The sequence below is a fragment of the Pseudaeromonas sp. HNCC25DJ182 genome, from assembly GCF_055413365.1.
The window spans coordinates 115,344-172,239 of record NZ_JBVAYG010000002.1; the positions used below are offsets into that span (position 1 = coordinate 115,344).

At 55.9% G+C, this 56,896-nt stretch carries 54 protein-coding genes and 1 tRNA gene (2 of these 55 only partly in view); 41 read left to right on the forward strand and 14 right to left on the reverse strand.

Annotated elements, in window-relative coordinates; all coding sequences use genetic code 11:
• The 3 genes from rpsG to tuf all read left to right on the forward strand — a co-directional run.
• On the forward strand, positions 1–312 hold the 3' portion of the coding sequence (rpsG, locus tag ACZYUB_RS02375) for a 30S ribosomal protein S7 (protein ID WP_460882087.1). Its footprint begins 159 nt before the window's first position; the window shows 312 of its 471 coding nt (coding positions 160–471); its start codon lies off the left edge, out of view; its stop codon occupies positions 310–312.
• A gap of 75 nt (positions 313–387) precedes the next feature.
• A complete protein-coding gene (gene fusA, locus ACZYUB_RS02380; protein WP_463945222.1) occupies positions 388–2,490 on the forward strand; it encodes an elongation factor G in 2,103 nt (700 codons plus the stop codon).
• Positions 2,491–2,553: 63 nt separating this feature from the next.
• Positions 2,554–3,738 (forward strand): elongation factor Tu, encoded by a 1,185-nt coding sequence (gene tuf / locus ACZYUB_RS02385; RefSeq protein WP_463945206.1) that lies wholly within the window; start codon positions 2,554–2,556, stop codon positions 3,736–3,738.
• 97 nt (positions 3,739–3,835) lie between these two features.
• On the opposite strand, the gene fldB is transcribed toward tuf, so the two are convergent.
• The 5 genes from fldB to pyrB form a co-directional block, all read right to left on the reverse strand.
• Entirely contained in the window at positions 3,836–4,351 is a 516-nt protein-coding gene (fldB, locus tag ACZYUB_RS02390; protein ID WP_463945224.1) for a flavodoxin FldB, read from the reverse strand.
• 71 nt (positions 4,352–4,422) lie between these two features.
• Positions 4,423–4,818 (reverse strand): CopG family transcriptional regulator, encoded by a 396-nt coding sequence (locus ACZYUB_RS02395; RefSeq protein WP_463945226.1) that lies wholly within the window; start codon positions 4,816–4,818, stop codon positions 4,423–4,425.
• A gap of 8 nt (positions 4,819–4,826) precedes the next feature.
• Positions 4,827–5,468 (reverse strand): AAA family ATPase, encoded by a 642-nt coding sequence (locus ACZYUB_RS02400; RefSeq protein WP_463945228.1) that lies wholly within the window; start codon positions 5,466–5,468, stop codon positions 4,827–4,829.
• 123 nt (positions 5,469–5,591) lie between these two features.
• The gene (gene pyrI / locus ACZYUB_RS02405) at positions 5,592–6,056 is read right to left on the reverse strand and encodes an aspartate carbamoyltransferase regulatory subunit (protein ID WP_460881801.1); all 465 of its coding nucleotides are present in this window, start codon (positions 6,054–6,056) and stop codon (positions 5,592–5,594) included.
• An 11-nt stretch (positions 6,057–6,067) separates the two neighbouring features.
• Positions 6,068–6,991, reverse strand: a complete 924-nt coding sequence (gene pyrB, locus ACZYUB_RS02410) for an aspartate carbamoyltransferase (protein WP_463945230.1) — start codon at positions 6,989–6,991, stop codon at positions 6,068–6,070.
• Between the two features lie 91 nt (positions 6,992–7,082).
• Here pyrB and ACZYUB_RS02415 point away from each other — a divergent pair, with 91 nt between their 5' ends.
• Positions 7,083–7,328 carry a hypothetical protein gene (locus ACZYUB_RS02415; protein ID WP_463945232.1) on the forward strand — a complete coding sequence of 82 codons (246 nt, stop codon included), beginning with the start codon at positions 7,083–7,085 and terminating at the stop codon, positions 7,326–7,328.
• A 17-nt stretch (positions 7,329–7,345) separates the two neighbouring features.
• A tRNA-Trp gene (locus ACZYUB_RS02420) sits at positions 7,346–7,422 on the forward strand.
• Between the two features lie 73 nt (positions 7,423–7,495).
• Here ACZYUB_RS02420 and viaA read toward each other — a convergent pair.
• Positions 7,496–8,938 carry an ATPase RavA stimulator ViaA gene (viaA, locus tag ACZYUB_RS02425; RefSeq protein WP_463945234.1) on the reverse strand — a complete coding sequence of 481 codons (1,443 nt, stop codon included), beginning with the start codon at positions 8,936–8,938 and terminating at the stop codon, positions 7,496–7,498.
• On the reverse strand, positions 8,938–10,569 hold the full coding sequence (locus tag ACZYUB_RS02430) for an ATPase RavA domain-containing protein (RefSeq protein ID WP_463945236.1): 1,632 nt from the start codon (positions 10,567–10,569) through the stop codon (positions 8,938–8,940). Before ACZYUB_RS02430 ends, viaA begins: the two co-directional genes overlap by 1 nt.
• Positions 10,570–10,823: 254 nt before the next feature.
• Between ACZYUB_RS02430 and ACZYUB_RS02435 the strand changes: the two genes are divergently transcribed.
• From ACZYUB_RS02435 to ACZYUB_RS02445, 3 genes are all read left to right on the forward strand, one after another.
• Complete coding sequence (locus ACZYUB_RS02435) at positions 10,824–11,219, forward strand: hypothetical protein (RefSeq protein WP_463945238.1); 396 nt, start codon at positions 10,824–10,826, stop codon at positions 11,217–11,219.
• Positions 11,212–11,661 carry a ribosomal protein S18-alanine N-acetyltransferase gene (gene rimI / locus ACZYUB_RS02440; RefSeq protein ID WP_463945240.1) on the forward strand — a complete coding sequence of 150 codons (450 nt, stop codon included), beginning with the start codon at positions 11,212–11,214 and terminating at the stop codon, positions 11,659–11,661. The genes ACZYUB_RS02435 and rimI overlap by 8 nt, the downstream gene beginning before the upstream one ends.
• 67 nt (positions 11,662–11,728) lie before the next feature.
• Entirely contained in the window at positions 11,729–12,601 is an 873-nt protein-coding gene (locus ACZYUB_RS02445) for a peptidoglycan DD-metalloendopeptidase family protein (protein ID WP_463945242.1), read from the forward strand.
• Here the strand turns inward: ACZYUB_RS02445 and ACZYUB_RS02450 are convergent.
• A complete protein-coding gene (locus ACZYUB_RS02450) occupies positions 12,577–13,119 on the reverse strand; it encodes a thioredoxin domain-containing protein (RefSeq protein WP_463945244.1) in 543 nt (180 codons plus the stop codon). The two genes, ACZYUB_RS02445 and ACZYUB_RS02450, sit on opposite strands and share 25 nt — an antisense overlap.
• A gap of 163 nt (positions 13,120–13,282) precedes the next feature.
• Between ACZYUB_RS02450 and ACZYUB_RS02455 the strand changes: the two genes are divergently transcribed.
• The gene (locus ACZYUB_RS02455) at positions 13,283–15,067 is read left to right on the forward strand and encodes an AMP-dependent synthetase/ligase (protein WP_463945246.1); all 1,785 of its coding nucleotides are present in this window, start codon (positions 13,283–13,285) and stop codon (positions 15,065–15,067) included.
• Positions 15,068–15,158: 91 nt separating this feature from the next.
• On the opposite strand, the gene ACZYUB_RS02460 is transcribed toward ACZYUB_RS02455, so the two are convergent.
• Entirely contained in the window at positions 15,159–15,665 is a 507-nt protein-coding gene (locus ACZYUB_RS02460) for a lipocalin family protein (protein ID WP_463945248.1), read from the reverse strand.
• A gap of 451 nt (positions 15,666–16,116) precedes the next feature.
• Here ACZYUB_RS02460 and pntA point away from each other — a divergent pair, with 451 nt between their 5' ends.
• The 3 genes from pntA to ACZYUB_RS02475 all read left to right on the forward strand — a co-directional run bounded on the left by pntA (position 16,117) and on the right by ACZYUB_RS02475 (position 19,958).
• A complete protein-coding gene (gene pntA, locus ACZYUB_RS02465; protein ID WP_463945250.1) occupies positions 16,117–17,646 on the forward strand; it encodes a Re/Si-specific NAD(P)(+) transhydrogenase subunit alpha in 1,530 nt (509 codons plus the stop codon).
• Positions 17,647–17,658: 12 nt separating this feature from the next.
• Positions 17,659–19,155 carry a Re/Si-specific NAD(P)(+) transhydrogenase subunit beta gene (gene pntB, locus ACZYUB_RS02470; protein WP_463945252.1) on the forward strand — a complete coding sequence of 499 codons (1,497 nt, stop codon included), beginning with the start codon at positions 17,659–17,661 and terminating at the stop codon, positions 19,153–19,155.
• A gap of 200 nt (positions 19,156–19,355) precedes the next feature.
• On the forward strand, positions 19,356–19,958 hold the full coding sequence (locus tag ACZYUB_RS02475) for a hypothetical protein (RefSeq protein ID WP_463945254.1): 603 nt from the start codon (positions 19,356–19,358) through the stop codon (positions 19,956–19,958).
• On the opposite strand, the gene ACZYUB_RS02480 is transcribed toward ACZYUB_RS02475, so the two are convergent.
• On the reverse strand, positions 19,955–21,643 hold the full coding sequence (locus tag ACZYUB_RS02480) for a diguanylate cyclase (RefSeq protein WP_463945256.1): 1,689 nt from the start codon (positions 21,641–21,643) through the stop codon (positions 19,955–19,957). The two genes, ACZYUB_RS02475 and ACZYUB_RS02480, sit on opposite strands and share 4 nt — an antisense overlap.
• 177 nt (positions 21,644–21,820) lie before the next feature.
• Between ACZYUB_RS02480 and ACZYUB_RS02485 the strand changes: the two genes are divergently transcribed.
• Entirely contained in the window at positions 21,821–23,605 is a 1,785-nt protein-coding gene (locus ACZYUB_RS02485; RefSeq protein WP_463945258.1) for a SulP family inorganic anion transporter, read from the forward strand.
• A 70-nt stretch (positions 23,606–23,675) separates the two neighbouring features.
• Positions 23,676–24,497, forward strand: a complete 822-nt coding sequence (locus ACZYUB_RS02490) for a universal stress protein (protein WP_463945260.1) — start codon at positions 23,676–23,678, stop codon at positions 24,495–24,497.
• Positions 24,498–24,561: 64 nt separating this feature from the next.
• Here the strand turns inward: ACZYUB_RS02490 and ygfZ are convergent, their stop codons facing one another.
• Positions 24,562–25,491: a CAF17-like 4Fe-4S cluster assembly/insertion protein YgfZ gene (gene ygfZ, locus ACZYUB_RS02495; protein WP_463945262.1), complete on the reverse strand. Its 930-nt coding sequence runs from the start codon at positions 25,489–25,491 to the stop codon at positions 24,562–24,564.
• Between the two features lie 130 nt (positions 25,492–25,621).
• Here ygfZ and ACZYUB_RS02500 point away from each other — a divergent pair, with 130 nt between their 5' ends.
• The 3 genes from ACZYUB_RS02500 to ACZYUB_RS02510 all read left to right on the forward strand — a co-directional run bounded on the left by ACZYUB_RS02500 (position 25,622) and on the right by ACZYUB_RS02510 (position 27,055).
• Positions 25,622–25,885: an FAD assembly factor SdhE gene (locus ACZYUB_RS02500; RefSeq protein ID WP_463945264.1), complete on the forward strand. Its 264-nt coding sequence runs from the start codon at positions 25,622–25,624 to the stop codon at positions 25,883–25,885.
• On the forward strand, positions 25,854–26,243 hold the full coding sequence (locus ACZYUB_RS02505; RefSeq protein WP_463945266.1) for a protein YgfX: 390 nt from the start codon (positions 25,854–25,856) through the stop codon (positions 26,241–26,243). Before ACZYUB_RS02500 ends, ACZYUB_RS02505 begins: the two co-directional genes overlap by 32 nt.
• 266 nt (positions 26,244–26,509) lie before the next feature.
• The gene (locus ACZYUB_RS02510) at positions 26,510–27,055 is read left to right on the forward strand and encodes a hypothetical protein (RefSeq protein ID WP_463945268.1); all 546 of its coding nucleotides are present in this window, start codon (positions 26,510–26,512) and stop codon (positions 27,053–27,055) included.
• Positions 27,056–27,175: 120 nt separating this feature from the next.
• Here the strand turns inward: ACZYUB_RS02510 and nadB are convergent, their stop codons facing one another.
• Positions 27,176–28,789, reverse strand: coding sequence for an L-aspartate oxidase (gene nadB, locus ACZYUB_RS02515; protein WP_463945270.1), 1,614 nt, complete (start codon positions 28,787–28,789; stop codon positions 27,176–27,178).
• A gap of 175 nt (positions 28,790–28,964) precedes the next feature.
• On the opposite strand from nadB, the gene rpoE reads away from it, so the two are divergent.
• The 10 genes from rpoE to pdxJ all read left to right on the forward strand — a co-directional run bounded on the left by rpoE (position 28,965) and on the right by pdxJ (position 37,400).
• On the forward strand, positions 28,965–29,546 hold the full coding sequence (gene rpoE / locus ACZYUB_RS02520) for an RNA polymerase sigma factor RpoE (RefSeq protein ID WP_463945272.1): 582 nt from the start codon (positions 28,965–28,967) through the stop codon (positions 29,544–29,546).
• 20 nt (positions 29,547–29,566) lie between these two features.
• On the forward strand, positions 29,567–30,133 hold the full coding sequence (locus ACZYUB_RS02525; RefSeq protein WP_463945274.1) for an RseA family anti-sigma factor: 567 nt from the start codon (positions 29,567–29,569) through the stop codon (positions 30,131–30,133).
• 18 nt (positions 30,134–30,151) lie between these two features.
• Positions 30,152–31,123, forward strand: coding sequence for a MucB/RseB C-terminal domain-containing protein (locus ACZYUB_RS02530; RefSeq protein WP_463945276.1), 972 nt, complete (start codon positions 30,152–30,154; stop codon positions 31,121–31,123).
• Positions 31,120–31,581, forward strand: a complete 462-nt coding sequence (locus ACZYUB_RS02535) for a SoxR reducing system RseC family protein (protein WP_463945278.1) — start codon at positions 31,120–31,122, stop codon at positions 31,579–31,581. The genes ACZYUB_RS02530 and ACZYUB_RS02535 overlap by 4 nt, the downstream gene beginning before the upstream one ends.
• Before the next feature lie 80 nt (positions 31,582–31,661).
• Positions 31,662–33,461 (forward strand): translation elongation factor 4, encoded by a 1,800-nt coding sequence (gene lepA, locus ACZYUB_RS02540; protein WP_463945280.1) that lies wholly within the window; start codon positions 31,662–31,664, stop codon positions 33,459–33,461.
• A complete protein-coding gene (gene lepB, locus ACZYUB_RS02545; protein ID WP_463945282.1) occupies positions 33,461–34,378 on the forward strand; it encodes a signal peptidase I in 918 nt (305 codons plus the stop codon). Before lepA ends, lepB begins: the two co-directional genes overlap by 1 nt.
• On the forward strand, positions 34,378–35,046 hold the full coding sequence (rnc, locus tag ACZYUB_RS02550) for a ribonuclease III (RefSeq protein WP_463945284.1): 669 nt from the start codon (positions 34,378–34,380) through the stop codon (positions 35,044–35,046). Before lepB ends, rnc begins: the two co-directional genes overlap by 1 nt.
• Positions 35,043–35,942, forward strand: a complete 900-nt coding sequence (era, locus tag ACZYUB_RS02555) for a GTPase Era (RefSeq protein ID WP_463945286.1) — start codon at positions 35,043–35,045, stop codon at positions 35,940–35,942. Before rnc ends, era begins: the two co-directional genes overlap by 4 nt.
• Positions 35,943–35,952: 10 nt before the next feature.
• Positions 35,953–36,666: a DNA repair protein RecO gene (recO, locus tag ACZYUB_RS02560; protein WP_463945288.1), complete on the forward strand. Its 714-nt coding sequence runs from the start codon at positions 35,953–35,955 to the stop codon at positions 36,664–36,666.
• Positions 36,663–37,400 carry a pyridoxine 5'-phosphate synthase gene (gene pdxJ, locus ACZYUB_RS02565; RefSeq protein WP_463945290.1) on the forward strand — a complete coding sequence of 246 codons (738 nt, stop codon included), beginning with the start codon at positions 36,663–36,665 and terminating at the stop codon, positions 37,398–37,400. Before recO ends, pdxJ begins: the two co-directional genes overlap by 4 nt.
• Positions 37,401–37,486: 86 nt before the next feature.
• On the opposite strand, the gene barA is transcribed toward pdxJ, so the two are convergent.
• A complete protein-coding gene (gene barA, locus ACZYUB_RS02570) occupies positions 37,487–40,282 on the reverse strand; it encodes a two-component sensor histidine kinase BarA (RefSeq protein WP_463945292.1) in 2,796 nt (931 codons plus the stop codon).
• Positions 40,283–40,359: 77 nt separating this feature from the next.
• On the opposite strand from barA, the gene rlmD reads away from it, so the two are divergent.
• The 14 genes from rlmD to rpoS all read left to right on the forward strand — a co-directional run bounded on the left by rlmD (position 40,360) and on the right by rpoS (position 54,536).
• The gene (gene rlmD, locus ACZYUB_RS02575; RefSeq protein ID WP_463945294.1) at positions 40,360–41,682 is read left to right on the forward strand and encodes a 23S rRNA (uracil(1939)-C(5))-methyltransferase RlmD; all 1,323 of its coding nucleotides are present in this window, start codon (positions 40,360–40,362) and stop codon (positions 41,680–41,682) included.
• Positions 41,683–41,708: 26 nt separating this feature from the next.
• Positions 41,709–43,937 (forward strand): GTP diphosphokinase, encoded by a 2,229-nt coding sequence (gene relA / locus ACZYUB_RS02580; protein WP_463945296.1) that lies wholly within the window; start codon positions 41,709–41,711, stop codon positions 43,935–43,937.
• Positions 43,938–43,989: 52 nt separating this feature from the next.
• Positions 43,990–44,796: a nucleoside triphosphate pyrophosphohydrolase gene (gene mazG / locus ACZYUB_RS02585; RefSeq protein WP_463945298.1), complete on the forward strand. Its 807-nt coding sequence runs from the start codon at positions 43,990–43,992 to the stop codon at positions 44,794–44,796.
• Between the two features lie 140 nt (positions 44,797–44,936).
• Positions 44,937–46,574, forward strand: a complete 1,638-nt coding sequence (locus tag ACZYUB_RS02590) for a CTP synthase (RefSeq protein ID WP_460884194.1) — start codon at positions 44,937–44,939, stop codon at positions 46,572–46,574.
• A 93-nt stretch (positions 46,575–46,667) separates the two neighbouring features.
• Complete coding sequence (gene eno, locus ACZYUB_RS02595) at positions 46,668–47,969, forward strand: phosphopyruvate hydratase (protein WP_463945301.1); 1,302 nt, start codon at positions 46,668–46,670, stop codon at positions 47,967–47,969.
• Between the two features lie 98 nt (positions 47,970–48,067).
• Positions 48,068–48,385: a cell division protein FtsB gene (gene ftsB / locus ACZYUB_RS02600; protein ID WP_463945303.1), complete on the forward strand. Its 318-nt coding sequence runs from the start codon at positions 48,068–48,070 to the stop codon at positions 48,383–48,385.
• Between the two features lie 2 nt (positions 48,386–48,387).
• Positions 48,388–49,071: a 2-C-methyl-D-erythritol 4-phosphate cytidylyltransferase gene (ispD, locus tag ACZYUB_RS02605; protein ID WP_463945521.1), complete on the forward strand. Its 684-nt coding sequence runs from the start codon at positions 48,388–48,390 to the stop codon at positions 49,069–49,071.
• Positions 49,068–49,544 carry a 2-C-methyl-D-erythritol 2,4-cyclodiphosphate synthase gene (gene ispF, locus ACZYUB_RS02610; protein WP_463945305.1) on the forward strand — a complete coding sequence of 159 codons (477 nt, stop codon included), beginning with the start codon at positions 49,068–49,070 and terminating at the stop codon, positions 49,542–49,544. The genes ispD and ispF overlap by 4 nt, the downstream gene beginning before the upstream one ends.
• Positions 49,541–50,584 (forward strand): tRNA pseudouridine(13) synthase TruD, encoded by a 1,044-nt coding sequence (truD, locus tag ACZYUB_RS02615; protein WP_463945307.1) that lies wholly within the window; start codon positions 49,541–49,543, stop codon positions 50,582–50,584. Before ispF ends, truD begins: the two co-directional genes overlap by 4 nt.
• Complete coding sequence (gene surE, locus ACZYUB_RS02620; RefSeq protein ID WP_463945523.1) at positions 50,565–51,308, forward strand: 5'/3'-nucleotidase SurE; 744 nt, start codon at positions 50,565–50,567, stop codon at positions 51,306–51,308. Before truD ends, surE begins: the two co-directional genes overlap by 20 nt.
• A gap of 6 nt (positions 51,309–51,314) precedes the next feature.
• Positions 51,315–51,941, forward strand: coding sequence for a protein-L-isoaspartate(D-aspartate) O-methyltransferase (locus ACZYUB_RS02625; RefSeq protein WP_463945525.1), 627 nt, complete (start codon positions 51,315–51,317; stop codon positions 51,939–51,941).
• On the forward strand, positions 51,938–52,519 hold the full coding sequence (locus ACZYUB_RS02630; protein ID WP_463945309.1) for a YqaA family protein: 582 nt from the start codon (positions 51,938–51,940) through the stop codon (positions 52,517–52,519). Before ACZYUB_RS02625 ends, ACZYUB_RS02630 begins: the two co-directional genes overlap by 4 nt.
• A 17-nt stretch (positions 52,520–52,536) precedes the next feature.
• A complete protein-coding gene (locus tag ACZYUB_RS02635; RefSeq protein WP_463945311.1) occupies positions 52,537–53,517 on the forward strand; it encodes a peptidoglycan DD-metalloendopeptidase family protein in 981 nt (326 codons plus the stop codon).
• A gap of 41 nt (positions 53,518–53,558) precedes the next feature.
• Complete coding sequence (gene rpoS, locus ACZYUB_RS02640; RefSeq protein WP_463945313.1) at positions 53,559–54,536, forward strand: RNA polymerase sigma factor RpoS; 978 nt, start codon at positions 53,559–53,561, stop codon at positions 54,534–54,536.
• 207 nt (positions 54,537–54,743) lie between these two features.
• On the opposite strand, the gene mutS is transcribed toward rpoS, so the two are convergent.
• Positions 54,744–56,896 carry the 3' portion of a DNA mismatch repair protein MutS gene (mutS, locus tag ACZYUB_RS02645; RefSeq protein ID WP_463945315.1) on the reverse strand. The gene runs 406 nt beyond the window's last position, so only the last 2,153 of its 2,559 coding nucleotides appear in the window; its start codon lies off the right edge, out of view — the gene reads right to left on this strand; it ends in the stop codon at positions 54,744–54,746.

Consider the following 56,896-nt stretch of genomic DNA (forward strand, 5'->3'; position numbering starts at 1 on the left):
AGCGGTAAAGATCACCTGGCTATCTTTGAAGAAGCCCTGGATCACATTCGTCCGACCGTCGAAGTTAAATCTCGTCGTGTTGGCGGTTCTACTTATCAAGTTCCAGTAGAAGTTCGTCCTGTGCGTCGTAACGCACTGGCAATGCGCTGGTTGGTAGAAGCTGCCCGCAAGCGTGGTGAAAAATCTATGGCTCAGCGCCTGGCAGGTGAACTGCTGGATGCTGCTGACAACAAGGGTTCCGCTGTCAAGAAGCGTGAAGACGTGCATCGTATGGCCGAAGCCAACAAGGCATTCGCTCATTACCGTTGGTAATCCGACTGTGCAGGCCCTCGGGTCTGCACAATTTTTCATTATCTAAGGTTTAACCTTAGTAAGAGGATATCTATCGTGGCTCGTGCAACACCTATTGAGCGTTACCGCAACATTGGTATCAGTGCTCACATCGACGCTGGTAAGACTACCACTACTGAACGTGTCCTTTTCTACACCGGTGTTAGCCATAAGATCGGTGAAGTGCATGATGGCGCCGCCACCATGGACTGGATGGAACAGGAACAAGAACGTGGTATCACCATTACTTCTGCTGCCACCACCTGTTTCTGGAGTGGTATGGGCAAGCAGTTCCAACCGCACCGTATTAACATCATCGATACCCCCGGTCACGTTGACTTCACCATCGAAGTAGAACGCTCCATGCGTGTGCTCGACGGTGCCGTCATGGTGTACTGTGCTGTCGGTGGTGTACAACCTCAGTCTGAAACCGTATGGCGTCAGGCGAATAAGTACAAGGTTCCGCGTATTGCCTTCATCAACAAGATGGACCGTACCGGTGCTAACTTCTTGCGTGCCGTTGAACAGATCAAGTCCCGTCTGAAGGGCAATCCTGTTCCGCTGCAACTGCCGATCGGCGCTGAAGACAACTTCAAGGGCGTCATCGACCTGATCAAGATGAAAGCCATCAACTGGAGCGAAGCCGACCAAGGTGTGACCTTCAACTACGAAGATATCCCGGCTGAGTTGCAAGATGCTGCCGACGAATGGCATCAGAAGCTGATCGAAGCTGCAGCTGAAGCTTCAGAAGAGCTGATGGAAAAATACCTCGGTGGCGAAGAGTTCTCTGAAGTTGAACTGAAAGCTGCCCTGCGTCAGCGTGCGCTGAACAACGAAATCATCCTGGTTACCTGTGGTTCTGCCTTCAAGAACAAGGGTGTACAAGCGATGCTGGACGCCGTAGTTGAATACCTGCCGGCTCCGACTGATATCGCGGCTATCGCGGGTCAACTGGAAGACGGTACCCCGGCTGAGCGTCATGCTGATGATAACGAGCCGTTCTCTGCTCTGGCATTCAAGATCGCGACCGACCCGTTTGTTGGTAACCTGACCTTCTTCCGTTGCTACTCCGGTGTTGTGAACTCTGGTGACAGCGTACTGAACTCCGTGAAGGGCAAGCGTGACCGTATCGGCCGTATCGTCCAGATGCACGCGAACAAGCGTGACGAAATCAAGGAAGTTCGCGCTGGTGACATCGCGGCGGCCATCGGTCTGAAGGACGTTACCACAGGTGATACCCTGTGTGCTGAGAACGCCCCGATCATCCTCGAGCGTATGGAATTCCCAGAACCGGTTATCTCTGTAGCCGTTGAGCCGAAGACCAAGGCTGACCAAGAGAAGATGGGTCTGGCGTTGGGTCGTCTGGCTCAGGAAGATCCGTCATTCCGCGTATGGACTGACGAAGAATCCAGCCAAACCATCATCGCGGGCATGGGCGAACTTCACCTGGAAATCATCGTTGACCGTATGCGTCGCGAATTCAAGGTGGAAGCCAACGTTGGTAAGCCGCAGGTTGCCTACCGTGAAACCGTGCGTGCCAAGGTTGCCGATATCACTGGTAAGCATGCCAAGCAATCTGGTGGTCGTGGTCAGTTCGGTCACGTCGTGATCGATATGTACCCGCTGGAAGAAGGCAAGGGTTACGAGTTTGTTAACGACATCAAGGGTGGTGTGATTCCTGGTGAATTCATCCCTGGCGTTGACAAGGGTATCCGTGAGCAGTTGAAGTCTGGTCCTCTGGCTGGTTACCCAGTTGTGGACGTTGGTGTTCGTCTGCACTTCGGTTCTTACCATGACGTTGACTCCTCTGAACTGGCGTTTAAGATCGCTGCTTCTATGGCGTTCAAGTCTGCATTCATGCAAGCTCAACCAGTTCTGCTTGAGCCAGTCATGAAGGTCGAAGTCGAGACCCCAGAAGACTACATGGGTGATGTAATCGGTGACTTGAACCGTCGTCGCGGTATCATCGAAGGCATGGAAGATGGCCCGTCTGGCAAGATCGTTCGCGCTCTGGTGCCGTTGGCTGAAATGTTCGGTTATGCGACCGATCTGCGTTCTGCCACCCAAGGCCGTGCTTCCTACGCAATGGAATTCGGCAAGTATGCCGAAACTCCAAACAACATCGCTCAAGCGGTGATCGAAGCGCGTCAATCTAAGTAATTTACGTAAGTAATCACCGCTCACCGTCGAGGTGAGCGGCTCTAACATAGGAAGGACAACGTCGTGTCTAAAGAAAAATTTGAACGTACAAAACCCCACGTTAACGTAGGTACTATCGGCCACGTTGACCACGGTAAGACCACCCTGACTGCCGCCATCACCGCAGTGCTGGCCAAGACCTACGGCGGTAAGGCCTTCGCTTTCGACCAAATCGACAAGGCGCCGGAAGAAAAGGCTCGTGGTATCACCATCAACACCTCTCACGTTGAATACGACACCCCGGCACGTCACTACGCACACGTTGACTGCCCAGGCCACGCCGACTACGTGAAGAACATGATCACCGGTGCTGCTCAAATGGACGGCGCTATCCTGGTTGTTGCTGCGACTGACGGCCCGATGCCGCAAACTCGTGAGCACATCCTGCTGGGTCGCCAAGTAGGCGTACCGTACATCATCGTGTTCCTGAACAAGTGCGACATGGTTGATGACGAAGAGCTGCTGGATCTGGTCGAGATGGAAGTTCGTGAACTGCTGTCCGAGTACAACTTCCCAGGCGACGATACCCCGATCATCCGTGGCTCCGCGCTGAAGGCGCTGGAAGGCGACGCGGCATGGGAAGGCAAGATCATCGAACTGGCTGCTGCACTGGATTCTTACATTCCTGAGCCAGAGCGTGCGATCGACCAGCCGTTCCTGCTGCCAATCGAAGACGTATTCTCTATCGCTGGCCGTGGTACCGTAGTAACTGGTCGTGTAGAGCGCGGCGTAGTGAAGGTAGGTGAAGAAGTATCTATCGTTGGTATCAAGGAAACCACCAAGACCACTTGTACTGGCGTAGAAATGTTCCGCAAGCTGCTGGACGAAGGCCGTGCTGGTGAGAACGTTGGTGTTCTGCTGCGTGGTATCAAGCGTGAAGACGTAGAGCGTGGTCAAGTACTGGCCAAGCCGGGCACCATCACCCCGCACACCAAGTTTGAATCTGAAGTGTACGTTCTGTCCAAGGAAGAAGGTGGTCGTCATACTCCGTTCTTCAAGGGCTACCGTCCGCAGTTCTACTTCCGTACCACCGACGTAACTGGCACCATCGAACTGCCGGAAGGCGTAGAAATGGTAATGCCAGGCGACAACATCAAGATGGTTGTCACGCTGATCTGCCCGATCGCGATGGACGACGGTCTGCGTTTCGCAATCCGTGAAGGTGGCCGTACAGTAGGCGCCGGCGTTGTTGCCAAGGTTATCGAATAATATCGATTAACTGCGCAAACAGAAAAAGGGCGACTTCGGTCGCCCTTTTTATTTCGCTCCTGTATCGAGAGTTTGTGGTTTAGTGGAGGCTTGGAGCTTAGAGGTTGGCGATTTCAGCCAACACCTGCGGCAACCAAGAGGCTAAGCGCTGATCGGTTAGTTCATATTGGCTGGTTTCATCCAGTGCCAGACCTACGAAAAATCGACCATCATCGACCAGAGCTTTCGAGGCCTCAAAGTCGTACCCCTCATTCGGCCAGTAGCCCACAATCTGGCAGCCCCGTGCCAGCAGTTTGTCGTGGAGTAGGCCCATGGCATCAAGAAACCACTCGCCATAGCCGAGTTGATCCCCCAAGCCGAATAAGGCGACTACTTTGCCGTGAAGATCTATGGTATCGATAGCATCCCAACTGGCCAGCCAATCCTCCTGGATTTCGCCGAAATCCCAAGTCGAGATCCCGAGCATCAGGATTTGGTAGTCCGTCATTTGTTGAATGGGAGTCTGTTTCAAATTGTGCAAACGAACGTGATCAGCCCCCAGCAATGCCTGGATTTTCTCCGCCACCATCTCGGTATAACAGGTACTGGAGCCGTAAAAGAGACCTATCGTCATTGCAAAAATACCGCGCGAAGTGGAAAGGACAAAATAGTAACAAAAGCGCGGATGGCTCAATAGCTCGTTTGCTATTTCTTGTTGTTGTCAAACAGGTGGCTGAAACGCTCGTAGATAAGGTCCCGCTCTTCCGGGGGCAGTTGGTAAAAATAGTGGGTAAATAAGCGTAAGAGCTGGGATCTGTTCATGCCGTCGTTTTCGGCGATTAATTTCAGGTGGTCGATGCATTCCAGACTCATGGAGTAGGTGGCTTTTTTGAATACAGCCTTAAGATCGTTGCTAGTTTCCTGCTCCGGGACTTTTGTGCCGGGTTGGTTTTCATTTTGACGCGGAGTCCCGGGAAGCACTATCTGCCGGGAGTGCCCCAATGCATAGAGCTCAGCATCATTGATGAACTCATCCAGGGTGATGGGGGTGTTTGCAACATCAGTCTGGGGCGTTTTCTTCTTCAGGTCAGACAAGCCCATAGTATTTCCTATAAATTCAGAAACTCTTTGGCGATAACCCGGATCTCTTCCGCTGCTTTTCCACCCGGTTCAATTTCCATGACTGAAAGTCCGCGCTCCTCACTATCGTCATATACATTGCGACTATAGATAATGGCATTCAACACATTGACGCAGTAGGAGGCGCAGACCTCTTTGGCCTCCAGGATCCGTTTGGCCTGATTCGGCAGTGATGGACACTGGGTCATGACCACTGCCGCGTTCAGCGTCGGGTTAACCATTTTGCAGGTGGTGATGATGTCTTCCATATGTGGCAGCGTCTTGAGGTCACGCCGTTTCGGCCGCAGTGGAATAAGGGCATGGGAGGCTACGGACATGGAGGAGCGCAATGCCCGGTTATCTTGCCCGCCGCAATCCACCACCACGAAATCATAACGGGTCTTCAGGCTGAGCAGATCCTCCCGGATGTTGCCATAGAGTTGCACACAATTGATGGAAGGGAGGTCGGTATTGTCTTTTCGCTCCTGGATCCAGTCTGATGTGGTGCGCTGAGGATCGCAGTCGACCAGCAGAACCTCGCCGTTATAGTGAGTTCTGAAATAGACTGCTAGGTTTTGTGCCAGACAGCTCTTGCCGCTGCCACCTTTTTCGCCGCCGACCAGAACAATCATATGGCACCACCTCGAATGGGTTCAAAAACCATGGACCTGGATGGCTTGAGTATAGATAAAGAATACTGATTTTGTGGTGGAGGAGAGAGAAGGCCAATCTAACGATTGGCCTTGTGATCCGGTTCAGAAATTGGCGCTGACAATCTCCTTGGTAAATGATTTTTCACAGTATTTACACTTCATCCGCACATCACCCTTCACCTCCCGTACGCTAAAGCCGCTGGCTACCGGTTCGCTATGACTGATGCAGTTGGAGTTGGGACAGGCAAATACGCCATTGATCTGCTCGGGCAAACGCAGTTGATGTTTCTTGACCACCCGGAAGTCTTCGATGATGTTGACCGTGGCATTGGGGGCAAACAGGGCGAGCTGATTTGCTTGTCCCTCGGTGAGGAGGGTGTTCTCAACTTTGATCAGGTCCTTGGCTACCAGGGCGGCAGATGGCAGGTTCAGACCAACGGTAATGCGTTCACGGGTATCCAGCAGGTGGAAAAGCTTTAGGATCTTGATGCCCTGGCCGGCCGGAATATGATCGATCACGGAACCGTTACGAATGGCCTCAACCTGGAGTTGTTTTTTCTCGGACATGGATGTGCTCCTTACACGATTTCGTTGAGAACCAGAGCCAGCAGAGCCTGGCGGGCATAAACCCCGTTTTCCGCCTGTTCGAAGTAATAGGCATACGGCGTGCTGTCGACATCGATGTGAATTTCATCGACTCGTGGCAGAGGATGCAGAATTTTCAGATTTGGCTTGGCCGCCTGCAGCGTGTCTGTGGTCAGAATATATTTGGCTGCTATGTGTTTATACTCGGTCTCGTCAAACCGCTCTTTCTGCACTCGGGTCATATAGAGGATATCTAGTTCGGGGATGATCTCTTCGAGCTGCTCATGGATGCTGTACTGAATGTCACGCTCTTCCAGCTCTTCGCAGATGTAATCGGGCATGGCGAGCATCTCTGGAGAGACAAAGTAGAGGCGGGCGCCGAACAGGCTCAGCGCCTGAGCGAGCGAGTGCACGGTGCGGCCATATTTCAGGTCGCCAACGAAGGCAACTTTCAATCCATCCAGCGTGCCCTGGGTTTCGTACAGAGTGAATAGATCGAGCAGTGTCTGTGTCGGATGCTGGTTCGAACCATCACCAGCATTGATCACCGGTACCCGGGAGAACTCGGCTGCTAGACGCGCAGCGCCCTCCTGAGGATGTCGAATCACGAAGGCATCGGTATAGGAGGTAATAATGCGCACTGAATCGGCCAGCGTTTCCCCCTTCTTGGCCAATGAGGTATTGCCGGCATCGGCAAAGCCGATGATAGAGCCGCCGAGGCGTTGGGCCGCAGTCTCGAACGACAAGCGGGTGCGTGTTGAGGCCTCGAAGAAGCAGCTGGCAACCAGCTTGTTGCACAGCAGATCATGGCGCGGCTCGGCTTTGAGTCTGCTGGCGGTTTGCACGACCAACTCCAGCTCGGGACGCGTTAGATCGGAGATAGAGATGATGTGCTTTTGGTACAGGGGGTTGGCCATCGTCTGATTTCCCTTAGATATCGGTCATACGGACAGAAAAAAGCCCCAATAGACGGGGCTTTTTCATGGGTTCTGTGCTGATCAGGAATGGATGGCAGCCACGCAGATAAACGTGGTGAGCTGGCGGGAAGATAGCGCGAGGTGCCATGCTGTTTCCTTATCCTTGAATCAGGGCGCATGGATTATAGAGCAACGCGGCTGGCATGTTAATTCAACCCGCCGGGAAAATGCGGTAATGGCGAGAGAATGCGCGGATGGTCACTTTTTGCTTATTTGTTGCGCACTTGCACGCGAACAACAGAAAAAGGGCTTTACCTTTGAAGGTCAGTTTGTATAATTCGCCTCGTTGAATGCAGGGGCGTAGTTCCAATTGGTAGAACAGCGGTCTCCAAAACCGATGGTTGGGGGTTCGAATCCCTCCGCCCCTGCCAACACAAATTCGTAGAAACCCGCCTCTGGCGGGTTTTTGCATTTCTGGCCAGCATATGTGTTGCTGGTGTCGACTTAATGCAAGCGGCGGAGCAGGCGCCCCTGCAGGCCGGTATCAAATCGCCACACCGCATCGAAAATCTTCATCAGTGCCGGCTTACCGTGACGGGAGAGCGCTACGGCATTGAACCTGTTTCCCTTCTCCTTGATATCTCTTACCTGTTCCAGCATTTCAACCGGTAGACGTTGAGCGATAAAGTCGGAGAGCACAATCGCATCGGCATTGGCGTACTCGTCTGCCTGCATCCGGTTCAGCATCTGGGCAAAACAAGGGGTTAGGTCAGTGCCCCCCTTGAAGCTGCAGCCAAGAAAGTTGAGTGCCTCTTGTAACCCCTCTGGTCCGGTCAACTCATAACTCACCACATCGGTGGAAAAGAGCTGCACGATACAGCCCCGCCCTTCATTGAGCGCGATTTGCAGTAAGGCAAAGCAAAAGGCCTTGGCTGTCTCCTCTGGATAACCACTCATGGAGCCGGAGGTATCGATACAAATAATAAACGGGCCTTTGGGGAGCTGATTTTCGCCTTGCACATAACGTTCGCTCTGGATCCGCTGTGGGCTGCGGCTTTGGCCCATGAAGTGGTAATTCAGCAAGCGTTGCTCAGCCAGATGCTTGTAGAAGATGGTCTCCAGCTCCGGATTGGCCAGTAACATGGCTTCGCTGGGGAGTAAGCGATTGAGCTGGTTGCTCTGGTGTATCCCCACAAGGTCATCTGGGATCCGATCCCGCTGTTCATATTGCAGGGCAGTTGTCTCAATGGTGTGCAACTGGCTGGTGGCTTCGCTCTCCTGGCGCGCGGATCGCCCGAGCTCGGCGGCAATGCGCTGAAGCTCCGGGTTGCGGGCCAAGAATTTGGCATAGTGACGCAGGCGGCGGCTATCGCCTTGGAGCATGGTCGCCGCACTCAGATCCCAAAGTGTCCCGGGATCCTTCATGTCGAGCGCCTCCTCGACCTCGCTGGTGATCTCCATGCGCTTCTCCAGCTCTTTGAGCATCCGATCACGTTCTTGTTCAGCCATTTCCAGCTCGATGCACATGATCCGGTTCACCAGGGTATCGCGCCACTTGCGCAAAAACAGTTGCTTGCGTAGGTGGGGATTGGTTTCTTTGAGATTCTCCAGCAGGCTAATGGCCTCTGGGTGGAAGGCGCTGGTCTTGGCCAGTTGGCAGAGCAGACGTGACTCATGGCCGCGGAACTGTTCGGCCGGGAGGGTCAGCGTTTCCTGATACAGCAAAAATTCGGTTTCCAACTCGACTGGTGCCGGCCTATGTTGCACCTCGCTATTCAGACCGCGTCCCCAGCGTTGCAATTGCTCGCGGATCTGCTGCTCGAACTTGGGTTTGGCCTGCAAAAAACCGGTGATCTGGGGTGAGGCCATAAAACTGCTCACCATATCCTTGAGGATATCCGCCTCATTCAAGGACAACAGAGTCGCTATGGTATGCAGCTCAACCATCACTGGCCTCCCGCATTTTGTAACAAGTTGTCGAGTGCCTCGCGAGCCTCGTCCAGCAGTTGCAACAGGGCGTCATCTTTTTGTGTCAATTGCAGCAGACTCTCTTCAATCTGCAACAGCCATTCCTGACCTAAAAACAGATGTGGGCATTGACTGGTAAAGGTGTTGCGTTGCTGCTGGATCTCGCGCAGTAACTCGCGGCGTTGGGTATACAAGGCCTCGAGCTTTTCCAGCCAGCGCTGGGATTGCCATTGCGGGATGCCTCCCGGTCGGGCTATCGCCACTGGAATGGCACGGTGGGCCGCATCGCGAGCCATCAGTTGCTGCTTCTGATCGACATCCAGGGTCAGGGCGGTCAGGTGTTGATCGGCATGCAAGTGCACCTGAACCTCACCGCCATGGCTGAGCCAGCGCAACAGTTCAGCTCGACCGAGGCTGGCATAGCGAGTCGCGCGCTCCGGTTGTTTGGGATCCAGCTGGCAGGGGGCCAAAAACAATAAACGGAAGATCGATAGATGCGGATCCAGCCCCGAGCCCTTGAAGTCGATATGCCAGGCTGGCGTCTCGCGCTTGAACAGGCGATTCTCTCGCGGCTCCAGTTGACAGCTGAGTTCGTGGGCCAACTCTTCATGGAAGTGTTGAAGCTCCTGACGCAACCGTTGCTGCATGAAGCCGAGCCGCTCTTGTGCAAAAGCGTGCAAACGGGCGTAGTCCGAGAGTTGCTGCGTGATCTGCTCGCGGGCGTAAAGGTCGTGCCACAGGCAATCCTTCAACAGCAGGAGATCGAGCGGCACTATCTGCTGACGGCCATTAAAGAAGGCACTGGCCTGCAGTAGACGTAACGCCTTCTTCCAACGGCGATCGGAGACATACAGCGACTGTTGATGCTCGGCGTGTTCCGCGTTATTCAGCAGATTCAGGCGCTCTCGCAACTGAAACAGTTGCTCGAACATGGCGTCACTCAAGCCCACTTGAGAGAGAGTCTGTTGCCAGCCTGAATATTCGTCATCGTCGATTTTCAAGATGGCTGGGACCGGGTCCTGGGCCGGATCCTGACGGCTAGTCAACATGGCGCGAAAGTTCTGCTTATCCTGGATCCGATCCAGCCAAAGGCGAAGTAGCATGCGGTCATAGAGTGCTTCGAGGCCACTATCGGCTTGCGGTAATTCGTTGGAGGCGGTGACCAGTAGGCGCATAGGGACGGCCACTTCTTTCTCGCCGTTACGGAATCTGTGCTCGTTAATGACGGTCAGCAAGGTATTGAGGATCGCCGGGCCGGCCTTCCAGATTTCATCCAGAAACACCACTTCAGCATCCGGTAGATAGCCCTCTGTCAATCGCAGGTAGCGGCCTTCATCTTTGAGAGCCTGGATCGAGAGCGGCCCGAATACCTCTTCAGGGGTGGAGAACCGGGTCATCAGATATTCGAACGGGCGGCTGTCGCGGAAGGCGCAGATCAGGCGGCGGGCGATCAGACTCTTGGCGATGCCGGGAGGACCGAGCATGAACACGCTCTCACCGGCGAGAGCGGCGAGCAGGCATAAGCGAATGGTATCTTTGCGCTCATAGAGACCGATGGACAGTGCATCGATCAGTTTGCCAATTCGATCCTGAAGTGTTTTGCCGCTCATGTCGCGGTTATCCCATAGTACATGCTTGCAGTATGCTGCCCCGGGAAGCGTGAGGAAGGACAGCCCCTTGCTCGGGCTCACAGAAGCAGAGCCAATGGTGCTAATTGTTGTGATTAGTCTCACAAACGCAAGGGGATTCTGCATTTATAGCGGCAAAATTACTCACTCGGAAGTTGGAACCATCAGTTCGACGTCGGCGGATGGTAAACTCCGGCAGTCATTCGTCAATGAGCAAGCAAGAGGAGATGAGTGCTATGGATACCCGACGTTTGGCATTGTTCAAACCTTTGGGTTTGCTGGAGTGGCAGTTGCGTCGCCCTGAGTTGTTGGTGCTGCAGGGGCAACTGCCGGTCGTGGACTCCAAGGATAGTAGTACTGAGGGTTGGACACTCTGGCTGCTGGGCGAGAAACCGCGCTGGCTGGCGGATCTGTGCCGCCTGTTTCGTGTGCCTCCGTGCGCATGTCAGGCATGGGATCCTGGCATTCCAGTGGCTGCTCAGGATGTGGTGTTGGTTCTGGCACCCACAGCTTCTGCTGAGGCCTTATCTGGCCTGCCAGCGGTACAGTTGCTGGATGGTCGAAACGGAAAACGCCAACTATGGCAACAACTCTGTGCTTCTGGACGGTTGGCCGAGGCTATCGATGCTTGAATTTCGTGTTTTGAGTGTGCTGGATGTCCCTGCCATGTTGCCATTGGAGCAAGATGCTCATGCCTATCCCTGGTCTGAAACTGTGCTCAGAGCCAGTTTTGGCGAGCGTTATCGTAATGTTGGCGCCTGGTGGCAGGGGCAGCTGGTCGGCTTTTACGTTGCAGATGCTTTGTTGGATGAGAGCACGCTACACAATTTGTGTGTCGCTCCCAAATACCAGGGCCGGGGCTGGGGGCGGGCACTGTTAGCCCATTATTTGCAGCAAACTGCCACGGCGGGATGCCGTTGCTGGTGGTTGGAGGTCCGGCAGAGCAATATCCGGGCGCAGCAGCTCTATTTGCAGCAGGGATATCAGCAAATCGGGATCCGAAAAGGTTACTATCGCGGCGCTACCGGACCAGAAGATGCCTTGGTGATGCAGCGTGGTGAACGGCTGGATTAGAACTCAAGGTTTTTCGTAGCGGCTGGTGTGGAGTGCAGTGGATGGGGTGTATGTGTCAGCAAGGATGATGAACTGGCCACTGTGGATCCTGGCGATAGGGCTCGGCTCTTCATCGGCAGTAGCCAGCGTGTATAAGTATGTCGATGCGCAGGGCACGCTAAGCTATACCGATGATCTGGGTTTGGCGGCACCGTTTAAACCGCAAGAGATGGAATATCTGGACCCGGATCCGGACAAGGTAAAACTGCGATACACGGCCAGCGGTAATCTTTTTATCATCAACGAATTACATGGCCCAGTCACAGTGACTCTGCTCTTGAGTCAGCAGCTCGGCGTACAGAGCCACCGCGACTTACGTGAACCCATAGTGGTACCCGCTCGCTCGGAGCAGTTTGTCGATACGCTGCGCTATAGCGGTAGCGGACAGCTCGAGATCACCCACAGCTTCATCATTGGCATGCCCTCCCAGGTTCAGGATTCCGAGTTACAGCTGCCTTTTCGTGGCCGTTTTCGGGTCTCGCAAGGCTTCAACGGTGGTTATAGCCATCATCTACCCGGGAACCGTTATGCCATCGATGTCCCCATGCCAGAGGGAACCCCAGTCCTGGCGGCTCGGCCCGGCGTGGTGCTGGATATGAAGATGGGCTTTAGCGGTAATAGTCAGGATCCCGCGAGTCGGGCGCAAACCAATTACATCCGGCTGTTGCATGCCGATGGCACCATGACGGTTTATGCGCACCTGCGCACAGGAACGGCGCGAGTCAGCGCCGGCCAGAGTGTACATGTCGGAGATATGATTGCCGAGTCGGGCAATACCGGCTATAGCACGGCGCCACATCTGCACTTTGCCGTGCAACGCAATGATGGTCAGCGACTGGTGTCGATCCCTTTTCACATCCAGGGGCAGGTACCGACTCAGGGGAGTTGGTTGGGGTACTGACCCTGTTGCTGCCAACGGTGCAATGCCTGCTGTAGATGGTTGGCGTCCAGAGGTTGAGCGGCTGTCATCGGGTCGGCTGCCAAACTGAATGCGGTCAGATCGCGGTTAAAGTAGAGCGCCTGATAAGTGGAAGCAGCAGCACGCTCCAGGATCACTAGCGGGAGTTCGGCTTTCCCCCGGTACCGATCGATGAGCTGTGCGGTGGCCGGATCGGCATCCTGCTGCAAGCGGACCAGTTGCCAACTGCCCAGCTCCTGAATCAAAACCGGATCCTGCCAGAGTTGGAGTTCGAGTTGCTGGCAGCGCGGGCAGGCATTGCTCACCAGCAACAGCAGTCGTGGCTTGCCATTTTGTTGCCCGCGATAAACGGCCTGTTGGTAGCCTGCGGCATTGTATAGCCAGCCCGCGCTGGTTCCGGCGGGTTGGCCGTCCAGCATCAGCAGGGCACCAAGACAGGCCAGCAGCAACAGAAGTGCTCCGGCAATGGTCAACTTCATCGAATGCGAGATACTCGGCATAGTCTGATCTATCCTCGGCCGCTAATGAGTCACTATTCTGCGCCTCACGGCGGGCTTTTTCAAAAAGCTAACACCTGTACGCCAAAATATGGGATCCTGAAGCCCAAGGCCTATAATGAGTGTCTGTTTGGCCGTACAACTGTAAATAGATAGGTGAATCCTGATGCATGAGCTTCATTTGGTTCGAGTTTTTCGTACGCGAATCGAGGGATTGAAGAACAAAGCGGCGTTACGGGTCCAGCAGGATGGACAATGGCGCGATATCAGCTGGCAGGCCTTGGGCCACAGCATCGACTTCTTGGCCCAGGCGTTGATCCGCCTCGGTTTACAACCCCAGCAGATGGTGGGGATCTTTTCCCGCAATATGCCCGAATGGACCCAGGCTGATCTCGGCATCCTGGCGGCTCGCGGGGTGGTGGTACCTCTTTATCCGACCAATACCCTGGAACAGACCCGCTATATCGTGCGCGATGCCGGGATCCGTACCCTGTTTGTCGGCGAACAACCGCAGTTTGATCTGGCGTTGCAGCTGCTACAGGAAGGGGAGCTGGATCACATCATCTGTTTTGATGAGCAAGTGGACTTGCGTCAGTGCCCGCAAGCCATGCGTTTTGATGCCTTGCTGCAGTATGGCAATCATGAGCCGAGCATGACCGAATTGGCGCGTCGGGCGACCGAGTATCGCATGGACGATCTGTTGACCCTGGTTTACACCTCGGGTACCACAGGCGAGCCCAAAGGGGTGATGGTCGACTTCAACAATCTGGCGGCTGTGCTGGTGATGCACGATCAGCGGGTAACCGTCGGACACGATGATGTCTCCCTGGCGCTGTTGCCGCTGAGTCACGTCTATGAGCGTTACTGGAGTTACTACGTTCTCTACCGGGGGGCGGTCAATGTCTACATCCGGGATCCACAAGCGGTGATGTCGGTGTTGCACGATGTGCGTCCAACCGTGATGTGTGCTGTGCCCCGAGTCTACGAGAAAGCCTACAACATCATTCATGGTAAGGCCGATAGCGCCAATCCAGTACGTCGTCAGTTGTTCTATTGGGCTAAAGGCGTTGGGCTTAAGGCTCTCGAGGTGAAGCGCAGCGGGGAGTCGCTCGGGCTGTGGTTAGGGTTGCAATTCAAGTTGGCGGACAAGCTGCTGTTTTCGACCTTGCGTCAACGCTTTGGTGGCCGGGTGCGGTTTTTACCCGTGGGTGGTGCGCGCCTGGCAGACGAGATTAACCTGTTCTTCAACGCCGCCGGTCTGAACATCAAGTGCGGCTATGGTCTGACCGAAACCAGTGCCACGGTTTCTTGCCCGAATATCGATGATCTGGCGATCGGCACCATTGGCACGCCGCTGAACGGTTTGCAGATCCGTCTGGGTGACGACAAGGAGATCCAGGTCAAAGGCCCAACCGTGATGCGTGGTTACTACAACAAACCGGAGGAGACCGCCAAGGTCTTCACCGAGGATGGCTATTTCCGTACCGGGGATGCCGGAGATCTGGATGCACAGGGGCGTTTGCTATTTACCGAGCGACTCAAAGAGTTGATGAAGACCTCGAATGGCAAATATGTGGCGCCGCAGTTGGTCGAGGGGGCTTTGTCCCAGGATCGCTTCATCGAACAGATTGCTGTGATTGCCGATGCCCGGCACTTTGTCTCGGCACTGATTGTGCCCTGTTTCGAAGCGGTGGAAGAGTACGCTCGTTCGATTGGCTTGAATTGTCACAGCCAGGTGGAGTTGTTACGGCATGGCAAGGTGGTCGCCTTCTTCGAGGCCCGGATCAACGAATTGCAATCCGGTCTTGCCAAGTACGAGCAGGTGAAAAAGTTTACTCTGCTGTCGCGCCCCTTCTCGATGGAGAAGGGTGAGCTGACGCCGACCCTGAAGTTGCGCCGCAAGGCTATCGAGCAGGCATTCGGTGCCGAAATCGAGGCTATGTATCGCTAGATACCTGCGGGCTATGTTGCGCGTTGTAAGTGATCAGCACAACAAAGCCAACCGCGAGGTTGGCTTTGTTGCCTATGCTGGCCGTGACGACTCATTGTTTGACGCGGATCAGTTGTTGGGTATCGAAACCCATCTGTCGGGCCTGTTCGATAATCTGGTCGTATGTAGCGGGGGCCAGGGTAGGCGTGCGGGCCAGAAGCCAGAGATAGTCACGGTTTGGACCGCTGACCAGCGCGTACTGATAATCGGCTTCCAGTAGCAGGACGTTGTAGCCGCCATAGAAGGGGCCAAAAAAGCTCACTTTGAGGTGACCGACATCGGGGCTTGAGACGAACTTGGCGATACCTTCGGCTTGCTGCCACTTCTGCTGCGCTGGATCATAACCGCGATTGATGACCCGGATGCTGCCGTCCGGATCCAGGCTGTAGTGGGCGGTGACCCGTTCCAACCCGTGTTCGAAGGAGTGGTCGAGGCGGGCTATCTCATACCAGGTTCCCAGATAGCGTTGACCATCAAAGCCACTGACGGGGGTCAAGCCGTCGGGGGTGCCGCTGCAACCGGTTAACAGGAACAACATCAGGATCGATACTAGGCGCATAGTCAGCTCCTCAAACAAGGCTGAGTTGTTTACGTGTCATTGGTCGGTTTAGATCTTTTTTGCTAAAAATTTTTTATGAATAGAACAGAAAGTAGCAAATAGGGCGAATTTATTCTAACTGGTGCTAGCCGAAGCGTTTTTTTTCGCAAATATACCGGCTACAGTGTGAGACCCATTTTGTCGATGGCCCCGTTGTGGGTCATCGGGGAAGGTAGGATCGCGCGGCACAGGCCCTCGAAGACCGGCAGCAAGACCGGCTTTTCGGCATTGATGACCCCAGGAACAGGTGACTGGTCTGGTGTCAAAAGAGGGTAAAATTTGTTACAAATCATGCCCCGTACTGCCTTATACGTTAGTCGTGGTGATGCTGGTTGTCTCCACGCACGACTGTAGCACTCCCCAGTTGGTGTTACAGGTAATCGCGACCTTTATTCAATATCAGGGAATAGACATGCAGATTGGTATACCGAGAGAGAGTCTCGCCGGTGAAACTCGGGTGGCCGCCACCCCTGCCACCGTGGAGCAGCTGAAAAAGCTCGGCTTCGACGTGGCCGTCGAGTCTGGTGCCGGTGCTCTGGCCAGCTTTGATGATGCCGCCTTTGAAGCCGCAGGTGCTGTGGTGGTCGATACTGCCACCCTGTGGCAATCGCCGCTCATCTATAAGGTGAATGCGCCCTCCGAGGCCGAAATTGCCCTGTTGCAAGACGGCACTACCCTCGTCAGTTTCGTTTGGCCCGCTCAGAATCCTGACCTGGTGGCCAAACTCTCTGCCAAGAAGATCAATGTCCTGGCGATGGATATGGTGCCGCGGATCTCTCGCGCCCAGGCGCTGGATGCGCTCTCTTCCATGGCCAACATCGGCGGTTATCGCGCCGTGGTCGAAGCGGCCCATGCCTTTGGTCGTTTCTTTACCGGCCAAATCACCGCCGCCGGTAAGGTTCCTCCGGCCAAGGTGCTGGTCATCGGTGCCGGTGTCGCCGGTCTCGCGGCCATCGGGGCCGCTGGTTCGCTCGGCGCTATCGTCCGGGCGTTCGATACTCGCCTGGAAGTAGCCGAGCAGATCGAATCCATGGGTGGTCAGTTCCTGAAACTCGACTTCAGCAATGAAGAAGGCGGCTCCTCCGACGGTTACGCCAAGGTGATGTCCGAAGAGTTCATCGCCGCCGAAATGGCGCTGTTCGCCGAACAGGCCAAGGAAGTGGATATCATCATCACCACAGCCCTGATCCCGGGCAAGCCGGCTCCCAAGCTCATCACCCAGGAGATGGTCGATAGCATGAAGCCGGGCTCGGTCATCGTCGATCTGGCCTCTGCGGCCGGTGGTAACTGTGAATACACGGTACCGGGTGAGCTGATTACCACCGCCAGTGGCGTGAAGGTGATCGGTTATACCGACCTGCCGGGCCGCCTGCCGACTCAGTCGTCCCAGCTGTATGCTACCAACCTGGTGAATCTGACCAAGCTGCTGTCCAAGGAAAAAGACGGCACCATCGATATCAACTTCGAGGATGTGGTGCTGCGCAACATGAGCGTAGTGCGTGACGGCGAAGTGACCTTCCCGCCGCCTGCCATCAGCGTCTCGGCTGCGCCGAAGAAGGAAGCCGCCGCTGCTCCTGTAGCCAAAGAGCCCAAGCAGCCCTCGAAGCTGAAATACTGGTTGGCAGCCGCAGGCATTGCCGGTTTCGGTTGGGTAGGCCATGTGGCACCACCGGAGTTTTTGTCACACTTCACCGTCTTTATTCTGGCGTGCGTAGTCGGTTACTACGTGGTCTGGAACGTCACCCATTCGCTGCATACACCGCTGATGTCGGTCACTAATGCCATCTCCGGCATTATCGTGGTCGGCGCACTGCTGCAGATCGGCGCGGGTTCGGGGTTGATTGCGGCGCTGGCGTTTGTCGCCGTGCTGATTGCAACCATCAATATCGTGGGTGGCTTCACCGTGACCCACCGTATGCTCAAGATGTTCCGTAAGGATTAAGGGGAAAACACCATGTCTCAAGGATTGGCCACGGCATCCTATATTATCGCTGCCGTACTGTTCATCCTGAGCCTCGCCGGGCTCTCCAGGCAGGAAACTGCCAAATACGGTAACTGGTTCGGTATCGTCGGTATGGCGATTGCCCTGATCGCGACGATTGCCAGCCCCAGCGTGAGCGGCGTTGTCTACATTCTGATTGCCATGGCGATTGGCGGTGCAGTGGGTGCTCGTCTGGCGCTGAAGGTCGAGATGACCCAGATGCCGGAACTGGTCGCTATTCTGCACAGCTTCGTCGGTCTGGCGGCGGTGCTGGTGGGCTTCAATAGCTTCATCGAATTGTTGCCAGCCGATGCCGCGGCACAACTGGTTCTGCCACTCTCCGGCAGTCCGGAAGAGATACTGGCGGCCGCGCAACAAGCCATCGCCCAATTGGCAAACCAGCAAGGGGGGCATTCCGGACACCTGGTCGGTGCCATGCTGAACATTCACCTGACCGAAATCTTTCTCGGCGTGTTTATCGGCGCTGTTACCTTTACCGGCTCCATCGTCGCCTTCGGCAAGCTCAATGGCATTATCAGCTCCAAGCCGCTGAACCTGCCCCACAAGCATAAGCTGAATCTGCTGGCTGCGGTCGTATCTCTCGTTTTGATGGTGTATTTCGTCAATGTGGGGGGCTCGACCTGGGCTATCCTGCTGATGACACTGATTGCTCTGGCCTTCGGTTGGCATCTGGTCTCTTCCATCGGCGGCGCCGACATGCCGGTGGTGGTCTCCATGCTCAACTCCTACTCCGGTTGGGCAGCGGCAGCGGCGGGCTTCATGCTCTCCAACGACCTGCTGATCGTCACCGGTGCGCTGGTGGGCTCTTCCGGTGCCATTCTGTCGTACATCATGTGCAAGGCGATGAATCGTTCTTTCATTTCGGTGATCGCCGGTGGTTTTGGCACCGATGGCGCTAGCTCCTCCGCGTCAGATGAAGAGATGGGTGAGTATCGCGAGATGAAGCCGGAAGATGTGGCGGATCTGCTGAAGAACTCCAGCTCCGTCATCATTACCCCGGGTTACGGCATGGCGGTCGCCCAGGCCCAGTATCCGGTGGCGGAAATCACCCAGAAGCTGCGGGATCGCGGCATCAAGGTGCGCTTCGGTATTCACCCGGTGGCTGGTCGTCTGCCTGGTCATATGAACGTGCTGCTGGCCGAAGCCAAGGTACCGTACGATATCGTGCTGGAGATGGACGAGATCAATGAGGACTTCGCCGATACCGATACCGTGCTGGTGATCGGTGCCAACGACACCGTGAATCCGGCGGCGATGGAAGATCCGGGCAGCCCGATCGCCGGCATGCCGGTGCTGGAAGTGTGGAAGGCGCAGAATGTCATCGTGTTCAAGCGCTCGATGAATACCGGTTACGCCGGGGTGCAGAATCCGCTGTTCTTCAAGGAGAACTCCCACATGTGCTTTGGCGATGCCAAGGGTACGGTGGAGAACATTCTCAAGGCCCTGTAATTCGGCAATTGAGTCACCAAGGGAGGCATGAATGCCTCCTTTTTTTTACTCTGCTGGCCAGATCATTTCTGGGGGAAATCCCGAGGGGTGGCCATCAATGTATGCATCGTAGGTGGTCCTGCGGATAAATAAATTCGACCACTGACAGTGGCAGGATATGATGCGCGCGGTTATTGGAGTCAACTCATGGAGTTCGTTAAATGCGTGTTCGCGGATTGTTGAAAGTTGTACTGGTGAGTCTGTTGCTCAGTGGTTGTGTTGCGCCTCTGCTGGCCGGAGCTCAGAGTCAATTGATGTGGGCATTGCTCAAACCGCTGGTCGGTTTTGATCCGAACGAGGTAGATCTGTTCGAACAGCCGTTGATCAAGGATCGGATGCAGCCTTTACTGGGTGAGCATTATGGTACCGCGGTGACGCTGTTGAAGACGGCAGACGAGATCCAGCAAGAAGGCCCGCTGTTTTATGTGCTTTCCAAAAATCCGGTAACAGGTCCTTTGGCCGATAAAGCTGGTTTTGTCTGGAACTCGCAAACCAATCAAATGGCGGTGCTGTTACAGCAACAAGGTAAGTCCGCCGTGTTCAGTGAGCCATTGGCGAATGCCGCCACAGAAACCACGGGCGCTGCCGCAGCAGTCCCGGTTTGGCCACAGGCCATGCAGGCTCTTTTGACTCCGGCCTCCATGCAGCAACAAATCCAGGATCAGGCCGCTACTGGGGTACAGGGCCAGGCCCAACCCGTGACAGAGGCGGCTGGCAAGGCACTCTCGTCTGCGAGCTCGGCGGCCACTGCAACGGCCAACTAGTTCGGGGTATCGGTCGCCAGTTGGGGGGGGCAGGAAAGAGGTTCGCGGGCTGACTCGATGCGATTGCGACCTTGCGACTTCGCCTGATACAGGGCTTGATCGGCACGAGCAAAGAGCTCGCTGACTTCAACAGTCTCCGGGGTAACCGCGCAGACGCCGATACTGGCGGTCAACGGTTGATAGTGCTGGTTACCGAGCTCGAACGAGGAGGATTCGATGTGCTGACGCACCCCTTCGGCTACCACCAACGCTTGTTCCAGCGATACGTTACGGAGCAGGACTAAAAACTCCTCGCCCCCGATACGGGCCAAGGTGTCGGTATGACGGGTTTTTTCCTGCAAGCGCTGTGCGAATTGCTTAAGTACCCGATCACCGGCGGGATGGCCCCAGTTATCATTGACCGATTTGAAGAAATCGATATCCAGCATCACGACGCAGAATTCGTGGCCATAGCGCTGGTAACGGGCCAGCTCGGCACTCAACTGTTCATTGATATAACGCAGATTGTGCAATCCGGTCAGGGCATCGGTTTCCGACATTTGTCGCAACCGGGCTTCAGCTTCGCGTCGGGCGCTGATTTCCATCCGCAGCCGCTGGTTCAGGCGACAGTACCAAGCAGTGATCAGCAATAGCACTCCGGCCAGCAGGGATACATAGCCGATGATACGCAAGTATTCAGCAACCAGGCTGTGTAACTGGTCGTCGCTGTATAGGAAATTACTCAAGTCCAAGCTGCTGGCTTGTGCATGATCCAACTGTATTTCGGCAATTCGCTGCCAGCGCCAACGGTTCATATGGCCGATGTCGATGAGGTCGGATTGCATCAACCTGAGCATGGCATTGGCTTCAAATTGCAACTGATCAACCGTTTTTTCGGGGGCATAGCGCTGGCGAATCAACTGAATGGTTTCTGGAATATGGCTCATGGCATAGTTCCAGCCTTGCAGAGATGCTTGACGAAACGCTTGAACGCGTTCGGGATGAAACAGCAATTCATTGCGGGAAGTGAAGAGCACATCCCCATAGAAATCGATGCCATAGGTGCGAGGATCAATCAGCTGATAGGGGATCCCCTTTTGCTCCAGTTGATACGGTTCATTGGTGACATAGGCGTCGTAGGCATCGACTTCACCGTCGATCAACGGTTGTAAATCGAAGACGGTCTGCACCAGATTCAGCTTGTCCAGCGCTAGCCCTTCACTGGAAAACGGGGCTAGTAATTCGACGCTTTCGCTCAAGGGAAATACGGTCATCAGGCGTTTGCCGACCAGATCGTGCAGATTGCGGATATCGGGACGATCCAGCACCAGCCAGCTGACTGCTGAGTGTTGCAAAGTGGCTGCCAGAGCGACAATCGGCTTGCCTTGTGCGTACTCGCGCACCAGCCCCGAGTTGGATATTCCATAGGTTGCATCACCGCTCAGCACAGCGTCTACCGGTGATACGTAGCTACCGGCATAGCCATTGGGGCGCAGTGTGACCTCCAGTCCGGCATCGCGATAGAAGCCCTTTTCCAGTGCCATGTAGTAACCGGCGAATTGGAACTGGTGGACCCATTTCAGTTGCAGGGTAACGGCATCGGCGGCTTGAATGGGCAAGGTTGCCAACCATAACAGCCCTATAGCCAGGATGCGGGATCGGCTGAGCATCAACATAGGGTGAAAACTCAACAGTAAGGATTGCATTCAAATTACCCAATTTTGTCGGAATAGCCAATCCAGTCACAAGATAAGAGTTGCGAATGTCCGGCTCTTGGCGTTATCGCGATCTGGACATGGATGTTAAGTATCATGGCTCATAATTAAGATCTGGCCACCCATGGTCGCCATGGTGCACCGAGTGAGTGACAGGGAGTGTGCAATATGTGGACTAAATTGAATCTGGCACGACTGGCTCCTGGCCTGGCATCGCTGCTGGATTATCGCCGGGAATGGTGGCGAGCCGATCTACGGGCTGGACTCTCGGTGGCGGCGGTGGCTCTGCCGGTGGCGATCGCCTACGCGGCGCTGGCCGGTGTCAGCCCGATCGCCGGACTCTACTCCTGTATTCTGCCCATGCTGGTATATGCCCTGTTTGGTTCTTCCCGTCAGCTGATGATAGGCCCGGATGCCGCCACCTGTGCCGTGATCGCCGCCGTGGTCACGCCGTTGGCTGCCGGGGATCCGGTACGACATTGGCAGCTGGTGGTGGTACTGACGCTGATGACCGGTATCTGGTGTCTGCTGGGCAGCCGCCTGCGATTTGGTACGCTAGCGGATTTTTTGTCGCAACCGATCCTGATGGGGCTGCTCAACGGGGTGGCCATCACCATCATGGTCGGGCAGTTGGCCCGTATCTTCGGCTTTCACTATGCCGATCGGGGTCTGATCGAGCGACTGGCAAACAGCTTCGAATATCTGCGCCAGATGCACGGACCCACGGTGGGGATCAGCCTGCTTACGCTGTTATGTCTGTTGGTGTTGCGTCGCTGGCAACCGGCCTGGCCTGGCACTCTGTTGGTCATGGCGGCTTGTGCGCTGCTTTCGTTTGGACTGGATTTGCAACAGTTTGAGGTGATGACGCTGGGGCCGCTCGCCAGCGGACTACCGAACGTGCAGTGGTCGGCATTTCCACCCTCGTTGCTGCGGGAGTTGGTCATGCCGTCGTTGAACCTGGCCCTGGTCAGTTTTGTCAGCATGATGCTCACCGCCCGCAGTTTTGCCGCCAAACGCGATTATGAAATTGATGCTGATCAGGAGTTTCGGGCCTTGGGCTTAGCCAATATCGCGGCAGCCTTCTCGCAGGGATTTGCCATCAGCGGCGCCGCCTCGCGCACGGCAGTCAACGATGCAGCGGGAGGCATGAGCCAGATGGTTTCAGTCGTTGCGGCACTGGCCATCGGCAGTGTGACGTTTTTCCTGGTCACGCCACTGCAATATATCCCGTTGGCGACCTTGGGCGTGGTTCTGCTGGTTTCAGCCGCCAGCTTGACCGATTTCCGCAGTCTATGGGCTTTGCGGCGCAGTGATCCCGGAGCCTTCGCGCTGGCATGGATCACCCTCCTTGCGGTGCTGACAGTCGGGGTTATGCCAGGTATCGCCTTGGCGGTGTTGCTGGGCCTGTTCCAGTTTTTGCGCAGTATGATGCGGCCCAGCGATCAGTTGCTGGGGGTGGATGCTTCGGGAGTGGTACATGCGTTGGGACACAACCGGGGTATCCATGCCATTCCTCATGTGGTGGTGTACCGTTTTAATGCCTCGTTGAGTTACTTCAATGCCCCCTATTTCAAGCGTCGGGTGCTGGCCTCCTTGCGTCAGGCGCCGCAGCCACCCAGCCTGATCATTGTCGATGCCGTCTCTTGCTTCTCCCATCTGGACATCAGTGTCATGAGCATGCTGGCCGATTTACAACGGGCATTGCAACAGAAGGGTTGCCGTCTCTGGCTGGCGGGACGTCGGACCACCCTGACGCGCTGGCTACACCTGGCGGGTATTAAGCAAGGGGATGAGGGCATCCGGTTGTGCAGTGATCTGTACAGTGCGATTCGCCGGGTCACCAATGAGCAGGCGCTGAATTCAGAGACCACCCAGGATGAGTCAGCGGTGCCAGAGTCTGCCGCGCCAGAGTCGGTGGTACCAGGCTCGAGAGACTCGCCGCTTTCTTCGTGAATGACTGGCAGATCGCGGCTTCACTTCCTAGCCTGATAGAAGGAGTAGTCGTTGTCAGTGGAGGTTGCGCATGGACTATCGCCAGCTCTTGGTCAGCGTGGATCTTCAGCACGATGTGAGCTACCTGTTGCAGCGTGCCAGTAAACTGGCGCAGTTAATGGCGGCGCGTTTGCATGTGCTGAGCGTACTGCCGCTGGATGAGCCATTTTCCGGACTGGCCGGCAGCGAGAGCTTGCTGCGCCTTAAACAGGAGAGCCTGGATTATCTGACCCGGCAGGTTGCCACGCTGCCTTGCCAGTTGGGTGAGTGTCGCGTCGAGTCGGGCTCTGTTGCCGCGGCGATCCAGAGCACCCTCGCGCAACTGCACTGTGATTTATTGATCCTGGGAGCGCAGCAACATGTTGGTTTCGCGACTGGACTGGTCGGGGAACTGGCCGGGTTACCCCATCATCATCACGATGTGCTGGTGCTGGATGGCAATCGTCCCTTCTGGAGCCAACCGCTGACGTTTCAGCTTTTCCTGCCGCTCAATGAGGAAGGGAAGGGATTGTTGGTTCGAGCCGATCGTGTGACTCGTGCGTTGGACGCGAAACTGGCGGTGGTTTCGGTGCTGGAAGCTCCGGTGGGCCAAACCGAGCAGCAAGCTGATGCGGCCCAGAGCCAGGCGGAGCATCAGCTGGCAGACTGGCTGGTCCGTTTGCCTCACCCTCCCCAAAGTTGGCAGGTAGTTCGGGGAGATCTCGGGCCCTTGCTGGCACAAGCCCGGGCTTCGGCACAAAGCCAATTGTTGATTGTCGGCGCCGGTCGCACGCAGGCGGCCCATCTCACCATGGGCAGTCATGTTCCCGCTCTGTTGCAGCAACCGCACGGTGATCTGCTGATCCTGCACTAGCGCCAACTTGCGGAATATGACCCGACCGAGGCCAGGTCCTGGTGCGGTCGTTACGACGCGGATGTTAGTCGAGCAGCGAGTAGGGCAGCGGCAACGGCCGTAACTGACTGGCGATTTGATCTTTGATGCGGAAATGGGCCTCCAGCTCGGTATCCAGCGGCAATACGGCCGTGGCCAGTATCAGCCCCTCGTGTTGCCACACATCCAGAACTTGACCGGAGCGCTTCCACTGTTCGCCGAGTTGCCGCTCTAGCGACTCTCCGGGCTGCACCGTCTGGTCGGCTCGACCTTGCAAAATAAACAGGCCGCGGTTGTTGGCACCCCGGTATTTGGCACGGGCCACCGTCTCCTGACCCATATAACAACCTTTGCTGAAGCTGATCCCGCCCAGAGCCTGCAGATTGAGCATCTGCGGTATGTACTCGCCCTGATGGATGGCACTCATATGGGGTAAACCCGCCAGGATCTCCTGTCCCCACCAGTCGGCTTCGGCCCGTTCCGACAGCGATGGCTCCGGCTTTACCGCTGCACGGGCAAGAAGCCAGCGATCCGGGGTGATGCGAATGGCCATGCCATCGGGGAGCAGGCCGCTGTCGGCCAGACCGAACTGGGTCTGGAGCCAGCTATCGCTGCCCTGGCCTGCCACACCCATCAGCGAATAGTCGGTTGTGGCATCGAGAATTTCGACTTTCGAGAAGACGCCATATTTTTTCAGCTCCGGTAACATCCGCGGCAGCAGGCTGCGCTCGGTCAGCAGCAGTAAGGCATCTTCAAGCACCACCAATCGAAACTCGCCCCATAGCTTACCCTTGGCGTCGCAGTATCCACCCAGGCTCTGCTGGCCTGGAAGCAGTGCCGTCACCTCGCAGGTGACTTGGCTCTGCAGGTATTTGGCCCGGTCAGCTCCCGTCAGACGGATGACGGCCAGGCGGGAGAGGAGATAACGGCCAGGCTCGGTGGGACTGAGTGCAGGCAAAGAGAAGGCATCGGTCATTGGCAATTCCTGATTGGGCCTCGAGGAGGCATCCGTTTTTGTGACCTTCATGGTAATGATGGCAATGCCGTTTGTCAGCCGGAAAGCGAGCTTGTTACCATGGCGGATGCGGATTATTCAGGGGACACAGATGTTAGATGACAAGGAGTGGGAGCGGCTGCGTTGGCAGTGTCGCCGTGGCATGCTGGAGTTGGATGTCATATTACGGCCGTTTATGGATGAGGATCTGCCGCAGTTGAGCGAGCGGATCCAGCGTGGTTTTGTGCGGCTGCTGGAGTCTTCGGATCTGGAGTTATTCCGCTGGCTGTTGCGTGGTGAGTCACCGGTTGATGCCGAACTCCAGGAGTTGATTGAGGTGATCCGTGACCACCACCAGACGCGTCATCTCGATTGAGCCTTCTGGGTGGCATCAACTGCTGTTACTGGCCGGGCACCTGCTGGTGGCCGCGTTGAGCTGGGAGTGGTTACCGAAATCCTATGGACTGGGGTGCCTACTGATCCTGGCCGTGAGTCTGAGCTATTCCTTGTACCAGGCCAACCGGCGTCGGTTCACCCTGGTGTGGGTGGATAACAGGCTGTACTGGCGGCAGCGGCGTTATGCCCTGGGTCGTGGATCGCGCATCGGTCCTGGCTTCTTGTGGCTGGATTTGCAGGGCGCTCGGCCCTGTCGATTATGGATATTTGCCGACAGTCTGGCGCCGCAGGAATATCGGCATCTGGCTCGGTATATTGCGTTATGTACCGATTCATGAATATTCATCGCAAGCTGTTATCTCCAGCTTTATATTTTCGTTAAATGTGATGTTGCCTCGGTTTTGAGGGCAATGCTCAGATGGTTTTTTGATGTTATTTATTCGCGCTGTTCCGCTGTTGAATAAGTATTGTAAATGCCTGTCTATTTTATTTCTTAATTTGTGCTGACAGTTCGGTTTTATCTTCTACTCTTTCTGGCGTGGATCAAGTTTTTACAATAGTTCATTCCATACCATGAAGTAATTCATTGCACAGGAGTAGCATTATGAGTCTGGCTTTAATCAGGGAACATGCCGACGTCAAGGAAGAGTTCGACCGACTCAGTAAAATAAGACATGAACAATTTATATCTTCGGTGGCGAATATGATTGGTGAAATCAAAAGCTTCGCCGCGAGCTATATGAAGGCGAATGATTTTTTGGTCACGGATTATCCGGAAGACAAGACCATTACCGGCACCTACAAGGATGTGAAGATTTCGCTGAAATATCCGGAGGTCGAAGAGCGGTCACCGGATGCTCATAGCGTCTTCGAGGTCAGCCACAACCATAAGTCATTGACGGTCGGTGCTTCGTTGACTACGGCAGGAGAAGCGGTGAGCGGCGGCTTTATTTCATACAGCTCCCAGGAAGACCGGCTGCGCAAGGAGATTGATAGTTTCAAAGCGCGGATCGAGCGTTTGAGGTCCTTGGGGATCCAGGATATCAGCGGTAGTTATTCGTTATGTTTGATTGAAAAAAGAAATGGTGTCGTCGCCTATAAGCGTCATACCCAGAGTATCGTCGATGTGATCGACGAGATTATCAAGTAGCTCACTGGATTAGACCTAACTCGTTGAAGTTCGGTATTCCTGGTCTCAGTCAGTCGGTGGCTTAAAAAAGAGAGGGGCTAATGCCCCTCGTTTCATTCATATTCCATCATCCTCTCCGGTTCAGAAATTTTCCGGGATTAGAATGGTGGGGGTCGGATTAGGTAACTGATCCGGATAATCGAGGTTGTAATGCAAGCCTCGCGACTCCTTACGGCTAATCGCGGAATGGACAATTAATTCGGCCACCTGCAGCAAATTGCGCAACTCCAGCAAATTATTCGAGACGCGGAAATTGGTGTAGTACTCCTGAACTTCCTGCTTGAGTAAATCAATCCGCCGTTTGGCGCGAGCCAAGCGTTTATCGGTACGAACTATGCCGACGTAATCCCACATAAACAGCCGTAGCTCATGCCAATTATGCTGGATGACCACCTCTTCGTCGGAATCGATCACCTTGCTCTCGTCCCATGCCGGTAGCGAGGGCGGCTCACTGCTCATCGGCAGACGGGCGAGAATATCTTCGGCAGCGGCATGCGCGAAGACCACGCACTCCAGCAAGGAGTTGGAGGCCATTCGGTTGGCACCGTGCAGACCGGTATAAGAGACTTCACCAATGGCATACAGACCAGGCACATCGGTCTGGCCCTTGTGATCGATCATCACGCCACCACAGGTGTAGTGTGCAGCTGGTACCACAGGAATCGACTGGCTGGTGATGTCGATGCCGATCTTCATGCAGCGTTCATAGATGGTCGGGAAGTGCTTGACGATGAAATCGGCCGGTTTATGGCTGATATCCAGATACATGCAATCGGCTCCCAGACGCTTCATCTCGTAGTCGATGGCGCGGGCGACTATGTCGCGGGGAGCCAGTTCGCCTCTGGGGTCGAAATCGGTCATGAAGCGCGAGCCATCGGGACGGCGCAGATAGGCGCCCTCACCGCGCAGGGCTTCGGTGAGCAGGAAGTTGCGATCTTCCGGATGAAACAGGGTGGTGGGATGGAACTGGTTGAATTCCATGTTGGCCACCCGACACCCGGCGCGCCAGGCCATGGCAATACCGTCGCCGGAGCTGACGTCTGGATTCGAGGTGTATTGATAGACCTTGGAGGCTCCTCCGGTCGCCACCGCCACAAAACGGGCGCGGACCACCTCGACCTCTTCGCGGTTGCGGTTCCAGATATAGGCACCCAACACCCGGTTTCCGGGCAGACCCAGCTTGCGGGTGGTGATGAGATCGACCGCATTGAAGCGCTCCATCAACTGGATATTCGGGTGACTGCGCACCTGATCCACGAGCGTGATCTGTACCGTTTTGCCGGTGGCATCGGCGGTGTGGAAAATGCGGCGATGGCTATGGCCACCTTCCCGAGTCAGGTGATAGGCCGGCAGGCCATCTTCCGTGGCTGACTCCACCTGATCGAAAGGCACACCTTGCTGGATCAGCCATTCGATACAACGCTTGGCATTGCGGGCGGTAAACTCGACCGCATCCCGGTCACACAGACCGGCACCAGCATTCAGGGTGTCGCTGACGTGGGACTCGATACTGTCCTTTTCATCGAAAACGGCAGCGATGCCTCCTTGGGCATAGTAGGTGGCCCCCTCACTCAAGGGTCCCTTGCTCAATACCATCACCCGCACGTGCTCGGCGAGACGCAACGCGAGGGAGAGGCCGGCGGCACCACTGCCAATGATAAGAACATCACAGCTGTATTCAACGTTCTGTTTCATAAGTATCATTGGCTTGGGTGGGAAAGGCTCATGTTAGCCCAATTTGCTGATTCGATGCAGCCTGGATCACGTTTTTTTGCATAAGCGCGAACTTTTATAAAAACAGTGTGTCTGATTATATGCGCTTATTTCGAGCCGACAGTGGCTACGACCTGATGGGGGTTTTCCGGCTCCAATGAGCGACCAGAACAGTATTGATCAGCAGTTGATTGAGCGCATACAGCGCGGCGATAAAAACGCCTTCAACCTGCTGGTGAAAAAGTACCAGCATAAGGTGGTCAGTCTGGTGTCGAGGTACGTGAATAATCCCGGGGATGTCCCCGATGTGGCGCAGGAAGCCTTTATCAAAGCTTACCGCGCCATCCCGGATTTTCGCGGCGATAGTGCCTTTTACACCTGGTTGTATCGGATTGCCGTCAATACGGCGAAGAATTACATAGTCGCTCAGGGGCGTCGCCCGCCCGATATGGATGTGGATAGTCAGGATGCGGAAACTTATGAAGGGGCTGAGAACCTGCATGAGGTGGCCAATCCGGAAAATCTGATGCTGTCGGCGGAAATTCGGCGGGAAGTCTCCTTGACTCTGGAGAGCTTGCCAGAAGATTTGCGAACTGCGATTACCCTTCGGGAGATCGAAGGCCTGAGTTATGACGAAATCGCTGAAGTGATGGATTGTCCGGTGGGGACAGTCCGTTCACGAATTTTCCGGGCTCGTGAAGCAATCGATAAACGGATCCAGCCTTTGTTGCAGCGCTAATAGGAGCAGTCAGATTGACTATGGCGAATAATGAACGGATTTCTGTGCTGATGGATGGCGAGGCCGCCGAGGCTAGCTGGCTGAAGTCCGTAGCACAAGACAAGGAACAGCAGGAGACTTGGGCTCGTTATCATCTGGTGGGTGATGCGATGCGTGATGAGTTGCCTGCCACTTTGATGTTCGATCTGGCCGATCGGGTTGCTCTGGCGTTGCAGGATGAGCCGACTATTCTGGCTCCGCGTCCGACTTCGTGGCGCGAACGAGTTCGGCCGATGGCGGTCTCTCTGCTGCGATATGGTGGCCAGTTTGCGATCGCCGCATCGGTCGCTGCCGTGTCCATTCTCGGTGTGCAGCAGTACCAGTTGGCCAACAACTCGCAATTGGCGCCGACACCGGTTCTGAATACCGTACCTGTCGGGGGGATGGCGACGCCGGTCAGCGTCAATTTCCAAACCAACCGCCAGCCACTGGAGCATGTGCCGCAACCGGCCATGACCCAGGAGCAGCGCCAGGTGGAGCGGGAGCGTATCGCGGCTTTCTTGCGTGATCATCAGTTGCAGCAACGTCTGCATCAGGCTAATGAATAATCAGGAGAGACCTTCTTCGTGCGGCTGTTGACTCTGGTTTTGCTTCTTGCCGCTCTCTTCACCTGTGCCCGGGCCTCGACAGATACGCCATCTGCCGAGGCCTTGTTGCAACAGATGCAGCGGGCTTATCACCACTACAATTTCGAGCTCTCGCTGATCAAGGTTCGTCAGGGAACCATAGAGCCGCTGCGTTTTTCCCATGCGGTGTCTGAAGAGAGCGAACTCTCCCATCTCATTTACCTCAATGGTCGTCCGAGTGAATATCTCAAGCGTAATAACGAGATCAGCTTCTTTGAGGCAGGAACCGATCCCTACACCCTGAGCGGAGCGCGTATGCCTGGGTTCTGGTCTGCCGTGCTGGGTATGAATCTCGAACAGGTGCTGAAGAGTTATGATCCTGTGGTCACCGGGCGTAATCGCATCGCTGGTTTGCCGGTTCAGGTCGTACGCCTGGCGCCCAAAGATCCGAGCAAGTATGGTTTTGTGCTCTGGCTGGAGCAGGCCTCGGGCCTGTTGTTGCGTCTGGATCTGATCGATGAAGGCGGCAATCTGGTCGAGCAGTTCATGGGCGTGGATCTGCGGATCATGCCGGAGCCCAGCAGTTGGTTATTGGCGCTGGATAAGGTCAAATTGCCCCGCGCCGTCACCACGGAACAAGCCTATCAGGCGCCGCAACAGGAGCTCGGTTGGGCGCCGGGTTGGTTACCCAAGGGTTTCCGGGTGATGTCCACCGATCGCCATCCCCTGGTGGGAACCGGAGAGATGGTCGATTATATGATGGTTAGTGATGGCTTGGTCGATGTCTCTATCTACCTGTCGGCGCCTGAGAGCGGGATGGGCGAGCAACTGGTCCGACAGGGCGCGACTAGCTTGCTCCGCCTGTTGAATGATCATAAGGTTGAAGTGACAGTGGTAGGCGAAGTTCCTGCGCAGACGGCGCAACGGATAGCCGAATCGCTACATTCACTCGCCAAGGGGGTCAGACCATGATTGAATCCGTTGCTACCGTGGTGGCCGTTGGCGATACCTGGGCGCAAGTTGAATGTCGCCGCAAGAGCGCCTGTGGGCACTGCCATCAACAGGAAAGCTGTGGTGTCGGAGCCATCGCCAAGGCGATGCCGGGGCGGCCGCAACTGCTGGAAATTGCCCTCACAGCACCGGTGCATGTCGGGCAGCAGGTGCGCATTGGCATTCCCGAACGCAGTTTGCTGACCAGTGCCTTGCTGGTTTACATGGTGCCGGTGCTGTTTTTGCTGCTTGGGGCCCTGGCTGGCAAACTGGTTTCGGTGCAGTGGCCAGTCGGAGAGGAACCCTCCGAGATCATTGGTGCTCTGCTGGGCGGCGGCCTGGGCTTCTTGCTGGCTCGACTCGGTGCCAAGCGCCTGGGTGGCGGTTTTTACCGCCCGGTGATGCTGGGTCTGAACATTCCGACGCAGCAAACCGACTAAGCGATAGCCGTTACCCCACTAATCCAGTAAAATCCCGCCTCTATGCGTCAGGTGACGCTTACCTATTGACTGAATAAGCCATGAAACAGATTCGAAACTTCTCCATTATTGCGCACATCGACCACGGTAAGTCGACTCTCTCCGACCGCCTGATCCAGATCTGCGGTGGTCTTTCCAATCGCGAGATGCAAGAGCAGGTGCTTGATTCCATGGATCTCGAGCGCGAGCGCGGCATCACCATCAAAGCACAGAGTGTGACCCTGAACTACCAGGCCAAAGATGGTCAAACCTACCAACTGAACTTCATCGACACCCCGGGCCATGTCGACTTCTCCTATGAGGTCTCCCGCTCGCTGGCCGCCTGTGAAGGGGCTCTGTTGGTGGTGGACGCCGGTCAGGGGGTTGAGGCACAGACTCTGGCCAACTGCTACACAGCTCTGGAAATGGATCTGGAAGTGGTGCCTGTGCTCAACAAGATCGACTTGCCACAAGCCGAGCCCGAGCGAGTGGCCGAGGAGATCGAGGACATCGTCGGTATCGATGCCATGGACGCGGTGCGTTGCTCCGCCAAGACGGGCCTGGGCGTGGACGATGTGCTGGAAACGATAGTCCAGAAAATTCCGGCACCCGAAGGGGATCCCGAGGCTCCGCTGCAGGCGCTGATCATTGACTCCTGGTTCGATGATTATCTGGGGGTTGTCTCTCTGGTTCGCATTAAAAACGGCAACCTGAAAAAGGGCGACAAGATCAAGGTGATGAGTACCGGTCAGGTGTGGGGCGTCGATCGTCTCGGCATCTCGACCCCGAAGCGCAAGGACACCGATAGCTTGTCTTGCGGCGAGGTTGGTTGGGTGGTGTGTGGTATCAAGGATATTCACGGCGCTCCCGTGGGCGATACCCTGACCCACGCCAAGAACGGTGCCGACAAGCCGCTGCCCGGCTTCAAGAAGGTCAAGCCGCAGGTCTATGCCGGTCTGTTCCCGATCTCCTCGGAAGATTATGAAGCGTTTCGCGATGCGCTGGACAAGCTCTCCTTGAATGATGCCTCCCTGTTCTTCGAACCGGAAAGCTCGACGGCTCTGGGCTTTGGTTTCCGTTGTGGCTTCCTTGGCATGCTGCATATGGAGATCATTCAGGAGCGCCTGGAGCGGGAATACGATCTGGACCTGATCACCACGGCACCGACCGTGGTGTACGAGATTGAACAGACCGATGGCACCACCATCCACATTGACAGCCCATCCGCGCTGCCGGCGATCACCAGTATCGTCGAAGTGCGCGAGCCGATTGCCGAGTGTCATATTCTGGTACCGTCTGAATACCTCGGCAACGTGATTACCCTGTGTATCGAGAAGCGCGGTGTGCAGACCAACATGGTCTACCATGGCAATCAGGTGGCATTGACCTATGAAATCCCGATGGCTGAAGTGGTGCTCGACTTCTTCGACCGTCTGAAATCGACCAGCCGCGGTTATGCGTCACTGGATTATGGTTTCAAGCGTTTCGAAACGGCTGACATGGTGCGCTTGGATATTCTGATCAATGGTGAGCGCGTCGACGCGCTGGCCATCATCACCCACAAGGACAATGCCCAGTTCCGCGGTCGTCAGTTAGTCGAAAAGATGCGCGAGCTGATCCCCCGGCAGATGTTTGACATTGCCATCCAGGCCGCGATTGGCAACCATGTCATTGCTCGCAGCACCGTCAAGGCGATGCGTAAGGACGTGTTGGCCAAGTGTTATGGTGGTGACGTCAGTCGGAAGAAGAAACTGCTGAACAAGCAGAAAGAAGGTAAGAAACGGATGAAGTCCCTGGGGCGTGTGGATGTGCCGCAAGAAGCCTTCCTCGCGATTCTGCATGTCGGTAAGGATAGTAATTGATGGCCAATACCTTTTCCCTGTTACTGATCGGCGCCACGCTGCTGACCGGTCTGGTGTGGTTGCTGGACCGCTTCGTGCTGCTGCGGTGGCGGCAACGACGCGTGTTGAAAGCAGAAGCGGCCACTGGCAAGGCGCTGGATGCTGGCACCATAGAGACGCTGATGCGTGAGCCGGGTTGGGTAGAACAGTGCAAAGGGGTGTTTCCGGTCATCGCCGCCGTGTTGGTATTGCGCTCCTTCTTGTTCGAGCCATTCCAGATCCCGTCCGGATCCATGATGCCGACCCTGCTGGTCGGGGATTTCATTCTGGTGCAAAAGTTTGCCTATGGCGTCAAGGAACCACTGAATAACCGGACCTTGCTGGAGACTGGACACCCGAAGCGCGGTGATGTGGTGGTATTCAAATATCCCGAAGAGCCAACCGTGGACTACATCAAGCGCGTTGTGGGCTTGCCCGGGGATCGCATCATCTACCGCAACAAGCAGCTGTTTATCCAGCCAGCTTGTGCGGGTAGCCAGGATTGCCCGGCGATTGCCAAGGTCGAGCAGACCTTCCTCAACAGCGGTGACTTTATCCAGGGTGGTGTACCACTGGAGCGTTATCAGGAGCAGTTGGGCAATGTCAGCCACCGGATCCTGAAGAATCCGCAGCAACCTGATTATGTGCCCATGTATTTCCATCAGCCTGGTAATGAGGCCGATGAGTGGGTGGTGCCGGAAGGGCACTACTTCGCCATGGGCGACAACCGGGATAACAGTAAGGACAGTCGCTTCTGGGGCTTTGTTCCGGAGCGTAATCTGGTGGGTAAAGCGGTGTTTATCTGGATCAGTTTCGAGTTTGAGCGCGATCCGGGCTCACCCATCCCGGGCTGGATCCCGACCGGTGTCCGATTCAATCGTATAGGTGGCATCCAGTGATGGACAAGCTCAAACGACTGGAACGAAAACTGGGTCATAGCTTCGTCGATGAAGACCTGCTCAAGCGGGCTATCACCCATCGTAGCGCGGGGTCGCGCCACAATGAACGTCTGGAGTTTCTCGGGGATTCCATCCTGAGTCTGGTGATTGCCGAAGTGCTGTTTCACCGCTTTCCGGATGTCAGCGAAGGCGATATGAGCCGGATGCGGGCCACCCTGGTGCGTGAAAAAACCTTGGCCGAACTGGCGCGGGAGTTCGATCTGGGTGAATACCTGATCCTTGGTCCCGGCGAGCTCAAGAGCGGTGGTTTCCGTCGCGAGTCGATCCTGGCGGACACCGTCGAGGCGCTGATCGGGGCTATCTATCTGGATGTGGGGATGGAACCAGTACGGCAGTTGCTACTGGCTTGGTATGCGCCTCGTCTGGACGAAATCCGCCCGGGAGCCGATCAAAAAGATCCGAAAACACGTCTGCAGGAGCTTTTGCAGGGTAAACGCAAGCCGTTGCCCAGCTACGTGGTCATCAAGGTCAAGGGAGAGGCCCACAATCAGGAGTTCACGGTACAGTGCGAGATCGAGGGCGTTGACGCCACCGTAATCGGCGTGGGCTCCAGCCGTCGCAAAGCCGAACAGGCCGCGGCCGAAAAAGCCCTGGAGCAATTCAAATGACAGAGCAGACCCATTGCGGTTTTATCGCCATCGTTGGCCGTCCTAACGTTGGCAAATCCACCCTGTTGAACCAGATCCTGGGGCAAAAGGTCAGCATCACCTCGAAGAAGCCGCAAACGACCCGGCACCGCATTCTGGGTATCGATACCGACGGAGCTTACCAGACTATCTATGTGGATACGCCCGGTCTGCACCAGGAAGAAAAACGCGCCATCAACCGCCTGATGAACCGGGCGGCGACCAGCTCCATCGGTGATGTCGAAATGGTGGTGTTTGTGGTGGAGGGCACACGCTGGACCTCCGATGACGAGCATGTGCTGAGCAAGCTGCAGCACCTGCGTTGCCCTGTGGTACTGGCCATCAACAAGATCGATCTGCTGGATGATAAGGAGGCGTTGCTGCCCCATATCCAGATGCTGTCGCAAAAGATGAACTTTGCCGACGTATTGCCTCTGTCTGCGGAGAAGGGCACCAATGTCGACAAGATCCGCTCCATGGCCCGTGCTTTGCTGCCGGTCGGGGAACACCACTTCCCGGATGACTACATCACGGATCGCAGCTCCCGTTTCATGGCCTCGGAAATCATCCGTGAAAAGCTGATGCGTTTTCTGGGTGAAGAGCTCCCATATTCAGTCACCGTCGAAATCGAACGCTTCAAGGTCGAAGCGGACGGTCTGTTCCATATCAACGGTCTGATCCTGGTCGAGCGGGATGGACAGAAGAAGATGGTGATTGGCAATAAGGGTGAGAAGCTCAAGACCATAGGCACGGAAGCCCGGATGGATATGGAGCGTCTGTTCGAAACCCGGGTGTTCCTGGAGTTGTGGGTCAAGGTCAAGTCCGGCTGGGCCGATGACGAGCGCGCCCTGCGCAGTCTCGGTTACGGCGACGACTAAGGATACCCCCATGGAGCGGCAGCTGGCGTTTGTGCTGCATACCCGTCCCTATCGGGAGACTAGCCAGCTGGTGGAGTTGTTCTGTGCCGGAGTGGGCCGCCAGACGCTGGTGGCCCGGGGCTCCCGCCGCGCCCGCTCACCGCTCAAGGCCCTGCTGCAACCTTTTACTCCGCTGTCGGTTAGCTGGCGGGGAAAAGGCGAACTCAAGAGCCTGGAACACCTGGAGGTGGAGGGACCCCCTCTCCAGTTGCGCGAGGTATCGCTCTATAGCGCCCTCTACCTCAATGAGCTGCTCTACTACCTGCTGGAGCGGCAAACCCCCTATCACGAACTTTTCGATTACTACCGTCAGGCACTCCAGCTGTTAACCGGAGGTGACTCTCCCGAGCCGGTGCTGCGGCAGTTCGAGCTGCTGCTGCTGGAGGCACTCGGTTATGGGCTCGATTTTTCGACAGATGCCCTGAGCGGCTTGCCCATTGAGCCACAGCTGCACTATCTGTATCGTGCGGAGTACGGTTTTGTGCAGGCCCCAGGGAACGGGTCAGGCATGGATCGTTACGAGGGGCGGCATCTGGTGGCGATGGGCTCTGGCTGTCTCGAAACGGCTGATGAGTTGCTAGCCGCCAAGCGGTTTTGCCGTCAGGCCCTCAAGCCCTACCTGGGCAACCGGCCCCTGAAGAGCCGGGAACTATTCCAACATCTTTCAGCGAGGAAAATGCAGTGAGCGAGATTTTTCTGGGTGTGAACATCGACCATGTGGCCACTCTGCGCAACGCCCGGGGCACCAGCTATCCGGATCCGGTATTGGCGGCTGCCCTGGCCGAGCAGGCGGGAGCCGATGGCATTACCGTCCATCTGCGCGAGGATCGCCGTCATATCACGGATCGTGACGTGGAGATCCTGCGGCAGACGCTGCAAACCAGGATGAATCTGGAAATGGCTGTGACCGACGAGATGCTGGATATCGCCTGTCGCGTGAAGCCCCACTTCGTCTGTCTGGTTCCGGAAAAACGGACCGAAGTCACCACCGAAGGCGGGCTGGATGTCGCCGGTCAGCCGGAGAAGGTCGCGGCCGCGATCGCGCGCCTGGCGGCGGTTGGTACCCAGGTCTCGCTGTTTATCGATGCCGACCGGCGTCAGATTGATGCGGCCGTGGCGGCCGGAGCTCCCTACATCGAGATCCACACCGGCCGTTATGCGGATGCGACGACCACTGCCGAACAGCTCGAAGAGCTGGCACGCATCCAGGATGCTGCCCGTTACGCCCATGGCCTGGGGCTGCGCGTCAATGCCGGTCATGGTCTGCATTACCATAACGTCAAGCCGATTGCCGCCATCCCCGAGATGGAGGAGCTGAACATTGGTCACGCCATCATTGGTCGGGCCGTGTTTGAAGGGTTGCCGACCGCAGTTGCCGAGATGAAACGCTTGATGATCGAAGCGCGCCAGAGCCGCTAATTGTTGTGCCGCACAGACAGAAGGCAGCCATGGGCTGCCTTCTTCATTTCGAGTCAAACTGGCAAGTTCTTGTCTCGTTATCCGTCTTAGGAGCGGACGAGGGTCTGAATTTGCAGCAGCAGATCCTGCAACTCCAGCAGCTCCGGCTCCAGAGTCTCGGCGCTTGCGCCGTGACGCAGGGCGCTTTCCAGCTGATGACAGAGCGCCTGCAGGCTCGGCATGCCGCAGTAAGCCGCTCCGCCCGCCAGTTTGTGGATCCCGGCTTGCAGCTCGGTGACGGGCAGAGTGTTGGCCTGCGCCAGCAGAGCCTGCGTCTCCGGCAGCGAAGCCAGCAGCAAGTCGAGCATCTCCCGGGCCAGTTCGGGTTTTCCAGCTGCCTGGCGCAGAGCGAGCAGTGCATCATAGAGCTGACCCTGGCTGCCTTCGGTCGAGGCCGCGGCAACCGAGAGCGTGGCTGAATGGGCAGGGGATGGCGCGATTGCTTGGCTCTCCAGCTCCAGGCCCGGTACGACCAAGGATGATGGCTGGGTAAATAGCTGTAGCAAGTGCTCCAGCTGATTCTCATCGATGGGCTTAGCCAGATACTCATCCATCCCCTGTGCCATCAGGCGTTCGCGTTCGCCCGGAATGGCGTGTGCGGTTACAGCGATGATCGGGGTCTGCTGGTTGCACCCTTCCTGATGAATGGCTTGGGCCGCGCTGATGCCATCCAGGATTGGCATCTGGATATCCATAAAGATCAGATCGAACTCCAGCCGTTGGGCGAGTTCGACGGCCTGACGGCCGTTCTGGCAAGAGTGCACCTCGCTCACCAGATCGCCCAGCATGGCGGTGATGAGCTTCAGGTTGGCCGGGTTGTCATCCACTGCCAGCACATTCAACGCCAGCTTGGGTTTCGCGATCGGCAGTGCCGGGTGGCTGGGAGTAAAACTTTGGGGTGCCAGCAAGGCGGCTAATAATTTGCTGTGAGGAACCGGCTTGCTCAGACAATAGCTGGCTCCCATGCCAAGCAAGGCTTCTTGTAGCTTGGGATCATGGGAGTTGAGCAGGAAGACCAGGCGGTCAAAGTGGCAGGGCAACTGCTCGAGTTGTCGTTGAATGGCCTGTAGATCCGGGGTGGAGGAGAGGCCCATCAGCAGGGTGATGAAGTGGCGTTGCTGCAGGGTATCCACGGCGGCCAGGTTGGCGACGCTGGAGACTCGCATCTTCCACTCGAGCAACTGCGCTTCGCAGGCGGCCCGTGCCCAGGGATCCGCTTCGATCAGCAACACGGGTTCGTCCTGTAGCGACTTGTGCAGCTGGATCTCCTCCTGAGGCAAGCCCGCCAGACGCATACCCAAGGTAATGGTAAACAGCGAACCCTGCTCCAGAGTGGAGTCGACTTCGATCGTTCCCCCCATCTGCTGTACCAGTTTCTGGGTAATGACCAGCCCCAAACCGGTGCCGCCATAGCGACGGGAGATCGAGGTATCGGCCTGATTGAACGGCTGGAATAACTGGCGTTGTTGCTGCTGGCTCATGCCAATGCCGGTATCGCGGATCTGGATCCGCAGAGGGACCTGATTGTGCTCGACCATTTTTTGCAGGCTGATGGTGACGTCGATGTTGCCCTGCTCGGTGAACTTGATGGCATTACCGGTGAGGTTGGTCAGCACCTGTTGCAGGCGCAATGGATCGCCGGAGAGCAGATCCGGCACCTCGCTGTGTACCCGCAGTGACAGCTCGAGCCCCTTGTCATGGGCGCTGGGGGCGAGCAGTGTCATGGTTTCATTCACCACATCCCGCAGGCTGAAGGGGATCTGCTCCAACGACAGCTTCCCTGCTTCCAGCTTGGAGAAGTCGAGGATGTCATTGATAATGTTGAGTAGGTTCTTGGCCGATTTTTCGATGGTACCCAGATAGTCACTCTGGTTGCTGGAGAGCGGCGTCTTGAACAACTGCTTGGCAAAACCGATCACGCCATTGAGCGGGGTCCGTAATTCGTGGGACATGTTGGCCAGGAACTCCGACTTGACCCGAGCTGCTTCCTGGGCTCGTTTCTTGGCCATATCCAGCTCGACGTTCTGGATCTCGATCTGCTCCAGAGTCTCTCGTAGATCCGAGGTCGCCTGATCGATGTTCATCTGCATTTCGTTGTGATATTCGGCGATCGCCTTGGCCATGGCGTTGATGCCATTTTTCAGCATATCCAGCTCGCCCTGCATATGGCCTCGTACCCGGGTATCCAGTCGACCCTCACGGATCTGGTAGACGGCACGCACCATGCGGTTGATTGGATCGATGACCACATTCACCAGATTCAGACCGAAATAGAGGCTGAGCACCAGGCTGGCCAGTACCACCAGGATAGCCAGCGCCGTATCGCGATACTGGATGATGATGGCGCGATCCGTGTTCATCTGGATGGCGATATAGCCCACCACCGCTTGGGGTTTGCTTTCCAGCAGATCGGTTTCTGTGAGCGTGACCTCTTCCAGGATCGGGGTGCGCAAAATGATGAAATCATTTAGATACTCCACCGAGGTCAACTCAGGGATCGTCGCGTCCTTGGGTAACCGCAACATATTCAGCTCACGATGAAAATTCGAGGTGACGAACAGCTGGTTGTCTTTGGTAAAGACGGCAATCGATTTGATAAAGGAGGAGTTTTTGCGATGGGTCAATCCGAGCAGCCGTTTGAGCAACTCACGACTATTCTGTTTCATGCCATATTCGCTGGCGATGGCCAACGGCTCTATGACGCTGATGCCCTGCTCGATGATGTACTCTTCGAGCTGCTGATGCCGGTGAAACGTAAAGTAACCGGCGAGCAGGCTACCTATGATCAGGGTCGGCAGTATGGTGAATGCCAGCACCCGTGCGCGGAGGCCATATTTGGTCATAGTCGGGTTCTTGTGGGACAATGAAGGACCTAAAGCGCGAGCAATCATGACATAGCCATTCCGAGGCACCAAGCATTATGGCCCAGTTTTTCAAGCCCCAGCCCAAACCCAAACAAACCTCGACCCTGGAACTGGCGATCGATCGCCTGGATCTGCACGGTGTCGGCATCGGCCGTCATCAGGGAAAGACCATTTTCGTCGAGGGGGCCATGCCGGGCGAACTCATCAAGGCGCGTCTGACCGATGACAAGAAGCAGCACGGCTTTGCCCAGCTCCAGAAAATTCTGACCCCATCGCCGGAGCGGCAAACTCCCTTTTGTCCGCACTATGAGCAGTGTGGTGGCTGCAGTACCCAGCACCTGCCGCTGGCTCTCCAGCACGAGACCAAGGTCGCCGGTGTACAGAGTCTGTTCAGTCGTCTGGCCGGTTATGAACTGGGTGCGCCGGAATTTACCATCACGGCGGACGATCAACGCTATCGGCGGGTCTGCCGGTTGGCGATCAAATATGACAAGAAAGCCCGCCGTGCCCAAGTTGGCTTTCGTCGCCGTCTGAGTCATGACTTGGTAGAAGTCAGCGCCTGCCCTGTGTTAGTTTCATCGCTCTCGGTACTGATAGAGCCGCTGCGGACATTATGTAACCAGTTGAAATCATTCCGGGATTTAGGCCATATCGAACTCTGTGAGGCTGATAACGGCCCGCTGATGCTACTACGGCATAATGGCCAGCCGGGGGAGGGCGATCTGGCCTTGCTCCGGGAATTTGCGGCTGAACATCAGTTAGCTTGTTACCTGCAATGCGCCGATCAGCCGCTGCCGCTGACCAGTCGCGAGGCACCTTTTTACCGGTTAGGCGAGCTGAGCATCGGGTTCTTGCCTGGTGACTTCTTGCAGGTCAATCGCACCATCAACGAGCAGATGGTGGCTAAGGTTCTGGACTGGCTGGCTCCGGAGGCTGGAGATAAGGTACTGGATCTATTCTGTGGTCTGGGGAATTTCACCCTGCCACTGGCCGGACGAGCGAAAGAGGTGGTCGGGGTCGAAGGGGTGATGGAGATGGTGTTGCGGGCCCGGCAGAACGCCGAGCGCAATGGCCTGAGTAATGTCCGTTTTTTCCAGAGCAATCTGGATGAACCCTTTGTCCATGCGCCCTGGGCCAAGGAACCCTTCAGTCTGGTGGTGCTGGATCCGGCACGCCCGGGTGCGGCAGGCTCCATGCCCCATCTGCTGAAACTGGCGCCCAAGCGCCTTGTGTATGTTTCTTGCAATCCGGTGACTGCGGCACGGGATTGCCAGCGGTTGCACGCCGAAGGATACCGTCTGACCCGGTGGGGATTGTTCGATATGTTCCCGCATACCGGTCATGTCGAGACCATACTGTTGTTCGAACAGCACGCATAGAGCACGAAAAATAAGGATCAATGCCCATGGTTGCGGTACGGGATACACATCTGAAGACTGGTTTCAATTTGCAGGAGTGGACAGATACGCTGCCACTGGCGGCAGAGGAACGGGATACGCTGCATTCAGTATTCGCTTATTGTCAGACCCGGCTGGGCGAGACCGATAGCGAAGCCATGCGGTTGGCCAGTCGTAGTGCCGAGATGGTCGGTATCCTGTTGACCCTGCACATGGATATGGAGACCCTGCGTGCGGCGATCCTTTACCCTCATGTTGAAGCCAAACACCTGACCCTGGAGCAGGCCGAAGAGGATTTTGGTCCGACCATTGCCCAGTTGCTCAAAGGGGTCATCGACATGGAAGCTATCCGCTTCCTGCAAAGCCTGAATTCCGGCGAAGTCTCGGACACCCAGATCGATAATGTCCGTCGTATGCTGCTGGCCATGGTCGAAGACGTTCGCGCCGTGGTGATCAAGCTGGCCGAGCGCATCGCTTGCCTGCGGGAGGTGAAAAATGCCGACGAAGAGACCCGGGTTCTAGTCGCCAAGGAGATCACCAATATCTACGCCCCGCTGGCCAACCGCTTGGGCATTGGTCAGCTGAAATGGGAGCTGGAGGATCTCTCCTTCCGCTACCTGCACCCGGATACCTACAAACAGATTGCCAAGCTACTGGATGAGAAGCGGCTGGATCGCGAGCGCTATATTCATCGCTTCGTCGAGGAGCTCAAGCAAGCCTTGCAACTGGCCGGGGTGCAGGCCGATGTCTACGGGCGACCGAAACATATCTACAGCATCTGGCGCAAGATGCAGAAGAAGCAGCTGAGCTTCTCCGACCTCTACGATGTGCGCGCGGTACGGGTGATCGCCCATCGCTTGCAGGACTGCTATGCCGCCCTCGGGATCGTGCATACCCAGTGGCACCATATTCCGCGTGAATTTGACGACTATGTCGCCAACCCGAAGCCCAATGGCTACCAATCCATTCATACCGTGGTACTGGGCCCGGAGGGCAAGACGGTCGAAATCCAGATCCGTACCGAACAGATGCATCAGGATGCCGAGTTGGGCATAGCCGCACACTGGAAATACAAGGAGGGCGGGGCTCAGGGCAAGGATTCCGGTTACGAAGAGCGTATTGCCTGGCTGCGCAAACTGCTGGCCTGGCAAGAGGACATGGTCGAATCTGGATCCTTGGTCGACGAGTTGCGCACCCAGGTGTTCGAGGATCGGGTCTACGTCTTTACCCCCAAGGGCGATGTGGTGGACTTGCCAGTCGGTGCCACGCCGCTGGATTTTGCCTATCAGGTACACAGCATGGTCGGTCACCGCTGTATCGGTGCCAAGGTGGATGGCCGTATCGTGCCGTTCACCTATACGTTGCAGACCGGGGATCAGATCGAGATCATCACCCAGAAAGAGCCCAATCCCAGTCGGGACTGGATGAACCCGAACACCGGCTTCCTGCGTACCAGCCGTGCCCGGGCCAAGGTAACCTCCTGGTTCCGCAAGGTGGATCGGGACAAGAACATTCTGGCCGGCAAAGAGTCGCTGGAAAAAGAGATGGAACGTCATGGCTTCCATCTGAGCAAGGAAGTCCAGGCGCAGATGCTGCGTGAGGTGTACGCGCGCTACAACGTTCACGATCACGAGGATCTGCTGGCCGGCCTCGGCGCCGGCGATATCCGCATCAATCAACTGATGAACTTCTTCGAGACCAAGCTCAACAAGCCGAGCGTGGAGGAGGAAGAGAAGAAGCTGTTGGCCCAACTGGAACAGAAGAGCCAAAACCGGGTCCAGAGTCAGCCCAAGGGGCATATCGTGGTGCAAGGGGTTGGTAACCTGATGACCCATATTGCGCGTTGCTGCCAGCCGATCCCAGGGGATGGCATCATAGGCTTCATCACCCAGGGCCGGGGCATCTCGGTGCATCGTGAGGATTGCGAGCAGCTCAAGGAGCTGATGCGGCGTAATCCAGAACGGATGATTGAGGCGGTGTGGGGCGAGAGTTACTCCGGCGGCTATACCCTGACAGTCCGTATCACGGCCAATGACAGATCCGGCCTGCTGCGGGATATCACCACCATCATCGCCAACGAAAAGATCAACGTGTTGGGTATGCGTTCGCGCTCTAACGTCAAGATGCAGACTGCCGATATCGATATCGACATGGAGATCTACAACATCGAGGCGCTTAATCGCATGTTGTCAAAAATCAACCAGATGAACGATGTAGTCAGCGCCAAGCGGCTGTAAACCCTCTAAAAAATTAACGGGGCTTCGGCCCCTTTTTTCAATGGACCTCACCATGACTCAATGCCGTTACCAGCTCGATGATCTGCTGACCATCATGTCCCGATTGCGGGATCCGGAACAGGGATGTCCCTGGGATAAAAAGCAGACCTTTGCCAGTATAGTGCCTTACACCCTGGAGGAGGCCTATGAGGTCGCCGACAGCATAGAGCGGCACGATTTGGAGGCCCTCAAGGGCGAATTGGGCGATCTGCTGTTTCAGGTGGTCTTCTACTGTCAGTTGGCCAGTGAGCAGGGGCTGTTTGGCTTCGACGCTGTCGTCGATACTGTCAGCGAGAAGCTGATCCGCCGTCATCCTCATGTGTTCGCCGAGGCCGAGTTTGCTGATACCGCCGCAGTCAACGCCAATTGGGAAGCGGAAAAAGCGAGGGAACGGCAACAAAAGGATGCCAGCGCGCTGAGTGCGCTGGATGATATCCCGCTGGCATTGCCGGCACTCACCCGGGCGAACAAAATCCAGAAACGTTGTGCGGCGGTTGGATTTGACTGGGATACGCTGGGTCCCGTGGTGGCGAAGGTGCATGAAGAGATTGACGAGGTGATGCACGAGGTACTGCAGGTCGAACGGGACGAAGCCAAGGTTGCCGATGAGCTTGGGGATCTGCTGTTTGCCACGGTCAATCTGGTACGGCATTTGAAAAAAGATCCCGAGCAGGTGCTGCGTCAGGCGAATGCCAAATTCGAACGCCGCTTTCGCGGTGTGGAAGCAATTATCCAGGCAAAAGGTCAAACTTTGCGCGATGTCACACTCGATGAGATGGAAGAAGCGTGGCAAAGGGTCAAACAATCGGAACAAAGTTGATGTAACGCAAATCCTCGAACACGGATGATTGCTAAATTTTTGTCCGTTGTTAGGGAGTGGTGCCTTTGCTATACTATGACCCCGTCTTGATACACCTCCGACACGCACCCGTGTAATTCCTAAACATCTTCAGGTTCAGCATGACGACTAAATATATTTTCGTGACAGGCGGGGTGGTTTCATCCTTGGGTAAGGGCATTGCAGCAGCCTCATTGGCGGCCATTCTGGAAGCCCGTGGCCTCAAGGTCACCATCATGAAGCTGGATCCTTACATCAACGTGGACCCGGGCACCATGAGTCCAATCCAGCACGGTGAAGTCTTCGTGACCGAAGACGGTGCCGAAACGGATCTGGATCTGGGCCACTATGAGCGGTTCATCCGCACCAAAATGAGTCGCCGCAATAACTTCACCACTGGCCGTGTGTATGCCGATGTGCTGCGCAAAGAGCGTCGTGGTGATTATCTGGGCGCGACCATTCAGGTCATCCCGCATATCACCAATGCCATCAAGGAGCGGGTGGTCGCTGGCGCCGAAGGTCAGGATGTGGCCATCGTCGAAGTCGGCGGTACTGTCGGCGATATCGAGTCCCTGCCATTCCTCGAGGCCATTCGCCAACTGGCGGTGGATATTGGTCGTAACAACGCCCTGTTCATGCATTTGACCCTGGTTCCTTATCTGGCTGCGGCCGGTGAGGTGAAGACCAAGCCTACCCAGCACTCCGTCAAGGAATTGCTCTCCATCGGTATCCAGCCGGACATTCTGATCTGTCGCTCTGACCGGACCATTCCTGCCAACGAACGTGCCAAGATTGCCCTGTTCTGTAACGTGCAGGAGCGGGCTGTGGTCTCGCTGAAGGATGTGGACACCATCTACAAGATCCCGGCCATGCTCAAGGCTCAAGGTCTGGATCAATTGGTGGTCGATCGCTTCGGTCTGAGTTGCGGTGAAGCGGATCTCTCCGAGTGGGAAAAGGTTATTTACCAACAGGCCAATGCCAGTGGTGAAGTCACCATCGGTATGGTCGGCAAATATGTCTCCCTGCCGGATGCTTACAAGTCGGTTAACGAAGCCCTCAAGCATGGCGGTTTGAAGAACCATCTGAGCATCAATATCAAGTACATCGACTCCCAGGATGTCGAGACCAAGGGTACCGAAGTCCTGGCCGGGCTGGATGCGATCCTGGTTCCTGGCGGTTTTGGTGAGCGCGGCGTCGAGGGCAAGATCCTGGCCGCCAAATATGCCCGTGAGAACAAGATCCCTTATTTGGGTATCTGTCTGGGGATGCAGGTGGCGATGATCGAATTTGCCCGCAACGTGGCCGGCCTGGAAGGGGCTCACTCCAGCGAGTTCCGCAAGGACAGCCCTTATCCGATCGTGGGTCTCATCACCGAATGGATCAATGACGAAGGCAAGGTCGAGCAGCGTTCTGAAGGTTCGGATCTGGGCGGCACCATGCGTCTGGGCTCCCAGCTGTGCCACCTGGCGGATGGCTCCAAGGTTCGCGCCATGTATGGCAATGACTCTATCTATGAGCGCCATCGTCACCGCTATGAAGTGAACAATACCTTGCTGCCGAAAGTTGAAGCGGCCGGGTTGAAAGTGACCGGTCTGTCAGCCGACAAAAAACTGGTCGAAATTATCGAGATCCCGGATCACCCATGGTTCGTGGCGGTGCAGTTCCACCCGGAATTTACCTCCACGCCGCGGGATGGTCATCCGTTATTCGAAGGCTTCATTCGGGCGGCAGGTGAATACCAGAAACGCCACCTAAATTAAGTCGACAAAATCCGCGGCCGTGGGCATAGTTTCGCAGCCGCATTTTTTTGCAACTTTAGTGTTGTTTTATTTCAAACATCGAGGATCGATACAATGGCTAAGATCGTTAAAGTACTGGCTCGTGAAATCATTGACTCACGCGGTAACCCGACTGTAGAAGCCGAAGTTCACCTGGAAGGTGGTTTCGTTGGTATGGCTGCTGCTCCGTCTGGTGCCTCTACTGGTTCCCGTGAAGCGCTGGAACTGCGTGACGGTGACAAGTCTCGCTTCCTGGGCAAGGGCGTTCTGAAGGCAATCGGCGCTGTTAACGGCCCGATCGCTGCTGCTCTGGTTGGCAAAGATGCCAAGGACCAGGCTGCCATCGACCAAATCATGATCGATCTGGACGGTACTGAAAACAAATCCAACTTCGGCGCCAACGCGATTCTGGCTGTTTCCCTGGCCAACGCCAAGGCTGAAGCTGCTGCCCAAGGCAAGCCGCTGTACGCCTGGATTGCTGAACTGAACGGCACTGCCGGTGTTTACTCCATGCCGTTGCCAATGATGAACATCATCAACGGTGGTGAGCACGCTGACAACAACGTCGACATCCAAGAGTTCATGATCCAGCCAGTTGGCGCCAAGACTCTGAAAGAAGCCGTCCGCATGGGCGCTGAAGTGTTCCACAACCTGGCCAAGGTTCTGAAGTCCAAGGGTTACAACACTGCTGTTGGTGATGAAGGTGGTTTCGCTCCTAACCTGAAGTCCAACGCTGAAGCTCTGGAAGTTATCGCTGAAGCTGTTGCTGCTGCTGGTTACAAGCTGGGTACCGACATCACCCTAGCCATGGACTGTGCTGCTTCCGAGTTCTACGATGCCGAGAAGAAAGAATACAACCTGAAGGGCGAAGGTCGTATCTTCACCTCTAACGGTTTCTCTGACTTCCTGGAAGAGCTGACCACCAAGTTCCCGATCGTTTCTATCGAAGACGGTCTGGACGAATCTGACTGGGAAGGTTTCGCCTACCAAACTCAGAAGCTGGGCAGCAAGATCCAGATCGTGGGTGACGACCTGTTCGTAACCAACACCAAGATCCTGAAGCGCGGTATCGACAACGGCATCGCCAACTCCATCCTGATCAAGTTCAACCAGATCGGTTCTCTGACCGAAACTCTGAACGCCATCAAGATGGCCAAGGATGCCGGTTACACCGCCGTTATCTCTCACCGTTCCGGTGAAACCGAAGACGCTACCATCGCCGACCTGGCTGTTGGTACCGCTGCTGGTCAAATCAAGACTGGCTCCATGAGCCGTTCTGACCGTGTTGCCAAGTACAACCAACTGATCCGTATCGAAGAAGCTCTGGGTGAGAAGGCTCCTTTCCGCGGTCTGAAAGAAGTTAAGAACCAAGCCTAATCCGTTTGTTGCTTAACTTGCCTATGTAAGCCCCGCCAAACGGCGGGGCTTTCTTTTGCGCCGTAATATGGGAAACTATGCCGCCGGGAGGATCACCGATGCGACTATTTACCCTTGTTCTGATGCTGGTGTTGGGCTTATTGCAACAGCAACTCTGGTTTGGCAAGAATGGCTTGGTGGAATACCGCCAGACTTCGGACAATGTGCTGCGCCAGCAGGCTGATAACCAACAACTCAAAGAACGCAACGAGATGCTCTACAAAGAGATTGATGATCTCAAGAGCGGTCTGGAAGCCATCGAGGAGTTATCCCGCAACGATCTTGGCTTTATCAAGCCTGGAGAGACCTTCTATCGTATTTTGCCAAAAGATGGCAAAGCCAATAGCCTGCCCAGTTCCCTACCCAAGAGCGATTGATGATGCTGACTTTTACCGTTGTGGTTCCGGCTGCCGGTGTGGGCAGCCGTATGGGGGCGAGTTGTCCGAAGCAATACTTACCACTGGCTGGAAAATTCCTGATTGAACATACCCTGGAGCGCCTGCTCGGTCACCCGCGTATCGAACGGGTGGTGGTGGCGATCGCCGCCGATGACGAATTCTTTGCCACTCTGCCGGTGGCCAGTCATCCGCGCATTCTCATCACTACGGGAGGCGCTGAGCGAGCTGATTCTGTACTGCAAGGGTTGGTTCTGGTCGAGAGTGATTGGGTGTTGGTGCACGATGCGGCCAGACCCTGCATTACCCATCAGGATATTGATGCCTTGATCCATGCCGGATTGGCAGAAGATGGCGCCATTCTGGGCAACCGGGTGCGCGATACCATGAAACGCAGCGATGCGAGCGGACGGATCCAGAAAACCGTTGACCGCAATCAGCTGTGGCATGCACTGACACCGCAGTTTTTCCGGACCCGGCAATTGGAAGCAGCCTTGCAGCAGGGGTTGAAATCCGGTGCTGTTATTACCGATGAAGCGTCGGCCATGGAGTTGGCCGGCTGGCACCCCCTGATGGTGGAAGGGCGTGCCGATAATCTCAAGGTGACCCGTCCGGAGGATTTGGCACTGGCCGCACTATTTCTCAGCCAGCAGGAGGCAAGTGCATGATTCGTATTGGTCATGGTTTTGATGTACATAAATTCGGCGGTGAAGGCCCCTGCATGTTGGGCGGGGTTCCGGTGCCTTATGAACAGGGGTTGTTAGCTCATTCCGATGGCGATGTGGTCTTGCATGCGGTCTCGGACGCCTTGCTTGGGGCGATTGCGGCCGGGGATATCGGTCGTCATTTTCCGGATAATGATATGACCTATGAAGGCATCGACAGCCGCATCCTGCTGCGAGACGTCTTTGCCAAGGTGCAAGCCGAAGGATACCGTTTGGGAAATCTGGACGTCACGATCATCGCACAGGCGCCGAAGATGGCGCCCCATATTGAGGGAATGCGCGCTGTCATGGCTGCCGACCTTCAATCCACCATTCAACAGATCAACGTCAAGGCCACCACCAGCGAACGGTTGGGGTTTACCGGGCGTAAAGAGGGTATAGCCGTGGAAGCAGTCGTATTGGTGGTGAAAGCATGAGCTTACCTGAGTGGAATTATCTGCACGGAAAACCACAACACTCGGCGCGTTTCAAGCAACAGCCGGAAGATTTTGTGGTCATTGAAGACATGGGCTTCGAACCGGACGGTGCCGGAGAACATATCCTGGTCTACGTGCGCAAGCGTGGGGAAAACACCGCCTGGGTCGCAGGCCTGCTGGCCAAAGCCGCGGGTGTGCAGCGCAGTGCCGTGACCTGGGGGGGGCTCAAGGATCGCCATGCCGTGACCGAGCAGTGGTTCGGCATCCATGTGCCGGGTAAGGATGAGCCAGATTTAAGCTCGGTGGAAAGTGAGACCATCCAGATCCTCAAGCGCAGCCGTCATTCACGTAAACTGCGTACCGGTACCCTCAAAGGCAATAATTTCCGCATTCTGCTGCGAGATCTGGCTCAGAGCTCCGAGCTCGACGCGCGTCTGGCTGCGATTGGGGAGCAGGGTGTCCCTAACTATTTCGGTGATCAACGCTTTGGTCGGGGCGGTAATAATCTGGAAGCTGCCGAGTCGATGTTCCAGGGCAAGCGCATCAAGGACCGCGATAAGCGCTCACTCTTCCTATCCGCTGCCCGCAGCTATCTGTTTAACCATCTGGTCAGCGAGCGACTGGCCGCCGGGTTGTCCGAAACCCTGCTGGCCGGGGATTGCCTGATGCTGGCTGGGACCCACTCCTTCTTCAGTGAGCCGGAAGTGAGCGAAGCCTTGACTCAACGCCTGAAAGAAGGCGATCTGCAACTCACGGCCCCCTTGTGGGGGCGTGGACGGGCTGGCTCTCAAGGGGATGCTCTGGACTTTGAAACCGGCAAGCTGGAAGCCTTTACCAGCTGGAAAGAGGGGTTGGAGGCTGCCGGTCTGAATCAGGAGCGTCGTCCCCTGATCCTGAAACCGATGAACTGGAGCTGGCAGTGGCAAGAGGAGGGCCTGGAACTGAGCTTCTGGCTTCCTGCAGGCTGTTATGCCACGAGCGTCATCCGGGAGTTGGTGCTGGTTGAGCAGGCCGATGGTCATGAAGATTCTGGTCAGTAATGATGACGGCGTTCATGCCGAAGGGATCTTGGCACTGAGTGAGGCGCTGAGTGCCATCGCAGAGGTGGTGGTAGTGGCTCCGGATCGCAATCATAGTGGTGCGAGCCACTCGTTAACGCTGGAGAATCCACTGCGTGTCGAGACCATGGCGCACAACGGCTTTATCGCCGTGAAAGGCACGCCAACTGATTGTGTACACCTGGCGGTGAATGAACTACTCAAGCCAGCGCCTGATTTGGTCGTTTCCGGTATCAATCACGGTGCAAATCTGGGCGATGATGTAATTTACTCGGGTACTGTGGCAGCCGCTACGGAAGGGAGGCATCTGGGACTACCCGCAATAGCGGTGTCCCTAGTCGGAGGCCAGCACTTTGCTTCGGCGGCTTATTACGCCCGATTATTGGTTCAAGCACTGATGACGCAGCCGCTTCCTGCGGATCAGATCCTGAACGTCAATGTTCCCGATTTGCCGCTGGAACAGATTAAGGGAGTGCGAGTGACCCGGTTAGGCTGTCGACATCCGGCAGAAGCCGTGATTGTGGAGCAGGATCCCCGTGGCCGACCGATCTACTGGATCGGCCCCCCGGGAGCAACGCAGGATGCGGGAGAGGGTACCGACTTTGCTGCTATTGAAGCCGGATATGTCTCGATTACGCCGTTACAGGTGGATATCACCGCCTACCGGCATCTGGCAGGTTTGCAAACGTGGATTGAGGGGCTGTGATTATTGTTGCGTAACAATGCGGTGCAACCACTTATCAAGCAGTTACTGAATCAGGGCATCCGTGATGAGCGGGTACTGGCTGCTGTGGCGAATGTTCCTCGTGAAGCCTTTGTCGACGAGGCGTTTGCCCATCAGGCGTGGGAGAACATGGCGTTGCCGATCGGTTTTGGTCAGACCATCTCCCAGCCCTATATGGTGGCCCGGATGACCGAACAACTTATGATGGTTCAGCCTACGACAGTACTGGAGATTGGCACGGGGTCTGGATACCAGACAGCAGTGCTGGCACAGTTGGTCGGTCATGTTTACACCGTGGAACGCATCAAGACACTACAGTATCAAGCCAAGCGACGCCTACAGCGTCTGGACCTGCACAATGTCTCCACCCGGCACGGAGATGGTTGGGCTGGATGGCCGACCAAGGCACCCTTTGACGCCATCATTGTGACCGCAGCGGCTAGAATGGTCCCGGATGCCTTAATCCATCAGCTCCGGGATGGAGGGCGGCTGATTATTCCGGTCGGTGAGAGTCGGCAGGAGTTGTTGCTGATTGAAAAGTCGGGAATGAGAGTCCGCACCCAAGTCCTCGAAGCTGTGCGCTTTGTACCCTTGGTGCACGGGGAACTGTTGTGAAGCTTTTTTCCCATCTTTACACCCGGATGATCCAATGGTCCCGACATCCTCGCGCGATTTGGTTCCTGGCGATCAATAGTTTTGTGGAGTCAGTCTTCTGGCCGATCCCGCCCGATGTCATGTTGGCGCCCATGTGTCTGGCTCAACCGCAACGTGCATGGCGATATGCGCTGGTGGCGGCGATGGCTTCGGCACTGGGAGGTCTAGCTGGCTATATTCTCGGTTTCTGGTTGTTCGAGGCAGCTGTTTTGCCAGCCATTGAACTCCTGGGTTACCAGGAGAAGTTCGAGTTGATCAAGTTGTGGTTTGAACATTGGGATTTCTGGGTGGTTTTTCTAGCCGGCTTTTCACCCATCCCGTATAAATTGTTCACCGTGACGGCAGGTATGATGCAAATGGCGCTGTTGCCGTTTATGCTGGCGTCCATTATTTCGCGAAGTGCACGTTTTTTTCTGGTCGCCGCACTCATGAAGTGGGGCGGAGCGCGCATGGAACATAAACTGCGCCAGTACATCGATTGGATTGGTTGGTCCTGTGTGGTTGCGGCAATCGCCGCCTATTTGATATTCAAGGGTTGATGTTGCGAAGCGTAAGGATGATGCAAGTTCTCGCCACGATATTTTCTCTGCTCCTGTTGGCGGCCTGTAGCAGTCAGGAGGCCGCGGCCCCTGTCCGTGACGCTGGTGGTCGCTCAGGAAAGCAGGCATCTCATGGTACGAAAAGCACGGCTGCAAATAATCAGCCCTTAGCCAAGAATCGCTACCGGGTAAAGTCCGGTGACACTTTGTATGCCATTGCCTGGATGTATGGTCTCGACTTTCAGGCCGTTGCGCGATTTAACGGCATCGAGCCGCCTTATGCCATCTATGCCGGCCAGATCCTGAAGCTGGACCTGGATAATCCCAAGGCCGGGCGCTACGTGGTCAAACGTGGTGATAGCTTGTCCATGGTGGCGCAAAATCATGGCACGACCATGATGGTTCTGGTGCGTCTGAACGATCTGAAGAAGCCATACACCATCCATCCAGGACAGCTGCTGTTGCTTGGATCACAACCTGAATCGGTCGCGTCCGGATCTTCTGTGGCGAAGCGTGATCCACGACAAAATAATGTGCAAAACTCGAGCGGAGCTGTGACGCGGGGGCTTGCTGCCTCTGAGCGAAAGGAATACTCTCAAGCCAGAAGTACACAGAATTACAACAACTATTTAACTTGGCAATGGCCGACTCGCGGTCGAATTGTCCAAGGATTTTCGCTCTCTGAGCAGGGCAACAAAGGTTTAGACATAGCAGGAACTCGCGGCCAAGCCGTGGTTGCTGCCGCCTCTGGCAGGGTGGTCTACGCTGGAAGTGCTCTTCGAGGTTACGGAAACTTAATAATAATCAAGCACAACGAAGACTATCTGTCTGCTTATGCCCATAACGATGTATTGCGTGTGCAAGAGCAACAAGAAGTTAAAGCAGGTCAACGCATAGCCGATATGGGTAGCAGTGACTCTCAAGATGTGCGGCTACATTTCGAAATCCGTTATCGGGGCCAGTCCATCAACCCGGTACGATTTCTTCCGAAACGATAATACCCTGAAGCGATTTCTCTGACGGGTTGGGGGAACAACCTATGAGCGACACAGAACTGACAATATCTGAAAACGTTTTCGAGGTTGATGAAGAACTGGAATCCATCGAGGCATTAGCGGAGGTGGAAGACATTGACGAGGCAGTCACAGAAGAATTGCCGGGTACCGAATCACTTCGCGTCTCGATGGATGCCACCCAACTCTATCTGGGTGAAATCGGCTTCTCTCCGTTGCTGACCGCAGAAGAAGAGGTTTTCTTTGCCCGCAAGGCGCTGCGTGGTGATGCGGCCGCTCGTAAGCGGATGATTGAGTCCAATCTGCGACTGGTGGTTAAAATTGCCCGTCGTTATAACAATCGGGGTCTGGCACTGCTGGATCTGGTGGAGGAGGGCAATCTGGGCCTGATCCGTGCGGTTGAAAAATTCGATCCCGAGCGAGGTTTCCGCTTTTCGACCTACGCGACCTGGTGGATCCGCCAAACCATTGAACGCGCCATCATGAACCAGACGCGCACTATCCGTCTGCCGATCCATGTGGTCAAAGAGCTGAATGTCTATTTGCGCACGGCCCGTGAATTGGCACATCGACTGGATCATGAACCGACCGCTGAGGAGATTGCCGCTGCAGTGGACCGTCCGGTGGAAGATGTGTCCCGCATGTTGAAACTGAACGAGAAGATCTGCTCAGTGGATTCACCCATAGGTGGTGATGGCGACAAGGCCTTGCTGGATATTCTCACCGACGAGCGTGGCATGGGGCCGGAGCTGGAAACCCAGGATGATGACATGCGCGTCAGCGTGGTCCATTGGCTGGAGCAGCTCAATGCCAAGCAACGTGAAGTTCTGGCGCGACGATTCGGTTTGCTGGGCTATGAGCCAGCAACTCTGGAAGATGTGGGTCGTGAGATTGGGCTGACCCGTGAACGAGTTCGTCAAATCCAAGTGGAGGCATTGCGTCGGCTACGGGATATCCTGACCCAGCAAGGTCTTTCTGTGGATGCGTTGTTCAATGGCGAATAATCTTAGTTGAGATGATAAAGCGGGGCCATCAGGCCCCGTTTTTATGGGTGAGATCCAGAGAGCGAACCTCTGGTACTACTGGAGATAGCATGGTGGCTCGTTTGCATTGTCGGGATTGCCAACGTTTTGATGGGACGACGCGGATTTGTCGCTTTCATGGGCGCCATCCCCAGGCCATATGTTCTGCTTTCTTGCTGCGCGAGTCTGCTACAGCAGCTGCCGCAAACGATAGAGTGCGTCCAGAGCCTGTCGTGGAGTCAGAGCGTCCGGATCCAGCGCCTTGAGGGCTAGTACCGCTTCACACTCAGTCGCATCAAAGGAGCTAGGCTGAAGGGTAGGAGCCATTTGGTCTGAAGGACGATGGCTCGATTGTTCCAATTCGTGCAACTTTTGTTTGGCCCGTTGAATGACGGTCTTGGGAACTCCCGCCAGGCTGGCGACCTGCAAGCCATAGGAGCGGTTGGCGGCTCCCTCTTGTACGGCGTGCATAAACGCAATGCCATCGCCGTGTTCGACGGCGTCAAGATGGACGTTAGCCAGTGCTGGTATCTGCTCTGGCAGCTGAGTCAACTCGAAGTAGTGGGTCGCAAACAGGGTAAAGGCGCGGATCTTATTCGCCAACTGTTCGGCGCAAGCCCAGGCGAGCGACAGGCCATCATAGGTGCTGGTACCACGGCCAATTTCATCCATTAGCACCAGACTCTGCTCCGTGGCGTTGTGCAGTATGTTCGCGGTTTCTGTCATCTCGACCATGAAGGTTGAGCGGCCAGACGCCAGATCATCCGAGGCACCGATGCGAGTGAAGATCCGATCGATATTCCCGATCTGAGCATTATCTGCTGGCACGAAAGAGCCGATATGTGCCATCAATACAATTAGTGCTGTTTGCCGCATATAGGTGGATTTCCCCCCCATATTCGGCCCCGTAATGATCAGCATGCGACGCTGGTCATGCAATTCCACCGGATTGGCAATAAACGGCTCGCTCAGCACCTGCTCTACCACCGGATGACGTCCATTCTCGATGCGGATCTCGGCGCTCTCGGTCATGTGCGGACGGGTATAGTTCAGGGTCTGTGCCCGCTCGGCCAAATTATTCAGCACATCGAGTTCGGCCACCGCGGCGGCTGATTGCTGCAGCTCCGCCAGATGGGGTAGCAGTAGGTCCAGCAGCGCTTCGTAGAGTTGCTTTTCCAATGCAAGAGCACGGCTTTGCGCAGTCAGCGCCTTATCTTCGTACGCCTTTAATTCCGGAATGATATAGCGCTCGTTGTTCTTCAGGGTTTGACGGCGAACATAGTCAGCAGGAACCAGATGGGCATTGGCCTTGGTCACCTCGATGTAGAAACCATGTACCTTGTTGTAGTCCACTTTCAGGGTGTTGATGCCGGTGCGCTCCCGTTCGCGTAATTCCAGTTGCTGCAGATATTCGGTGGCGCCAGCGGCCAGGGCGCGGAGCTCATCTAGCTCCGGGTGGTAACCCGGGGCCATGACACCGCCATCACGGATCACCACGGGTGGCGTTTCGACAATCGCGGCCTCCAGTAGAGCACAGAGCTCCGGGAAGGTAGAGGCGCGTTCCGCCAGTAGCTGCAGTGCCTCGCTATTACTATCTTGCAGCAGAGTTTGCAGCATCGGCAGTTGCTGGAATGCATGGCGCAGGCGACTCAGGTCCCGGGGGCGAGCGGAGCGGAGCGCCAGCCGGGCCAACACCCGCTCCATATCGCCAATCTGGCGCAACAGTGGTTGTAATTCACTGGTCATATTTTGAGCCAGTAGTTCGGCGATGATCTGTTGGCGGTTGTGGATGATCGGGCGATTGCGCACCGGCTGATGGATCCAGCGCTTGAGCAGACGACTGCCCATCGAGGTCGCGGTAGCATCCAGAATTTCCGCCAAGGTATTTTCCAGACCACCGGCCAGATTTTGCGTCAGCTCCAGATTTCGACGGGTGGCGGCATCGAGCACTATCATATGCTCGGTCTGCTCCAACCGGATGGTGCGGATATGGGGCAGGGCGGTGCGCTGGGTATCCTTGACGTATTGCATCAGGCAACCCGCCGCACACAGCGCTGTGGTGGCCTGCTCGACGCCAAAGCCGACCAGATCCCGGGTCCCGAACTGCTGGCACAACAGATGCCGGGCGGTACCCAGCTCGAACTCCCACTCGGCGCGGCGGCGAAGCCCTCTACGCTGACCCAATAATGACAAGTAAGCAAATGACTCAGGATAGAGCAACTCGACCGGATCCAGGCGCTGCAACTCGGCCAGTAGCGTTTCTTCGGCTGGAAACTGGTTGATACTGAAGCGCCCTGAGCTGATATCCAGCACCGCCAGTCCGAAGCGCTGTCCATCGTGAT

What these genes read in the sequence shown, in the direction of transcription:
- fldB (WP_463945224.1), bottom strand. Translation starts at nt 4,351, where the DNA reads ATGACGATAGGTCTCTTTTACGGCTCCAGTACCTGTTATACCGAGATG.
- ACZYUB_RS02395 (WP_463945226.1), bottom strand. Translation starts at nt 4,818, where the DNA reads ATGGGCTTGTCTGACCTGAAGAAGAAAACGCCCCAGACTGATGTTGCA.
- ACZYUB_RS02400 (WP_463945228.1), bottom strand. Translation starts at nt 5,468, where the DNA reads ATGATTGTTCTGGTCGGCGGCGAAAAAGGTGGCAGCGGCAAGAGCTGT.
- pyrI (WP_460881801.1), bottom strand. Translation starts at nt 6,056, where the DNA reads ATGTCCGAGAAAAAACAACTCCAGGTTGAGGCCATTCGTAACGGTTCC.
- pyrB (WP_463945230.1), bottom strand. Translation starts at nt 6,991, where the DNA reads ATGGCCAACCCCCTGTACCAAAAGCACATCATCTCTATCTCCGATCTA.
- ACZYUB_RS02415 (WP_463945232.1), top strand. Translation starts at nt 7,083, where the DNA reads ATGGCAGCCACGCAGATAAACGTGGTGAGCTGGCGGGAAGATAGCGCG.
- viaA (WP_463945234.1), bottom strand. Translation starts at nt 8,938, where the DNA reads ATGGTTGAGCTGCATACCATAGCGACTCTGTTGTCCTTGAATGAGGCG.
- ACZYUB_RS02430 (WP_463945236.1), bottom strand. Translation starts at nt 10,569, where the DNA reads ATGAGCGGCAAAACACTTCAGGATCGAATTGGCAAACTGATCGATGCA.
- ACZYUB_RS02435 (WP_463945238.1), top strand. Translation starts at nt 10,824, where the DNA reads ATGGATACCCGACGTTTGGCATTGTTCAAACCTTTGGGTTTGCTGGAG.
- rimI (WP_463945240.1), top strand. Translation starts at nt 11,212, where the DNA reads ATGCTTGAATTTCGTGTTTTGAGTGTGCTGGATGTCCCTGCCATGTTG.
- ACZYUB_RS02445 (WP_463945242.1), top strand. Translation starts at nt 11,729, where the DNA reads ATGAACTGGCCACTGTGGATCCTGGCGATAGGGCTCGGCTCTTCATCG.
- ACZYUB_RS02450 (WP_463945244.1), bottom strand. Translation starts at nt 13,119, where the DNA reads ATGCCGAGTATCTCGCATTCGATGAAGTTGACCATTGCCGGAGCACTT.
- ACZYUB_RS02455 (WP_463945246.1), top strand. Translation starts at nt 13,283, where the DNA reads ATGCATGAGCTTCATTTGGTTCGAGTTTTTCGTACGCGAATCGAGGGA.
- ACZYUB_RS02460 (WP_463945248.1), bottom strand. Translation starts at nt 15,665, where the DNA reads ATGCGCCTAGTATCGATCCTGATGTTGTTCCTGTTAACCGGTTGCAGC.
- pntA (WP_463945250.1), top strand. Translation starts at nt 16,117, where the DNA reads ATGCAGATTGGTATACCGAGAGAGAGTCTCGCCGGTGAAACTCGGGTG.
- pntB (WP_463945252.1), top strand. Translation starts at nt 17,659, where the DNA reads ATGTCTCAAGGATTGGCCACGGCATCCTATATTATCGCTGCCGTACTG.
- ACZYUB_RS02475 (WP_463945254.1), top strand. Translation starts at nt 19,356, where the DNA reads ATGCGTGTTCGCGGATTGTTGAAAGTTGTACTGGTGAGTCTGTTGCTC.
- ACZYUB_RS02480 (WP_463945256.1), bottom strand. Translation starts at nt 21,643, where the DNA reads ATGCAATCCTTACTGTTGAGTTTTCACCCTATGTTGATGCTCAGCCGA.
- ACZYUB_RS02485 (WP_463945258.1), top strand. Translation starts at nt 21,821, where the DNA reads ATGTGGACTAAATTGAATCTGGCACGACTGGCTCCTGGCCTGGCATCG.
- ACZYUB_RS02490 (WP_463945260.1), top strand. Translation starts at nt 23,676, where the DNA reads ATGGACTATCGCCAGCTCTTGGTCAGCGTGGATCTTCAGCACGATGTG.
- ygfZ (WP_463945262.1), bottom strand. Translation starts at nt 25,491, where the DNA reads ATGACCGATGCCTTCTCTTTGCCTGCACTCAGTCCCACCGAGCCTGGC.
- ACZYUB_RS02500 (WP_463945264.1), top strand. Translation starts at nt 25,622, where the DNA reads ATGTTAGATGACAAGGAGTGGGAGCGGCTGCGTTGGCAGTGTCGCCGT.
- ACZYUB_RS02510 (WP_463945268.1), top strand. Translation starts at nt 26,510, where the DNA reads ATGAGTCTGGCTTTAATCAGGGAACATGCCGACGTCAAGGAAGAGTTC.
- nadB (WP_463945270.1), bottom strand. Translation starts at nt 28,789, where the DNA reads ATGAAACAGAACGTTGAATACAGCTGTGATGTTCTTATCATTGGCAGT.
- rpoE (WP_463945272.1), top strand. Translation starts at nt 28,965, where the DNA reads ATGAGCGACCAGAACAGTATTGATCAGCAGTTGATTGAGCGCATACAG.
- ACZYUB_RS02525 (WP_463945274.1), top strand. Translation starts at nt 29,567, where the DNA reads ATGGCGAATAATGAACGGATTTCTGTGCTGATGGATGGCGAGGCCGCC.
- ACZYUB_RS02535 (WP_463945278.1), top strand. Translation starts at nt 31,120, where the DNA reads ATGATTGAATCCGTTGCTACCGTGGTGGCCGTTGGCGATACCTGGGCG.
- lepA (WP_463945280.1), top strand. Translation starts at nt 31,662, where the DNA reads ATGAAACAGATTCGAAACTTCTCCATTATTGCGCACATCGACCACGGT.
- lepB (WP_463945282.1), top strand. Translation starts at nt 33,461, where the DNA reads ATGGCCAATACCTTTTCCCTGTTACTGATCGGCGCCACGCTGCTGACC.
- rnc (WP_463945284.1), top strand. Translation starts at nt 34,378, where the DNA reads ATGGACAAGCTCAAACGACTGGAACGAAAACTGGGTCATAGCTTCGTC.
- era (WP_463945286.1), top strand. Translation starts at nt 35,043, where the DNA reads ATGACAGAGCAGACCCATTGCGGTTTTATCGCCATCGTTGGCCGTCCT.
- recO (WP_463945288.1), top strand. Translation starts at nt 35,953, where the DNA reads ATGGAGCGGCAGCTGGCGTTTGTGCTGCATACCCGTCCCTATCGGGAG.
- barA (WP_463945292.1), bottom strand. Translation starts at nt 40,282, where the DNA reads ATGACCAAATATGGCCTCCGCGCACGGGTGCTGGCATTCACCATACTG.
- rlmD (WP_463945294.1), top strand. Translation starts at nt 40,360, where the DNA reads ATGGCCCAGTTTTTCAAGCCCCAGCCCAAACCCAAACAAACCTCGACC.
- relA (WP_463945296.1), top strand. Translation starts at nt 41,709, where the DNA reads ATGGTTGCGGTACGGGATACACATCTGAAGACTGGTTTCAATTTGCAG.
- mazG (WP_463945298.1), top strand. Translation starts at nt 43,990, where the DNA reads ATGACTCAATGCCGTTACCAGCTCGATGATCTGCTGACCATCATGTCC.
- ACZYUB_RS02590 (WP_460884194.1), top strand. Translation starts at nt 44,937, where the DNA reads ATGACGACTAAATATATTTTCGTGACAGGCGGGGTGGTTTCATCCTTG.
- eno (WP_463945301.1), top strand. Translation starts at nt 46,668, where the DNA reads ATGGCTAAGATCGTTAAAGTACTGGCTCGTGAAATCATTGACTCACGC.
- ftsB (WP_463945303.1), top strand. Translation starts at nt 48,068, where the DNA reads ATGCGACTATTTACCCTTGTTCTGATGCTGGTGTTGGGCTTATTGCAA.
- ispD (WP_463945521.1), top strand. Translation starts at nt 48,388, where the DNA reads ATGCTGACTTTTACCGTTGTGGTTCCGGCTGCCGGTGTGGGCAGCCGT.
- ispF (WP_463945305.1), top strand. Translation starts at nt 49,068, where the DNA reads ATGATTCGTATTGGTCATGGTTTTGATGTACATAAATTCGGCGGTGAA.
- truD (WP_463945307.1), top strand. Translation starts at nt 49,541, where the DNA reads ATGAGCTTACCTGAGTGGAATTATCTGCACGGAAAACCACAACACTCG.
- surE (WP_463945523.1), top strand. Translation starts at nt 50,565, where the DNA reads ATGAAGATTCTGGTCAGTAATGATGACGGCGTTCATGCCGAAGGGATC.
- ACZYUB_RS02635 (WP_463945311.1), top strand. Translation starts at nt 52,537, where the DNA reads ATGATGCAAGTTCTCGCCACGATATTTTCTCTGCTCCTGTTGGCGGCC.
- rpoS (WP_463945313.1), top strand. Translation starts at nt 53,559, where the DNA reads ATGAGCGACACAGAACTGACAATATCTGAAAACGTTTTCGAGGTTGAT.